This is a genomic window from Ruminococcus sp. RTP21359st1_H3_RTP21359_211015 (genome assembly GCF_040909065.1).
GTDB classification, from domain to species: Bacteria; Bacillota; Clostridia; order Oscillospirales; family Ruminococcaceae; genus Hominimerdicola; species Hominimerdicola aceti.
Genome location: NZ_JBDGDD010000020.1, coordinates 1 through 55747, shown reverse-complemented (window position 1 = coordinate 55747; position 55747 = coordinate 1). Strand labels below are relative to the sequence as shown.

The following is a 55747-nucleotide window of genomic DNA, read 5'->3' as shown; positions in this document are numbered from 1 at the left end:
TTTGAAATGCTAATTCTTGAAAGTGCAGGGATCTCAGCCGTTTCAAGAACTTTCTTGCAGACTGTACATTCCTTGTGTTTTGAGCCTTTAACTCCGATAGAAGCCACCTTGTCAACTATCCAACCGCTTGACTTGTGACCTGTGGCTGGGATAGTTTCTGTGTAGGAGTCACCGCATGAGCAGGTGTATTTTACTGTGCCTGCGGTGGTGCAGGTGGCGTTGCTGAGAACTGTTTTTGTATAGCTGTGTTCATGATAATCGTCCAGCGCAAATGGTGAGAGCTTGTAAAGGGTCGGTGCTGAATTATTTGTGACATACCATTTTACCATGCCGTCACTGCATACAACAGGTTGACAATCTGAAAGTACGAAGGAGTGAGAAATGGCTTTGGTAACAGTTTTGCCGTTTGAGTCAACTGTCATTGTCTTTGTGGCGGTCTTGCCTGTGGAACTGTTGTATTCTTCCCACATAACAAGGAACAGATTGTCATTTATCTTTATAAGCTGAGGGGTGCGGCAGGTCACTTTACTTGATGTGCCGTAGTTTGTGAGGGCAATGTTCTGTGTGCCGTTGAAAAGCTCGTCTGTGACGCTTATGTAAACATTTCTTGTCTTACAACTGCTTGAAACGTCTTTTGTATAGGCTATCAGACAGTTTCCGCTGCCAAGCTCAAAACCGCCTATTGAAGCGCCTGTGTAGTTGCTTTTGTTCATATCGAACTTAACAGGGATAGAAACGCTCACGGCTGTTGATTTTCCGTCAGCCTTATATTTTGTGAGAGTAATACCGTTTACAGAGAGGTAAGAGCCGTTCATTGTGTAGTTGCTTGACTCTGAGTGGTCAACTCTGTAGATGTATTTTCCACTTTCGTCAGCTTTGATGAATTGGTTGAAAGAGTGGCTAACATAGCCGTCTGTAAGATTTGAAACGTCATACATTGAGTCGGTCAGGGACATGGATGATTCGTCAATGGTGAAAAGCATATTTGCCTGATGATTTATGCCGTCGCTGTCAGCATACATCTCATGGCAGGTGTAAACATAAAGCTTTCCACCCGCTTCTTCCATTCTCAGTGAGCCTGCCGAGAACGGCTTTGTTGTATTGACACCTGAGATACTGCATGAATTTACCTTGCTCCAGCTCTTGGTGTATTTGACTACTCTTACAACTTCCTTGCTGTCGCTTTCGGCAGTGTTGTTCTGACCGAACACGAGATAGTTATAGTCTTTTCCTGAATAGAATCCACCAAATAGGTTAAGCTCTTTTGAAATAGTGCGTTGTGAGATAAGCTTTTTGCCGTCTGCGGAATAGTTTTCTACCACAATGCCGCTTGATGTGTTTTCAAGCCTTGTGAGCGTTCCGTCGCTGTTTTGTACAAGATAAGAGTTTGTGACAGATGACCATGTGTTGTAATGGTTATCTGAAGCATTGTATGTTGCACGTCCGCTGAGTAAAGTTGCTGAGCCTTTTGTGTCGCTATCCATAGGCGTAACTGTCACTGTACAGCTTGCTTTAACACTGTTGTCGGTGGTAGCGGTTATTGTGCATACGCCTGCCTTGTTTCCGTACACCTTGCCGTCTTTTGTAACAGAAGCCACAGAATTATCACTGCTTGACCATGTGAAGCCGTAGTCTATATCGGAATTACCCTTTGCAGAAAGTTTAAGGCTGTCGCCCGTTTTGAGCGTGGCAGAAGAATTTGAAATCGTAACACTGCTAGGCATTTTCCAAGCAATATTCTCTGAGTAGAAATTGCCGTCAGTATCACGCTCTATGGCTGTCACAGTGCCGTTCGTATAATACAAAGCGAAAACAGGATAAGCTGTTTTATATGAAGCCACCTGCTTGAAATCATTGTTGAACTCCATAAGAGTGTTGTGGTTTACATACATGATAGTGCTGTCATTTTCGCTGTTGTATACAGTTCTTGTTCCAACGCTGTTGTAGAGATCATTTTTGTTTTCATGTTCCGCTCTTGAAACGCTTCCAAAGAGATATAATGTATCATCTGTTGATGTATGAAATTTGGCAGAGTCCACGATGTTTACAGTGCCGCTTGCAGAAGAAGTCCACGCAAGCTTGCCGTTGCCAAGCATTTGTGCGTTGTCATAATGATAATCGTAATATTTCTGATAGAAATAGTCGATAGATTTATCAGACACGGTTATTTTGTTATTTGAAATATTTCCAAAGCCAAGGGCGTTCATTTTGTGAGTATAGCCCCAATAAACGTAATCAGCGTTTCTTTCAAAATAGAAGTTTCCGTTTGTGCTGTCAAAACCTGAGAACTTTGTTATGGCAACATCAGTACTGCAGGAGGACAGCTTATTTCCGTTTGAGTCCAGCAGAAATAGATTATCGCCTTTTTCAGCACCACTGCTGTCTGTTACATAGTAATATATCCTGCCGTTATCGTCAACGCCAAAACAGTTTGGGTAATTTAAAATACCATTGGGCGTATACTTGCTCACATTAACGCTTTTGGTCACCTTTTCCGTATCGGTGTCAAAGGTCTTTATGTAATAAGAATATGACGAGCCCTTCACGCTGGAATTGTATGTGCTGGTATCTCTTTCGATATAATAGATCTTGGAGTTATTGGCATATACATTTATAATGTCACCAAGCGTTGCTACAGTTCTCACGGAGTTGCTGGAAAAGCTATAGAATTTAATTAGCTTCTTGTAGTTTTCCACAGTATAATAGTATAGTCCGTTTTTAGTGGCAGAAACCACGTTTACGAAAACCTGATCGGAGCTGTTAAAAGTCAGAAAATCTGACGGCATTTTTACGGCGCCGTTTGCAGAATAAGCCTGAGCTGATATAGCGGTGTTCCCCAATATGCCGTTAATGCTTTCTGGAAGCGGAAGCAGTGCGGCAGAAGCTGTTATAACAAAAGCGGTAAGTCCTGCGGCGATCTTTTTAGTCAACATATTTATCCCTCTTTACTATGATCTTTACCCCGACCCTATGTGTATATTATACTACTTTTTTTGCCTGATTTCAAGTAAAAAGCTCCGCCACAGCGAATGCCACGGCGGAGTTTTTAGGACTTTTGGGAGAAATTACTTGTTGCCTGTTGTCTTGTAAGCGTCGATCATCTTCTTGCTGGTGAGTCCAGAACGCCGAGCATATCTTTCTCCGTTCCTAATGTATGTCATCGGCTCTGATTCACCTGTCAGAAGTTTAATTTCCAGTTTCATTGTGTTCTTATTTATTGGAACTACACTTATACGGTCTATGACTGCCTTTGCCATTTCGTCGACTTGTTCCTTGTTCATTGGTAGGCTAGGATCATACATTTCACGGAAGTATTTTTCAATCCGCTTTACAGCTTTTGCATAACTATTGTCGTTTTCGCTTTTCTTTTCGATAAATCTTATCTGATGTTCTATTCCTTTTATTAGTTCACTGCTCTCGGTATTACGTTTTGTAAATTCTGATTTTGTGATAAGCTCCTCCATATAGAGCTCCAGCAGTTTATCACGCTTTTTATTTTCCTTTTCCAGTGTTGCTTTCAGGCCGCTTACCTGCCGCATTGCCTCGGCAGAGCGGTCTGATTCTTTATATATCCGAAGAAATGTTTCAACATAATCCTCAAGGTTTTCAGCCACGTCCTTGAAAAATCCCGACAGTATGCTGTAAAGTTCCGATTCCATTATTGCAAATGACGCACAGCTTTTTGCACCTTCTTTCTTTTTTTCTGAGCATATCCATTGATATATTGGCTGACCTTTTGATACGCTGTTTGAGTAACTTGTCCTCCAATATGGCTTGTCGTGAGCTGCACACCATATCTTACCGGTGAAGACACTTGTGTCTTTAAATGAGTGTTCACGGCTTTTTATGGCAGCACTTCTTGTTTCAAATATTCTGTTGCACTTGTTCCATATTTCCTCAGATACTATGGCAGGTACGACTTCGCCTGTTTCGTCTTTATACATCACCCATTCTTCTTTGGGTAAAAAACGCTGTTCTTTTGTGCGGTAGTCAACTATTCTTACTTTGTTACCACAGTAAAATCCTTTATATTTTGGGTTTTGTATAATGCCTGAAACGGTGTTGTGATGTATCCTTGTACCATTGCGTCCACGGTAGCCCTTATCATATAGTATTCGTTCTATCTTTCTGACGCTCATATCACCAGTAGAGTAAAGGTCAAATATCATTCTTACCATTTCTGCTTCAGGTTCGTTTATGACAAGTTTACAGTCATCTTTATCATAGCCGAATATACGATTGTTGCCCATAACATTTCCGCTTTCTATTGAACGCTTGTGACCCCAGCGAACACGTTCAGAAAGCTTCCTGACTTCATCAGCGGCGATGCTTGACATTATAGTAAGACGCATTTCGCTGTCAGAATCAATGGTACAAATGTTATCATTTTGGAAGAAGACCCCTACCCCTGCTCGGAGAAGATCACGGGTATAGGTAAGGCTGTCGATAGTATTTCTTGCGAAACGGCTGACTTCTTTTGTAAGTACAAGGTCAAACCTTCCTGCTTTTCCATCTTCGATCATTCTCATAAATTCTGCACGGTTCTCGGCATGTTCACCTCTTACTCTGTCAACATAGCCCTCAATGTAATTCCAATTTGGATTTGATTTTATCATTTCTGTAAAGAAATTGATCTGATTTTCAATAGAGTTTTCCTGTTCATCACGGGTCGTTGATACTCGTGCATAAAATGTAACATTGATTTCAAGATCAAAAATTGTTTTCCGCTCACGTTTCATAAGGTCAGCGGCTGAATAGATATCCATTTAATTTACTCCTCTCTGTGGCAAGCCGTAAGACTTGTGACTTTATTTAGATTTACACATTTGTAATGCGTATCAGATCATTATGATTATAACATGCCGAAGATGCGGGGTCAACGGCAGGGAACAATTTACCTGTGGTAATATGTAGCAATGCCTATGGGCATTGCATTCCTTTTCACGCAGCCAACCTTTCGATCATCATTAGCATTCGGTTGTACTTTTTGATGTCAATCTCACCACTATTAAGTAGTAATTTTGTCCAGGCGGCTAAAGTTTTTTTCTTCATTTCCAATTTGTAATTAGGGTTTCCTGTTTTTTTAGTCAATAAACATCTCTCCTTTTAAGTATTATTTTTCACGCAAAAGATAGAATTATCCATTTTTACTGCATTATTGTTCAAGCTAATGATATCACAAAAATCAAGAAAACGTAATCATCAACTGCAATAAATATGGGCTGTATATTTGTTGCATTATTAGTATATTTTTTATATAGCTTAATTTTTAACGTTTAAACGTTTAGAAGTATCCTCTTTCTTGTCGTTTTCGCTTAGTTGATCTAGTGACTCCTATCGTAAAGCTCGTATTCACGCCATTTTTGCGTGACTTCTGCAATTTGTGACTCCTATTTTTCTTTGCAAGTCACACTTTGACTCCATAAGCTGACCGCTGAAATTATACACAAATTTCTCTTCAAACTGCGTGTTTACGGAACTTTGGCGGTCAGCTTTGCTGTCCGCTGTGAGCGGGTCGGCGGCTTATGACGCCTGCCCTTTAACCTGCAATGAATTATAGCACTTTGTTGGCTACACCTCAAACTGCTGATTTGTGCAAAGTACATAATTGCTTAAATCAAATATTTCAATGGACAACTCTGATTATCTCCAAAAAGCCCGGAAATACGGGCATTTCACGGGATATAAGAACTGAATTTACTACCGATTTACTACTTTCGGATTGAGCTTTGACACGCTTCTACTTTCCCGTGAAGCCCACCGCCCAAATAGTGACACATCGAAAATTGAATACGACACCGCAAACGGCGGCGTTCTCTTTTCCCCTTTGGGGAGATCAGGACGCCGCTTTTTTTGCGCCCAAAACCAGAAAGGAGGCGACCGCCTATGTACTTTACTTCCGGCAGCGACCGGGCCTTTGAACAGCTCATGCAGACGAGGCCGGGCGCAGATCATTTTGACAGCGGCGAGGCCGGAGCGCCGGAGGACTGCGGCACCTGCCGTTTCTACCGCCCGCACTGGAAGTACCAGTTTTGTGTGTATGAGGAATGTCCCTACCAGCCGGGCAAGCGCACCGCCCTTGACGGCGCGGTGAAATTTCAAGTGAAAGGAGTGGACGACGAGATGGCAGTTTTTCGAGTGGAGAAAAACCGGGGCTACACGGTGATGTCCAACCACCACCTGCGGAACAAGGACTTGTCCCTGAAAGCCAAGGGGCTGCTGTCGCAAATGCTGTCCTTGCCGGAGGATTGGGATTTTACGCTGAAAGGCTTGTCCCTTATCAACCGGGAACAGATCGACGCGATCCGGGCGGCTGTCCGGGAGCTGGAACAGGCGGGCTATATCGTGCGTTCCCGTGAGCGTGACAGCCAAGGCCGCCTGCGCGGGGCGGATTACATCATTTACGAACAGCCCCAGCCTGTGCCGGATTCACCTACATTGGAAAATCCAACATTGGATAATCCAACGCAGGAAAAGCCTACGCAGGAAAAACCAACGCAATTAAATAAAGATAGATCAAGTAAAGACAAATCAATTACAGATGGATCAAATACCGATTCCATTCCTATCCTTTCCCCTCCCTCTCCTTTGGGGGAAGAAGCGGCTGCGCCGCCGGAACGGAAAGGAACGGGAGCGAAATCACAGAGCGCCGTAGAGATTTATCGGGAGATCATCAAGGACAACATCGAGTATGAACACCTTTGCCAGTACGCCAAGGGGATTGACCGGGATATGCTGGACGAGATCGTGGACTTGCTGGTGGAAACCGTATGCAGCGCCCGAAAGACCATCCGCATTGCCGGGGACGATTACCCCGCCGAGCTGGTGAAATCCAAGCTGATGAAGCTGAACAGCTCTCACATTGAGTTTGTCTTTGACTGTATCAGCAAAAACACCACGGAAATACGGAACATCAAAAAATACCTGCTGGCGGTTCTGTTCAACGCCCCAAGCACCATCAACGGCTATTACACGGCGCTGGTGGCCCACGACATGAACACAGGCAGTTGGGGAACCCCGCAAAATCGGTGATTTTGTGGGGAGAGGAGGAACAGCGAAATGAGCGAGCTTTTCACGCTTGCGTGGAAACAAGCGATATGGAGCTTGTGACGACGAGAAAGGAGGACGGCCCTATGAAACAGGGTGCTTTGATTTTTGACGAGCAGACAGACCGCTACGACATCCGCTTTGACCTTGCGGACTATTACGGCGGCCTGCACTGCGGAGAAACTTTTGATGTGATGGTGGGCGGCAGATGGAAGCCGACCCGCATTGAAATGGCCGAGAACTGGTATCTGGTGGGAATCCATGCCGACGACCTCTCCGGCCTGCGGGTGCGGATTTAAGCCATCCGCCTGCCTGCTGACTTTCCAAAGGAGGGATAGCAGTTGCAGGAAGAAGTAGACCAGAAAACCATAGCGTTAGCGGTTAAGACGGGCAAGCTCACCGCCCAAGTGCTGCAAGCGGCCATCCGAAAATATCTGGCCGCCCGGCAGAAAGGGACGGGCAAGGTCCATCACGGACAGCAGAGCTTACGGCAGCTCAAAAAGGACGGTTCCGCCCTGTCCAACATTGAGATCACCGACGCCAACATTGGCCTGTTTAAGCCCTGCGCCAAGAAATACGACATTGATTTTACCCTGCGGAAAGACCGCACTACCCATCCGCCCCGGTATATCGTGATCTTCAAATCCAAGCAGGCGGACAATCTGGAACAGGCGTTTAAGGAGTTTACAGCCAAGAAGCTCAAACAGCAGGAACGCCCCTCCATCCGAAAGACCCTTGCCGTCCTGAAAGAAAAGACAGCGGCCAGAAGCAGCCAGCAGACCAAGGAGAAAATCAAGGAAAGGGGGCTGTCACGATGAAGCCGGAAATGAAAAAAATGATAATCGCCAACCTGCCCTACCTGCTGTTTGTGTACCTGTTCGGCAAGCTGGGACAGACCTACCGGCTGGCGGCTGGGGCGGACTTGTCGGAGAAGCTGCTGCACCTTGCGGATGGCTTTTCCCTTGCCTTTGAAAGCGCCGCCCCCAGCTTCCACCTGTTCGATCTGGCGGTGGGAGTGGTCGGTGCGGTGGCATTGCGGCTGATGGTGTACTGCAAAAGCAAGAACGCCAAGAAATACCGCCGGGGCGTCGAGTACGGCAGCGCCCGTTGGGGCGGGCCGAAAGATATAGCCCCGTACATCGACCCGGTGTTTGACAACAACATCCTCCTGACCCAGACGGAACGCCTTACCATGAACAACCGTCCCAAAGACCCCAAGACCGCCCGGAACAAAAATGTGCTGGTGATCGGCGGTTCCGGCAGCGGCAAGACGAGATTTTTTGTGAAGCCCAACCTTATGCAGTGCGTGTCCAAGGACTACCCGACCTCATTCGTGATTACTGACCCGAAAGGAAGTCTGATCGGCGAGGTGGGCCAGCTCCTTGTGCGGTGCGGCTACCGGGTAAAAGTGCTGAATACCATTAACTTTTCCAAGAGTATGCGCTATAACCCGTTTCGCTACATCCATTCGGAAAAGGACATTTTGAAGCTGGTAAACACGCTGATCTGCAACACCAAGGGCGAGGGCGAAAAGAGCGCCGAGGATTTTTGGATCAAATCGGAACGCCTGCTGTATTCGGCCCTCATTGGCTATATCTGGTACGAAGCGCCGGACGATGAAATGAATTTCACTACGCTGCTTGAAATGATAAATGCCAGTGAAGCCCGCGAGGACGACCCGGAATTTCAATCCCCGGTAGACCAGATGTTTGAACGGCTGGAAGAAAAAGACCCGGAACATTTTGCGGTGCGCCAGTACCGTAAATTCCTGCTGTCGGCAGGCAAGACCCGCAGCTCCATCTTGATAAGCTGCGGAGCCAGATTAGCGCCCTTTGACATCCGGGAGGTGCGGGAGCTGATGGAGGACGACGAACTGGAACTTGACACCATCGGGGATAAAAAAACGGCCCTGTTCCTGATTATGTCGGACACGGACACGACCTTTAATTTTATTCTGGCAATGGTGCAAAGCCAGCTTATCAACCTTTTGTGTGACCGGGCCGATGACAAATACGGCGGGCGGCTGCCCGTCCATGTGCGGCTGATTCTGGACGAGTTCGCCAACAGTGCGACACGTTCCTAACTGAAAAGGTTAGGCGTGAAGCTGAGAAAAAAATAAGAAAATTGAAAGGAGTTTCGAGAACAAATCAGTTTCATAGAACTGATATTCCGACAGGTGGAATGATGGGGTAACGCCCTGAAACGCCTGCCCTAAGACTGCGCCGGGCATGGTGCAAGCGCAAAGACGCACTGTGTCCGAGAGCGCGCGGAAGTCGGCGGAAGTCTGCCCTAACAGGTCAAGCCGAGGAAAGCGCCCCAGCGGTGGGGTGTGCAGATGATACGCCGGGGGTCTATAAAATGCCCATGGTGAGGATGTGCGGTGGAACGCACTGACGAAGCCCTGAATGTACGGGTCAAGACGAATGAGCCGCAGAAATGCGGTTGCCGCCTATGGCGGTGTGCGTGGGGACGAGTAAGAGTTGTTAGTATGAAACTCCCTGCGGCGTTACAGGCGCCGCCCAAGCGCACTGGCTTAAAGGGGCCACCTAAAGGTATATGCACAGATAGGAATATTGGAACGTGGAAAGGTTGGAGCATGGAGTGCATTGCGGCGCTGTGAAGTGCTAGCACGGAAAGCAGACTGTATAACGTGCCTTTATCCAACTGAGAGCGGTGCCGCGACCGTTGAAGCTGCTGTAATGGCGGTGGAGGAACAGGCACCAGTCGGCTTTGAAAGCAAGAATAAAAGAACAGTATTCATAGGTTCGAGTATGACTAAGAAAGGCACACCCCAAAGGAGGTATGCCGACTATGACAGTGAAGAAATTGCAAAAGAAAGCGAAACTGCGCAACGCTGAATACTTCGGCTTGCAGGAGGTATTGGATAGGCTCTATGCCCAAAGTGCGGAAAACAAACGCTTTACCGTGCTGATGGAGCTGGTGGCCGCTGATGAAAATATCTTACTTGCTTACCGAAATATCAGCAAAAACAAGGGTAGCAAAACGGCGGGAACGGACGGAAAAACTGTCCGCTACCTGTCAAAGTTCACAAACACAGCACTCATTCACTATATAAAAAGGCGGTTGGAGCAGTACCAGCCCCAGCCGGTGCGCCGGGTGGAAATCCCCAAAGGAGACACAGGGAAAACTCGCCCTCTGGGAATCCCTACGATTGCCGACAGGCTGATCCAGCAATGCTTCCTGCAAATTCTGGAGCCGATATGCGAAGCGAAATTCCATGAGCGGAGCAACGGTTTCCGTCCCAACAGGAGCGCAGAACACGCGCTGGCACAGTGTTATGCGCTGATACAAAAGCGCGGTCTGCATTATGTGGTTGATATTGATATAAAAGGGTTCTTCGATAATGTCAGCCACGGAAAACTGCTCAAGCAGATGTGGAATATGGGGATACAGGACAAGCGTGTGCTGAGTATCATATCCGCCATGCTGAAAGCAGAAGTTGCAGGAATCGGTTTTCCGCAAAAGGGGACGCCGCAGGGCGGTATCATTTCCCCACTGTTGTCCAATATCGTCTTGAACGAATTGGATTGGTGGATTGCCAGCCAGTGGGAGAATATGCCGACACGCAAAAACCGTGAATATGCGCGGTCTGACAATGGGGTTATTGACAAAAGCCAGAAGTATGAAATGCTCCGAAAAGGCTCTGTCCTAAAAGAGTGCTACATCGTCCGGTATGCCGATGACTTCAAAATCTTCTGCCGCAAGCGAAGCGACGCAGTAAAACTCTTTGCCGCTACAAGAGATTGGCTAAAGGAACGGCTGGGGCTGGACATCAGCCCCGAAAAGTCCAGAATTGTCAATTTGAAAAGGCAATACTCCGATTTTCTCGGCTTCAAGCTAAGAGCTGTGAGAAAAGGCGTCAAGAGCAACGGCACAGCAAAGTACGCGGTAGAATCGCACATGAGCGATAAGGCAGTCAAGAAAGTGAAGCGGCAAACGCGGGAAATGGTGAAAAGAATCCAATCCCAGGCAAATGTGAATGAGGAATACAAAGCCATTGGAGCCTATAACGCCTATGTTTCAGGTGTTCACAACTACTATCGTTATGCTACCCACATCAGCAAAGACATTCGTAAAATTGCCTTCGGCATCACTCGAACCATGCAGAACAGATTGAGAGAGCGCTTGCAAAAGCAAGGAAACCCTCTGCCCGCCTACATTGCGGAGCGGTATGGAAGAAGCAAGCAAATTCGCTATGTGAGTGGTCAGGCTGTTATCCCCATTGGATATATCCAAGCCAAAGCACCGCTCTACAAACGGCGGGAAGTGAACCAGTACACGGAACAAGGCCGCAGAAGTATTCACAAAAATCTGGAATCCGTAAATATGAGCATTTTACACTACCTCATGCGGAACCCGGTACAGTTTGCAAGTGTGGAACTGAACAACAACAGACTGGCACTGTATTGCGCTCAACATGGGTGCTGCGCCGTTACCAAACAGCCGCTTGAAATCGGGGACATTCATTGTCACCACAAGCTCCCGCGAGAGAAAGGCGGTAACGACCAATACGGGAATCTGGTGCTGGTTACAGAGACCGTCCATATTTTGATCCATGCCACTGATAGCGAGGTAATTGCACGCCTTGTTCAAACATTGCGGTTAAACGTAAGACAGCGTGCGAAGTTGAACACTTTGCGCAAAACAGCAGGCTTATTCTCAATCTAAACGCAATCGCTCACTGAAAACTGTATCTATTTACAATTTTTTCAAAGTCGATGGAACGCCGTGTGCGGTGAAAGCCGCACGCACGGTGTGGAGCGGGGGAAAAGACGGAAAGCGGCGCTGACGCGCCGCTCAGGTCTTACCTATCGCTATTCGGCCAAATTCCAAACTTTGACAAGCTGATCGCCACCATCCGAAGCCGGGAAATCTCGGCTTCTATTATTTTACAGAGCCAGTCGCAGCTAAAGGCCATTTACAAGGACGCGGCGGAAATCATTTCCGACAACTGCGACTGTACGCTGTTCCTTAGTGGCAGGGGCAAGAACGCCAAGGAGATCGCGGAGGTGCTGGGCAAGGAAACCATTGACAGCTACAACCAGAGCGAGAACCGGGGCGCGCAGACCTCCCACGGACTGAACTACCAAAAACTCGGAAAGGAGCTGATGAGCCAAGACGAAATTGCAACGATGGACGGAGGCAAGTGTATTTTGCAGGTGCGCGGCGTAAGGCCGTTTTTCAGTGAGAAATACGACATCACCCGCCACCCCCGTTATAAATACCTCTCGGACGCCGACAAAAAGAACACCTTTGATGTGGACAGCTACCTGTCGTCCCTGCGCCGGAAAAGGCGGCGCGTGGTAACGGAGGACGAACCCTTTGACCTCTACGACATTGAGCTGTCGGATGAAGATTTTGCCGCAGAATAAAGCGGCCATAGAGAAAGGAGCGTGACCGATGGGACACTCGGACGAATGGACATTTGCGGATTATTTCAGGTATGAGAAAGAAATCTACCGGGCAATCATTTCCGCTGCGGTGCTGTGCCAGTGGATCGCGGAACATGATACCCCGCCCACGGACGGGGAAGCCAAAGAACTTGCAAGGGAAATAGACCGCAGACTGTGTGAAGCATGGGGCGAAATTTTTTCGCTGGCTGTGCTGGAATGGCGGGACGGCCAGTAACTCCGGGCCGTCTGCGGATTGTGAGGCTGCCGCTATGTACGGCGGCTTTTTTGCACCCAAACACCATCACAATCTGAATTTATGGAGGTAAATTTATGGAATTTTTCAATAGTGCAGTTGATACTTTGCAGACCATCGTTGTGGGCCTCGGCGGAGCGCTTTGCGTATGGGGCGGCGTCAATCTTTTGGAGGGATACGGGGCGGACAACCCGGCAAGCAAGTCACAGGGAATCAAGCAGCTTGTCGCCGGAGGTGGCGTTGCCCTGATCGGCATGACCCTTGTTCCGCTGCTGTCCGGGCTGCTGGGATAACCCCATGTGTGTTAGAAAACCCTCCGCGCCCTCTCTGATCTGGGAGGGCGCGGGAAAGGAGGTGTCCCCACATGATCGGTGATTTAATCGGGGAATGGATCAAAGGAATCCTGATCGACGGTATCATGGGCAACCTGTCCGGCCTGTTTAACACAGTCAATACCAAAGTCGGGGAAATCGCGTCGGATGTGGGCAGTACCCCGCAGGACTGGAACGGCGGCATTTTTTCCATGCTGCAAAACCTGTCCGAAACGGTGATCGTCCCCATTGCGGCGGCCATTCTCGCCCTTGTGATGTGCTATGAGCTGATCGACATGATCGTGGAAAAGAACAATATGCACGACTTCGACAGCTCCATGTTCTTCCGCTGGATTTTCAAAAGCGCCTTTGCCATCCTCATTGTGACGAACACATGGAATATCGTCATGGGCGTGTTTGACGCCACCCAAGCCGTCGTCAACCAGAGCGCCGGTGTAATTATCGGAGATACCAGCATTGATTTTGACACGCTGCTGCCTGATCTGGAAAGCCGCCTTGAAGCAATGGACATCGGGCCGCTTCTCGGCCTGTGGTTCCAGACCCTTGTTGTGGGACTGACGATGAACATTCTTTCCATCTGCATTTTCCTTGTGACCTATGGAAGAATGATTGAAATTTACGCCGTGACCGCATTGGGGCCGATCCCCCTTGCCACGCTGGGCAATGCAGAGTGGCGCGGCATGGGCCAGAACTACTTGAAATCCCTGCTTGCGCTGGGCTTCCAAGCCTTTTTAATTATGGTGGTTGTCGGGATTTATGCGGTGCTGATCCGGCAGATCGGAACTGCCGACGACATATCCGGCGCAATCTGGGGCTGTATGGGCTATACCGTTTTGCTTTGCTTCTGTCTGTTCAAGACCGGCAGCATATCGAAAGCCGTATTTACCGCACATTGACAGACAGGAGGAATACCAACCATCAAAGAAACACAAAAGAAAACCTACAACATCCTTTACGCCGACCCGCCGTGGCGATATGAGTGCAAACGGACAGGGGCGGCGGAACATCACTATCCCACCATGAGCATTGATGAGCTGTGCACCCTGCCGGTGGAAACGCTGGCGGAAAAAGACTGCCTCTTGTTTTTGTGGGCGACTTTCCCCCAGCTCCCGGAGGCGCTGCGTCTGATTAAGGCGTGGGGCTTTTCCTTTAAGACCGTGGCCTTTGTCTGGCTGAAATTGAACCGCAAAAGCCCCACATGGTTTTACGGACTGGGCTATTGGACGAGAGGAAACGCGGAAATCTGCCTGCTTGCCAAGCGGGGCCATCCCAAGCGTTACTCCAAAAGCGTCCATCAGTTTATCATTTCCCAGGTGGAGGAACACAGCAAGAAACCAGACATTACCCGTGAGAAAATCATAGAGCTTGCGGGCGACTTGCCCCGCGCAGAACTGTTTGCCAGACAGAAAATCCCCGGCTGGGATGTGTGGGGCAATGAAGTGGACAGCGATTTTTCCCTGTCCGTACCAGAAACGAGGTGACTTTTTATGGCTTATGTAACTGTCCCCAAGGATTTAACCAAGGTCAAATCCAAGGTAGTATTCGGGCTGACGAAACGCCAGCTCATTTGTTTTGGCGGTGCGCTGCTTATTGGCGTCCCGCTTTTCTTTTTGATCCGGGGCCGCGTCCCGACCAGCGCGGCGGCGCTCATTATGGTGTTCGCCATGCTGCCGGGCTTTCTGCTGGCGCTTTACGAAAAACACGGCCAGCCCCTTGAAGTGGTGGTGCGCCAGATCGTAGAGTGCTGCTTCATCCAGCCCAAGGAACGGCCCTACCAGACCAACAACGCTTATACCGCCCTTGTGCGGCAATCCCAAATGGAAAAGGAGGTCAACGCCATTGTCCAAAAAGCAAAAGAACGAAACGAGCGCAAAAGCGCCGGTCAAGCTCACCCGCGCCGAAAAGAAAGAGATTCAGGCCGTCATCCGAAAGTATAAGGGCGACGGCAAGCCCCATTCGGCGCAGGCCAGTATTCCCTATGAGGCCATGTATCAGGACGGCGTGTGCCGGGTGACGCCCCGCACCTTTTCCAAGTGCATTGAGTTTACGGACATCAGCTACCAACTGGCGCAGGCGGACACCAAGACCGCCATCTTTGAAAACCTGTGCGACCTCTACAACTATCTGGACGCTTCCATTCATGTGCAGTTTTCCTTTATCAACCGCAAGATCGACCCCAAGCAGTACGCCAAGAGCTTTGAAATCCGGGCGCAGGGGGACGACTTCGACGACATCCGCAGCGAGTATTCCGACATTTTGCAAGACCAGCTTGTGAACGGAAACAACGGCCTGATGAAGCGGAAATTTATGACCTACACCATTGAGGCGGACAGCCTGAAAATGGCCCGCGCCAGACTGCGCCGGATCGAAACCGACCTTTTGGGCTATTTCAAGAGCATGGGGGCCTCCGCGTGGGGACTGGACGCCAAGGAACGGCTGGAAGTCATGCACAGCATTTTCCACCCGGACGGAGAACCGTTCTCCTTTGACTGGAAGTGGCTTGCCCCGTCGGGGCTTTCCACCAAGGACTTTATCGCCCCGTCCTCGTTCCGCTTCGGCAATGCCCGGATGTTCGGGCTGGGCGGCAAATACGGGGTGGTGAGCTTTCTGCAAATCCTTTCCCCGGAGCTGTCGGATGAAATGCTGGCCGATTTTCTCAATACGGAAAACGGCATTGTGGTGAACCTCCATGTGCAGGCCATCGACCAGAGCGACGCCATTAAGACGGTCAAGCGCAAGATCACCGACCTTGACGCCATGAAGATTCAGGAACAGAAACGAGCGGTAAGAAGCGGTTACGACATGGATATTCTTCCCAGCGACCTTGCCACCTACGGGCAGGACGCCAAGGAGCTGCTAAAGACCTTGCAGAGCCGGAATGAACGGATGTTCCAGCTTACCTTTTTGGTGCTGAATACCGCAGACACCCGGCAAAAGCTGGAAAACGATGTATTCTGGGCTGCTGGGATCGCCCAGAAATACAACTGTTCCCTTGTGCGGCTGGACTACCAGCAGGAACAGGGGCTTATGAGCAGCCTGCCGCTGGGGGCCAGCCACATCCAGATTGAACGCTCCCTGACGACTTCCAGCGTGGCCGTGTTCGTCCCCTTTGTGACGCAGGAGCTTTTTCAGGGCGGCGACGCCATGTATTACGGGATCAACGCCAAGACCGGCAACATGATTATGCTCGACCGCAAACGGGCGAGGTGTCCCAACGGGCTAAAGCTGGGGACACCGGGAAGCGGCAAAAGTATGAGCTGTAAATCAGAAATTTTGAGCGTGTTCCTCTGCACCCCGGACGATGTGTATATCTGTGATCCAGAGGCCGAGTATTACCCCCTTGTGAAGCGGCTGCATGGGCAGGTGGTGAAGCTGTCGCCTACCAGCAAAAACTATGTGAACCCGCTGGACATCAACCTGAATTACTCCGAGGATGAAAACCCGCTGGCCTTGAAATCCGACTTTGTGCTGTCGTTCTGTGAGCTTGTCATGGGCGGCAAGAACGGGCTGGAAGCCATTGAAAAGACGGTGATCGACCGGGCGGTACAGGTGATCTACCGGCCTTATCTGGCAGACCCCAAGCCGGAAAATATGCCCATCCTTGCAGACCTGCACAAAGCCCTGTTAGACCAGCATATCCCGGAGGCCGACCGGGTGGCGCAGGCCCTTGACCTGTATGTGTCCGGCAGCTTAAATGTGTTCAACCACAGAACCAACATCGACATTCAAAACCGCATTGTGGCCTTTGACATCAAGGAGCTGGGCAAGCAGCTAAAGAAAATCGGTATGCTCATTGTCCAAGACGTGCGCTTTGTTTCTTGTTAATCTCCATAGAAATATGGAACAAAGCAAGACAGATTTCTAATGAAATCTGAACTCTATATTCGATTTGACAGGGGAAGTTCCTGTCTGACCCGGTGTGACGGGTTACAAAAATTCTAATCTCCGACGTGCATTTCATTGTGACAGGTGAATTGTACGAAGCTCGGTGAAAAGCGGGGAAGAAGCTTGAGACAGCTTGGATAACCGCAAGAAGCTATAAATTAGTCATGTCCAGTATATTTTGTTGCAATCGACAAAAGTCCTGAGTGTAAGGCTCGTAAACGATGGGATGATAACACAGCCATCCTCCCCATGTGGGGTGCTGTCGCCGTTGAAATATGTCTTGGTGGAAAACGGCAGAAAACCGGAATGGTCGAATGTCACTGGCAATCAATCACACAAGCCAGTGATGGCAGCCGGGTCAGAGGGACGGGCTAAAACTAAATGTAAAGCTAGAATATAGGGAACAAAGGAACCGTGGACGGCGCTCCGGTACATGCCGGTGCAAGTAAGGTGTCACCCTTGCCGCACAGGTAGGAAATGACCTGTTAATCCACGGGGCATCAGCCCGTAGTAGTGATGAAGCTCCTGTAATGGGAGTGGAGCGAAGGGGCATAGTTAATATGGATTCGTATGTGAACAGAAAGTCGAGGAAGCCGTAGGCAAACCTGACTAAAACCAGAAACACAACCTCGGAAGGAGGTGGTGCGTATGGCACAACAATTCGACTGCCCAAAAACTGAAACTGAATTACGCACTTTGTTAGACGAATTGTATCAACAAAGCAGGAAAGCCAGACAGGAAGGAAAATACCCTGCCTTCAAAGGCTTACTGGAAATTATGTCAGCAGAAACAACGATTGTGACTGCAATTCACAATATCAAGAGCAATCATGGGAGTGATACTCCCGGTGTCGATAACAAGACTATGCGGCGGGAATATCTGCAAAAACCCTACCGATGGGTTATTAACGACATCCAGAGAGCTTTTGAAAAGTTTGAAGCACAGAAAATACGCAGGAAATATATTGACAAACCGGGGAAAAAGGAAAAGCGTCCGTTAGGTATTCCTACAATACGGGACCGCATTGTACAGGAATGTATGCGTATCGTGTTGGAACCCATTGTAGAAGCGCTATTCTTTGAACATTCTTATGGTTTCCGCCCAATGAGGGATACGGCAATGGCGCTGGAAAGACTGAATTTCATCACTTTCCACACAGGTTATTACTGGTTTGTGGAAGGAGACATCAGTAAATGTTTCGACTATATCGACCACGCTATACTTCTCCGCAGACTATATCATTTGGGAATTAAAGACCGGCGTGTGCTTCAAATCATCAAACAAATGCTGAAAGCAGGCGTTCTTGATGAATGTGAAGTAAATGAAGAAGGCACTATGCAGGGCGGGATTATCAGCCCTCTGCTTGCAAATGTCTATCTCGACATTATGGATGAATGGGTAACAAAACAGTGGGAACTGAAAAACACCACCCACAAATACAATCAGGATTCCGCAAAAAGAAGGGCATTGAAAAAGACCAGACTGGTGCCGGGATTCCTAGTGAGGTATGCCGACGATTTTGTAATTATTACAGATAGCCGGGAACATGCTGAATTTTGGAAATCATCGTTAAAGGAATTTCTGGAAACAGAGATGAAGCTGACATTATCCAAAGAGAAAACACTGATTACGGATGTAAGAAAGAAACACGCCACATTTCTCGGATACGAGTTTAAGGTAGTAAAGGGGAAAGGCGAACATGGTTATGTTACCAGAACACAGCCGGACAGAGAAAGACTGAAACGCAAAGTTGATGTGATAGCGGATAATATTAAGAAAATCCCACGGGATACAAGCCGTGAAAAGCTGATTGATGAAATCAATCGGATTAACAGCCAGATACGAGGGGTCATCCAGTATTATCAATGCTGCACATGGGTTAGCGTGAGCATGGACAAATATGGCAGAAAGATACAACTTGCAGCGAGCCGCCGGCTCAAACAGTATAAAGGGAAATGGATTCGAGCCAAAGATACGCAGAACCTTCCCCGAATACACCAGAATTACAGGCAAAAGATACCTTCTGTCAAATACCGTGACATCTATGTTGGAGTTACATCGCTCACGTTCTGTAACTGGCAGGAAACGAGAGGGAAAAATCCAAAAGAAACGCCCTATACTGCCGAAGGACGGGAAATCAATTTCAGGCGCACTAAGAAGAAGCGCATACAAGCCAGATTGGATGATGTGTATTCAGAAAATGCGTCAATCGCTGTCTTAAAGGGTAAATGGGGCTATCTGAACAATTTTGAGTTTGTCATGAATAAGGCATACGCCCTGAACCGTGACCGGCTCAAATGCAGGGTTTGCGGAAAATGGTTGATAGACCATGCTCCATACACCCATAGAATTAACCCATATCTTCCGCTGGATAAAGTAAACCGTGTCAACAACCTTATATCAGTACACAAGAAATGCTCTATGGCGATTAACACGCCGGGCATGGACATCAGTGATTATGAAAAACAAGTGCAAAAGAAGATTTTAAGTTATAGGGAAAAACTGGTAGTTTCACATACACGCAACAACTAATCCGTATTGATGGAGCGCCGTGTGCGACGAAAGCCGCACGCACGGTGCGACGTGGGGGAAAATCCGTCCTGACTACCATATCGGGAGATATGGCAAAAGCGGCGGATTACCTATCACAATCAGATTTGGGGGCGCGTCACCCAAAACCGCAGCAAGGGCAAGGCGACATGGTATTTCTGTGATGAGTTCCACTTGCTTTTGCGTGAGGAACAGACGGCGGCCTTTTCCTGTGAGATTTGGAAGCGTTTTCGTAAGTGGGGCGGGATTCCCACAGGTGCGACGCAGAATGTAAAAGACCTGCTTTCCTCCCCGGAAATTGAGAACATTTTGGAAAACAGCGACTTTATCTGCCTGTTAAATCAGGCCAGCGGCGACCGCAAAATTCTTGCGGAACGGCTGAACATTTCGCCCCAGCAATTACGGTATGTGGACAATTCCGAACCCGGCGAGGGGCTTCTCATTTACGAAAATGTGATCCTGCCCTTTAAGAACCCCATCCCGAAAAACACCCAGCTCTACCAGATCATGACGACCCGGTTAGGCGAGGGGGCGACGGTATGAGCGCCTTAACGCATTTCAGCCTGTTTTCCGGGATCGGCGGGATCGACCTTGCGGCGGAAGCCGCAGGGTTTACCACCGTATGCCAGTGCGAATGGGCGGATTTCCCGATGGAAGTTTTGAAAAAGCACTGGCCGCAGATACCAAAATTTAAGGACATTACCACAGTGACAAAGGAGGCATTTTTTGAAAAAACAGGACGAGAAACCACCACGCTTATTTCCGGGGGATTCCCCTGCCAGCCCTTTTCCAGCGCCGGGAAACAAAGAGGATTTGAGGACGAACGGTATTTATGGCCCGAAATGCTCCGCGTTATCCGGGAACTGCACCCCTCTTGGGTGCTTGGAGAAAATGTTGCTGGCTTCATCCATCTGGGGCTCGACAAGACGGTTTTTGACTTGGAGCAGGCAGGCTACGCCGTTAGGGTTTTCGTACTTCCTGCTGTCGCCGTCGGCGCATGGCATGAGCGCAAAAGAACTTTCATCATCGGCCATGCTGCTTCCCACGCCCCTTGCCAGCGACACGGGGGATGTGGGGAAAACTGTCGATGTGCGGATGACCCCGACCGGGAGCTTCCGAAAATACAATCCCAGCGGAACCGTATGGACGGCGCGGCTGTCATGGGCGGTTTACAAACTGCTGGGCAGCCCGCCGGGGGATGTGAAACTGAATCCCGACTGGGTGGAATGGCTGATGGGATTCCCCCGGAGATGGACGGACATTCCATGTGGGCCAAAGAACCGGCGCAAATCCCGTACTTAATCAGCGACCCGCCGGCGAATGTGGCAAAGCGGTTAAAGACTTTGGGAAACGCAGTTGTTCCCCCGCAGGTGTACCCCATCCTGCGCTATATTGCAGAGATTGAAACCGGGCGCTGTCGGAACAGACAGCAAGGAGGTGATCGGATATGGAACCCTTAAAACCCCGCGACAAGGTAACGCAGCACATGACCCGCGACGGCCTGACGCTGGATAACCAGACCACCGGCGAAAGCGTCAATGTGTCCAGCCGGGAGGCCGAGCAGGAATACACCGCCCAGCCGGAGGGCGCGGCGGAAAAAATACTGGAACGGGCGGACGAACTGCACGACCGCCACAGGGCAAAGAAAGCGGCCAAGGACGCCGGGGAAACCGTGGCGCAGGCCACCGGCCCCGTTTCCCGGTTGCAGTTTACCGCCGAGGAACGGGCCTCCCCGGAGCTGACCCCGTATATCAGAAAGGCAGAAAAACGGGCGGATAAGCTGGAAGCGGCCAAAGAAGCCCTGCCGAAAAAGCGTGTTGTCACCAAGGAAACTGTCTATAACGAGGCCAAGGGCAAGGCCAAAAGCAGGCTGTATTTTGACAAGGTGGAGAAAGCCCCTCCCCAGCTCAAACCAAACCCGGCCAGCCGTCCCATACAGGAAGCTGGGCTTTACCTCCACGGAAAAATCCATGAGGTAGAACACGAAAATGTGGGCGTGGAGGGCGGCCACAAGGGGGAGGAACTGGCGGAACGGCAGGCGGGCCGCATGATCCGCAGCGGCGTCCACCGCCACAAGCTCAAACCCTACCGGGCCGCAGCCAAGGCCGAGCGAAAGTCCATCGCCGCCAACGCCGAGTTTGCGTATCAAAAATCCCTGCGGGACAACCCGGAGCTGGCGCAGGCGGCCAAGAACCCCGTTTCCCGTTTCTGGCAGAAACAGCACATCAAGCGGGAATACGCCAAGGCAGCAAGGGCGGCGGGCCAGACCGCACAGGGGGCGGCAAGCACCGCCAAGACCACGGCTGCCGCAGCCAAGAAAGCCGCAGAGAAAAGCAGACAGGCCGCGTCCTTTGCCGCCCGGCACTGGAAAGGGGCGCTGATCGTCGGCGGCGTGGGCCTCATGCTCCTACTGGTGATGGGCGGCCTGCAATCCTGCACCGCCATGTTTGGCAGCACCGGGACGGGCCTTGCCGCCACCTCCTATCTCTCCGAGGACAGCGATATGCTGGGAGCCGAAGCCGCCTATGCCGCACTGGAAGCAGACTTGCAGCATGAACTTGACAACTACGAAAGCCTGCACCCCGGCTATGACGAATACCGTTTCGATCTGGACGAGATCAAGCATGACCCCTATGTGCTGACCTCCATCCTCTCCGCGCTGCATAACGGCGTGTTCACTTTGGGGGAGGTACAGGGCGACCTTGCCATGCTCTTTGAAAAGCAGTACATCCTGACCCAGACCATCGAAACGGAAACCCGCTACCGCACCGAAACGAGGACGGACAGCGAGGGAAACACCTACACCGTGGAAGTCCCCTACACCTACTATATCTGTAATGTGAAGCTGGAAAACTTTGACCTGTCCCACCTGCCCATCTACATTCTCACCGAGGAACAGATGGGCTTTTATGCTGCCTATATGCAGACTTTGGGCAACCGGCCAGACCTGTTCCCCAACGGCAGCTATCCCCACGCCTCCACCCCGAAAGAGCCGACCTACTATGAAATCCCCCCGGAGGCGCTAAAGGACGAAGCCTTTGCCGCCATGATTGCCGAGGCGGAAAAGTATGTGGGCTATCCCTATGTGTGGGGCGGCAGCTCCCCAAGCACCAGCTTTGATTGTTCCGGCTTCATTAGCTGGGTTATCAATCATTCTGGCTGGAATGTGGGACGCCAGACGGCGCAGGGGCTTTACAACATCTGCACCCCCGTTTCCCCGGAGCAGGCCAAGCCCGGCGACCTTGTATTTTTCGTCGGCACTTACGACACTGCCGGAATGTCCCATGTGGGGCTGTATGTGGGAAATTCGGTCATGCTGCACTGCGGCGACCCCATTTCCTACACGAACCTTAATTCAAGCTACTGGCAGCAGCATTTTTATTGTTACGGGCGTTTGCCTTAAACGCCAGAAAGGAGGGCCTATCAACATTGTTTCTTTTGGAGGCGGTACGAACAGTGCCGCCTTGCTTGTCGGGCTTTATCAGCACAACATCCCGGTTGACCTGATTCTGTTTGCAGATACCGGGGCGGAACATCCCCATACCTATCAGTTTATCCAGTGCATGAATCAATGGCTGTCTGAACATGGTATGCCGCAGATCACCACCGTGGAAAAGGTTGACCGGGCGGGCAATCGCCTGACCCTTGAAATGGAATGTCTGCGTTCCTGCACCCTGCCGTCCATTGCCTACGGGCATAAGCGGTGTTCCCTCAAGCACAAGATCGGGCCGCAGGAAAAATTCTGCAACCACTACGCACCCTGCCGGGAGGTTTGGGCCGGCGGCGGCAAAGTCAACCGCTTTATCGGTTTTGACGCCGGAGAAATGCGGCGGTATCTGCGTTCCCGCAAAATTGATGAAGCCGACAAGAAATATTACAACCATTATCCCCTGATTGAAGAATGGGGCTGGGACAGGAGCGATTGCGTCCGGGTGATTCAGGCGGCAGGATTGCCGCAGCCGGGCAAATCCTCCTGCTTTTTTTGTCCCAGCATGAAGCAGCCGGAAATTTTGAATCTGAAAGAACACGATCCCGCCTTGTATCAGCGTGCGCTGGCGCTGGAAGCCAACGCCATGCCCAACCTAAAAACCGTAAAAGGATTGGGACGCAACTACTCATGGCAGGAACGATTTGGAAAGGAGTAAATCACTATGGCAATGAACAAATTGGAGCGCATTGAAAAGGATATTGAGAAAACCAAGGGCAAGATCGCGGAGCTGCAAAAGCAGCTTCGGGAGCTGGAAGCGGCCAAGACCGAACAGGAAAACTTGCAGATCGTCCAGCTTGTGCGCGGCCTCAACATGACCCCGCAGGAGTTCGCCGCCTTTGTGCGCGGCGGCGCGTTGCAGGCGGCCCCGGCCCCGATCCCGGACTTTGAACAGGAGGACAGCGCCCATGAAGAAATCTAAACTGTTCCGCACTTTGACGCTGGCTGTGGCCGCTGCGCTCTGCATGGCGACCACAACCGTTACCGCCTACGCCGGGGGCGCTGACCCTGACCCTGTGCCACTGCCTGAAACCACCGAGGCCCCCGCAGAAGTGCCGGAGGAAACCGAAGAACCTACCACCGGCGGCATGGAGCCGGAGGGCGTACCCGTTACCCCGCAGGGCAACGCCGCGCTGGTGGATGACTTTTTCGGGGATAAGCAGCTTATCACCGTTACCACCAAGGCCGGGAATTATTTTTACATCCTGATCGACCGAGCCAACGAGGACAAGGAAACGGCGGTGCATTTCCTCAACCAAGTGGACGACGCCGACCTGCAAGCCTTGTTGGAGGACGGGAAAAAAGAGCCGGAGGTCTGCACCTGTACGGCCAAATGTAAAGCCGGGGCCGTCAATACGGCCTGCCCGGTCTGTAAAAACAACCTGACCGCCTGCAACGGGCCGGAGCCGAAGCCCCAGCCAGAGGAAGAAAAACCGCAGGAGGAAAAGCCAAGCGGCATGGGCGGCCTTGTGGTGTTCTTTGTGGTGGTGCTGCTGGGCGGCGGCGCAGCCCTCTACTTCCTGAAATTCAAAAAGGAAAAAGCCGACACCACAGGCAATGACGATCTGGCCGAGTATGACTTTGGCGAGGACGAGGACGACGAGGACGAAGCCCCGGAGCCGGACGAGGATATGACAAGTGAAGATGGAAATAAGGAGGACGAAGTATGAGCTATCAGTTAGTAATTGCAGAGAAACCAAGCGTAGCCCGCAGCATTGCGGGTGTGATCGGCGCGGACAAGAAACAGGACGGCTATATGGAGGGAAACGGCTATCTGGTGAGCTGGTGTATCGGCCACCTTGTTTCCCTTGCCGACGCCGGGACTTATGACGAGCGTTTCAAAAAATGGCGCTATGACGACCTGCCGATTCTGCCGCAGGAATGGCAGTACATCATTCCCGACGATAAGAGAAAGCAATTTGACACCCTGCGTTCTTTGATAGAGCGCCCCGATGTTACCGGCCTTGTGTGCGCCACCGACGCCGGGCGCGAGGGGGAATTGATTTTCCGTTTTGTCTACCAGATGGCGGGCTGCAAGAAACCGTTTCAGCGCCTTTGGATTTCCAGCATGGAGGACGCGGCCATCAAGGACGGCTTCGCCCACCTGAAACCGGGAACCGATTATGATAGCCTGTATCAGTCGGCCCTTTGCCGGGCGCAGGCGGATTGGCTGGTAGGGATCAACGCGACAAGACTTTTCTCCATCCTCTACCACAAGACCCTGACCGTGGGCCGCGTCCAGACGCCGACCCTTAAAATGCTGGTTGACCGGGAGGCCAAGATCAGCAGCTTTCAGAAAGAGAAATACCACATCGTCCAGATCGCGGCGGGCGGCATGGAGGCGGCCAGTGAACGCATAGGAAACGCAGACGACGCCAAGACCCTGAAATCCGCCTGTGAAACGGCGCAGGCCGTTTGTGTGTCGGTAACACGGGAGGAAAAAACGGAGCAGCCGCCCCGCCTCTATGACCTCACCACCTTGCAGCGGGAGGCAAACCGCCTGTTTGGATTTACCGCCAAGCAGACCCTTGACTATGCCCAGCAGCTTTACGAAAAGAAGCTGCTGACCTATCCCCGCACCGACAGCCAGTATTTGACCGATGATATGCTGCCAACGGCGGAAAGCCTTGTGTCCGGCCTGTGGCCTCTGCTTCCCTTTGCGGCGGGGCTTGACCTGTCCCCGCAGTTTGGCCGGGTGCTGAACAGCAAAAAGGTGAGCGACCACCACGCCATTATCCCGACAATGGAATTTGTGCAGAAAGGCTTTGACTGGCTGACCGAGGGGGAAAAGAAACTGCTGTCCCTTGTGTGCTGCAAGCTGCTGTGCGCCGTGGCCGCGCCCCATGTGTATGAAGCTGTCACCGCCACATTCACCTGTGCCGGGAACACCTTTACCGCCAAGGGAAAAACCATCCTGACCCCCGGCTGGAAAGAGCTTGACCGCCGCTTTAAGGCGTCGTTCAAAACAGACGCCGACGACACCGCCCCGGAGCCTGTGCGTGAACTGCCGGAGATCACCGAGGGACAGACCTTTGACAAGGTAACTGCCGCCGTCACCGAGCATTTCACCGCACCGCCAAAATCCTACACGGAAGATACCCTGCTTTCCGCCATGGAGCGCGCCGGTGCGGACGATCTGCCGGAGGACGCCGAGCGGCAGGGATTGGGAACCCCGGCCACCCGCGCTTCCATCTTAGAAAAGCTGGTGCAGATGGGCTTTGTGGAGCGCAGGGGCAAACAGCTACTTCCCACCAAGGACGGCCACAACCTTGCCTGCGTGCTGCCGGAAGTGCTGACCTCTCCCCAGCTTACGGCACAGTGGGAAACGGAACTGACGGCCATTGCCAAGGGGCAGGCCGACCCGGAGGGCTTCATGGCTGGCATTGCAGAAATGACAAGGGGCCTGATTGCAAACTATTCCCAGATCAGCGAGGACGCACAGAAGTTGTTTCAAACCGAGCGTGTGGTTATCGGCAAATGTCCGCGCTGCGGGGAAAGCGTCTACGAGGGCAAAAAGAACTACTACTGCGGAAACCGAAGCTGCCAGTTTGTCATGTGGAAGAATGACCGATTTTTTGAGGAACGGGGCAAGGCGTTCACTCCGAAGATCGCCGCCGCACTGCTTAAAGACGGAAAGGCAAAGGTAAAGGGCCTGCGCTCCATGAAAACCGGCAAAACCTATGACGGGACGGTGCTTTTGGCTGATACTGGCGGCAAGTATGTGAACTACCGCGTGGAACAGAGGGGCAAGAACTAAAAACAGCAAGCATAGGGAGTGTAGCCACACTCCCGGCAAAATCCCTGACCCGGCGCACCTGCCGGGCCGGGGATTTTCTCTTTGGGGAAGCCCCAAACCCCTTGTATCCAGCAAATTTACAATTCATCTATTCCAAGATACACCGTGTCATAGTATAATAAAGCCAACGATAATATCCGTTTGAGGTGACAAGTGTGAAAATATTAGTTAGTGCTTGTATTATGGGAGTGGATTGTAAATACAATGGAAAAAACAACAAAAATCTAACAGCTATCAACTACTTAAAAGATAAAGAAATTATTTGCATTTGTCCAGAGCAATTAGCAGGTATGGCTACTCCCAGACCTTGTGCAGAGATTGTGAATGGTGTAGTAACAGACGAAAATGGAAATGATGTTGATTTGGAATATAAACGAGCAGTATCAATGGCACTATCCCAAATTCAACATGAAGATATTGAGTTAGCTATACTACAATCCAGAAGTCCTACCTGCGGAGTAAACCAAATATATGATGGTAGCTTTACCGGAAAGTTGATTTCTGGAATGGGATTATTTGCAAAGGCATTAAAAGAACGAGGCATCAAAGTTATTGATGTTGAAGAAGTAGAAAACTTTAATTTGTTAGACTGTTCCCAGCTTTAATCAATCTAACCCAAACTTTCAAAATTGAATATCAGCCGCTTATTATCGGCCCACCCAGCAGGAAATCTTTCAAAGGTTTCCTGCTTTTCTTATGCCATTTTTCAGAAAGGATGTGAACCCGAAATGTCTTACAGTTCCTACGACCATGACGATTTAGAACCGGCCAGCACTATGCGGATCGAGCGCCGGATTTACTTTGAAAGCGGCAAGGCCGATCTTTCCGAAGCGGTAAAGCTGCCCCTTGCGGAGCTTCTTTCCCTGCGGGCGGAAAGCGCCGCCGCAGAACAGGAAGTGTTTGACCGCCTGAAAGAACAGGCTGCCGCATGGGAGGAACAGGCCGGAAGAACCCTGTTTCTGGACAAAGCCCTTGAATATGCCCGGACGCTTCCCGTTACCCATACCGCAAACCAGTGGGAGGCCCCGGACGAATACCGCCATATCCGCAGCAACATGGTTTACCAGATGAATTACTCCATTTCCGAGAATACCCGGTATGACAGTGCCGCCCAAAAATCCGTCCCCTACTCGTGGACACTCCGCTGGAGCCTCCGCACTAACGCGCCGGGCAGCTACCGGCAGGCCAAGATCGCCGGACAGGATCGGAAAGTCTTTGCCAGCCGGGAAGAACTGGACAAGTACCTGAATGGCCGGATCAAAGCCCACGAACATTACTTTACCGAAATTTCCCCGGCCATCCCCAAGGAATACGCCGACTATTTCAAGGTCAACGGCTGCCTGCTCCCCGGCTACACCATCGAGGGAGAGGAACCGGCAAAAGCCGCAGAGCTTCCCGCGCAGGAAGAAACCGCGCAGCCGCAGCAGACCGCAGCCACCCCGGAAAGGAGGGAACCCGTGAACGAAGTATTTTCCATTTTTCTTGATAACCGCGCCGAAGCGCAGACCGGCGGACCGCATGGCTACTGGCTTTCCCTGCCGACTTCCGCCGAGCAGGTACAGGAAGCCCTAAAGGAAATCCACATCACCGCCGACAACCAGCAGGACTTGTTCATTGGCGGCTTTTCCGCCCCGGAGGGAAAACCTCTGGAACTGCCAGAGGATTTGATAAAAGCCGCCAGCGTGGACGAACTGAACTTCCTTGCCGCCCAGCTTCAAAGGCTGGACGCCGTGGAGCTTGCGGAGCTGAACGCCGCCATGCAGTCCCCGGCGAAAATGCAGACCATCGGGCAGCTTTTGGACTACGCTGAAAACACCGATTGTTTTGTCTTAATCAACGCCAAGGACAACCGCAGTCTGGGGGAATATTACCTGAATGATTCCGGGCTGTTTGTTGTCCCCGACCCGTGGAAACCGGCCATTGACACCGACCGGCTGGGAAGTTTTATCGCCAACGAGGAACAGGGAACCTTTACCGATTACGGCTATATCCTGCGAACCAGCGACGAATGGCAGCGTGTCCATGAGGGCCAGCCAGTGCCGGGACAATACCGGGTGATGGCCTATCCTGCGCCGGAAATTCTGCGGGATGAAAGCAAGGTGCAGCCGGAGGCGGCAGCCCCCGCAAAGGCCCCGCAGCCTGTCACCCCCATTCTCTTAAACGGCCAGAACAGCGCCGAGCGCATGAAAGAGATCACCGACCGGCTGGAAACCGGCATACAGGAGCTTTTCGAGAGTGAACGCTACAAAGCCTATCTCACCACCATGTCCAAGTTCCACAGTTACAGCTTCAACAACACCCTCCTGATCGCCATGCAGGGCGGACAGCTTGTGGCGGGCTACAACAAGTGGCGGGATGATTTTCACCGCAATGTAAAGAAAGGCGAAAAGGCCATCAAGATACTGGCCCCGGCCCCGTTCAAGGCGAAAAAGGAAGTGCAAAAGCTGGACGCACAGGGCAGGCCGGTGATGGGTAAGGACGGAAAGCCTGTTACCGAAGTACAGGAAATACAGGTTCCGGCCTTTAAGATCGTTTCTGTCTTTGATGTGAGCCAGACCGAGGGGGAACCGCTGCCATCTATCGGCGTGGAAGAACTGACCGGCAGCGTGGAACGCTACGGGGAATTTTTCAAGGCGCTGGAACAGACCTCCCCGGTTCCCATTGGTTTTGAGGACATTCCGGGCGGTTCCCACGGCTACTACCACCTGACGGAAAAGCGGATCGCCATTCAGGAGGGCATGAGCGAATTACAGACCCTAAAGACGGCCATCCATGAGATCGCCCATTCCAAGCTCCACGCCATCGACCCGGAAGCCCCGGCCATAGAGCAGGCCGACCGCCCCGACAGCCGCACCCGCGAGGTGCAGGCTGAAAGCGTGGCCTATGCCGTCTGCCAGCACTACGGGCTGGACACCTCCGATTATTCCTTTGGCTATGTGGCCGGTTGGAGTTCCGGCAAGGACTTGAAAGAGCTGAAAGCCTCCCTTGAAACCATCCGGGCCACCGCCCATGAGCTGATTACCACCATTGACGGCCACCTTGCCCAGCTTCAGCAACAGCGGCAGGCCCAGCAGGAACAGCCGCAGGCCGCCGAGCAGCCAGACCCGGACAGCGTATTTTCCAAGCTGTCCCCGGAGCAACAGCAGGAAATGACCGCCAGCGTAAAAGCCATGCTGAAAACCCTCATTGAAGCGGATTTGAAATCTACCGGCGAAGTGTCGCAGGGAACCAAGGAGGCGGCGCAGGCGCAGGGCTTTACCATTGCCGGGGACGGAACGCTGGAACAGGCAGAAGCCCCGCAGGAGGCCGCCTACCATCTGGAAAGCGGCGATTACCTGTATATCCAGACATCGGAAACCGGCTACGATTACACACTGTACGGCCCCGACTACAAGGAACTGGACGGAGGCCAGCTTGACAATCCCGACCTGACCCTTGCGGAAGCCGGAAAAGAAATCCTTGCCATCCATGAGCGACCGGCGGGGATGATGGAACCCCTGACCGGCGACAGGTTGGATGGTTTTCTGGAAGCAACCGAACAGGCCAACGCCATTCCCCAGCCGCAGGCATGGAACGGGATCGACGGCCTTTTGAATGGAAAGCCGTTCATGCCGGAGGCGTCCCCGGCTGACCGGGCCGCTGCCCTGATTGAGCTGGCGGAGAAAAACGCCCCCCGTTTGGGCAGCGAGGAACGGCAGTTGATCGTGGCCTATGCCGAGGCCGTGGGCGATAACGACAAGGTGATCGGGCTTATCAACCGCCTGTGTGAACAGGGCTACGAGCTGCAAAAGGGCCAGATGGATTCTTTTGTGAAAAGCGAGATCGAAAGTGAGATTGCCGTTGCCAACGCCCAGCGGCAGATCGCGCAGAATCCGGCAGCGGAGCCGGTTGTCACGATCCTTTGGAGTGAAAGCCTCCATCTGAAAGACGGCCAGCAAATGCCGCTGCATGAAGCCGAGGCCGTTTTCAAGGAGCTGGACAGCGCCAGACGCCATGAACGGGAGCAGCCGGGCTATACGGGCCATTGGTACGACAAGACCAAGTTCCGCATTGATTTTACCATGCAGGGCCAGCCGGACAGCTACGAGGGACGGCAGGACTTTGGCGACGGGGACGGTTCCCTGATCCAGCATATCCGGGGCTACCACGAATACTACGCACAGGATGAAAGCTGGAAAAACCATGTGCTGCACCATGAGGGGCCGGAGGCATGGGAGGCGGACAAGGCCCAGCGGGATATGCTGCTGCATGAGTTCATCCCGTATATGGAGTTGCATTGCAATCTGGCCGCTATGGAGCAGGAGGCCCGGCGTCCCCTGCAATCCGGGGAAACCCTGACGCCGGAACAGACCGCTTATTTCAACGCGGTTCTGGACTATGTAAAGGAGTGCCGCCCGCTTCTCAATCAGGGCCAGTACCACTTGCCGGAGCCGCCGCAGCTTGCCGATTTCGACCAGAGCTTGCAGAACTATAAAAAACAGATCGAGGCAGAGCTGGAACAGGAGGCCGCCGCTTCCGGGCTGACGGTGGAGGAATATGTTGCCTCTGACTATGAGGCCCCGGCGCAGCCCAACTTTTCCATCTACCAAGTGCCGCCCGGCCCGGAGGGGCGCGACTTCCGCTACCGTTCCTATGAGGACTTGCAGGCGGACGGGCTTTCGGTGGACAGGAAGAATTATCAGCTTGTCTACACCGCGCCGCTGGACAAGGACACCACACTGGACGAGATTTACCGCCGCTTCAACATAGAACATCCCGCCGATTACAAGGGACATTCCCTCTCTACGGGGGATATTGTGGTGTTCCGGCAGGATGGGAAACAGACCGCCTATTATGTGGACGAGGGAGCCGACTACCGGCAGGTGCCGGAGTTTTTCGCCCAGCCGGAAAAGCAGCTCACGCCGGACGAGTGCATGACCGGCGAACAAATCCAGACGCCGAGGGGCCGTTTCTATCTGACCGACAGGAGCCGTGAACAGATGGAGGCCGCCGGGTATGGATTCCACCACCAGTCGGAGGACGGCAGGTATCTTATTATGGCAAACGGCACAGGGACATTTGCCATCCCCGCCCAGCAGGAAAGCCATATCAAGACGGCGGAAATGTCCACCGAGCAGAACTACAACATGATCGACGGCATGATGAACAATGCCCCGTCTATGGAGGAACTGGAAGCAAGGGCAAAAGCCGGGGAACAGATTTCCCTTTTGGATGTGGCCGAGGCAGCCAAGGCGGAGGCCCAAAAGCCCAAGCAGACCCGAAAGACAACGCAGAAACAAAAGAAACCGTCCATCCGGGCGCAGCTTGCCGCCGCCAAGGAGGAACAGAAAAAAAAGCCCCCGGCGCGGGAAAAATCAAAAGAAATGGAGGTATGAGGAATGTATTTCACCGTGGAAGAAGAAAACCTGATCTGTCTGTACCACAACGCCGACCGCCGCAGGACGGCGGCAAATCTCCGGGCAGCTTTGCCGGACATGGACAAGGAAATGGCAGCGCTGGCCTGCCAGACCGCCGATAAGCTGGACGCCATGAGCGACGCCGACTTTGCGGCGCAGCGGTTCCACTTCACAGACGAATAAGCAAAATGCCGGGCGCGGAGGCTGCCAAAGCCTCTGCGTCCGGCATTTTTATATAATCTCTGCCAAAAGTCAAACTCCATAATACATCTGAATTGCATTTCCGATGTATTCAGCACAACCTACGCCATACTGTTTATCAGTTGCTTCTGCTAATTTTTCATGTGCCAGATATTCTTTTGCCAAATCGAGAAGAATGTTTCTTGCGTTATCCAAATGAAACCGCTTTTTGTAATTTTCAGCAAGCATGACAACGGCTTCTTTTGCTAACTGGTCATTGTTTTCCTTTTTTGCAGACATGAACTGCTTATAAATTTTATCGTTTTCATCCTGTTCAGGCTTGAAATTATCAGCCTTTCCAGTAGGCTTCAAAATCGCTTCCATTGCTTTTTCTTTGCTTCCATACCATTTAACCAAATCTGCCATTGCCTGTTCATTTGCAAATCCGCTTGCTAAATATTCTCTGTATTTTTCTTTACTTCCATATTTAGCTACTTGCTCATCAAGTACCTCTTTAGACATAGTTGCTAAAGTGTGGTCTAACATTTTTTGAATATCGTCATTGTTAAATGCTTCAAAGCTCATGGTATTAACTCCTTTCATGACATCTGTTATCAGCTCAATAATTCCGTTTAGTCGGTTGCGTTTTCTTTCCAGAAAACTCTTTTGAGTTAATAAAACCTGTTCTTTATCATAATTTGGATTCTCCATGATTTTTTTTATGTCCATCAACGGAATTTCCAACTCTCTAAAGAACATAATTTCTTGTAATTGTTCCAGTGCTTTATTATTATAAAGCCTATAACCGGATTCAGTTAGTTTTGTCGGTTTCAATAAGCCTATTTCATCGTAATATCTAAGTGTCCGTATGCTTATTCCGGTTATATCCGACACATCTTTTACTGTTTTCATGTATCCTCCTTTCGCTTTAAGCGTAAACCCTTACGCCACGAGAGAGTCAATATTAAATTTTCTTTTTGCAGGAAAATTGTAACAAGAAGCTTATTTGATTATAGCATTGTCCAAAATAAGATTCTATGTCGAACTGTTTTTCTATGTATCTTCACTACACAAAATAATTCAGCCGGGACAAAGAACTGAAAAGGTGTCTTTGCCCCGGCGTTCTTTTTTGTCCATTTTCCCGCATTTAGAACCCTGTTTTTGGGGGAACAGGATAACTTTATCCACCTGCCTGCCGACCATGCGGAAAAACCCTTGATTTCCGAAATGCTTCCGAACTTTCTTCAATTCATTGCTTCCCAAAATAGTTGATGTTATAATTGCAAGGAAAACAACTGAATAAAAGTGTCTTCGGGGCAGGGTGAAATTCCCGATTGGCGGTAAAGTCCGCGAGCGTAAAACGCACGATTTGGTGTAATTCCAAAACCAACAGTATAGTCTGGATGAAAGAAGATATGGTTAGATTTCCGCAGATTTTGAGAGGGTTACTTTCTTTTCTGTGGCCTAATTATAATGCTAACACCTGAAAGACATTTTCTTTTGGGTGTTAATTTTTTGCCACGGAGGAAAGCAATTATGAACAGTAAAACAAAAAGAATCACAGTTATTGGTATGCTATGTGCGATCACTTATGTCACTATGGTTGTTGGCAGGATTCCTATTATTCTATTCTTAAAGTATGATCCATCCGATGTTATTGTAACTTTGGGCGGCTTTATTTGGGGGCCGATGACTTCCTGCATTGTATCTGTTATTGTAGCAACCCTTGAAATGATTACAGTAAGCGATACCGGAATATTAGGTTGTATTATGAATATCGTACAAACACTATCTTTTGCGTGTACGGCATCTGTCATTTACAAAAAAAAGCACACTTTATCTGGTGCAGTGATTGGTCTGGCATCAGGATGGCTAATAACGGTTATCGTTATGCTGTTGTGGAACTATTTGGTAACGCCGCTTTATATGGGGTATCCAAGAGAAGCAGTTGTAGAATTGTTACTTCCTGCCTTTCTTCCATTTAACTTATTGAAAGGTGGGTTAAATGCGTCCATTACATTTTTACTGTATAAGCCCATAGTTACCGCTTTGAGAAAAAGCGGATATGTTGCTACTTTGGAAAATGAAGCAAGACAAAAGCATACTGGTCTGCTTATGCTGGCAAGTTTTATTATAGTAACTTGTGTTTTGATTATCCTGTCAATGAATGGGATTATATGAGGATTGAAATGAAAGAAAAAATAAATGAGCCTATTTGCACACTAACAGGGATCGTTATACATGGCCGAGGTATTGGAAAGCATGTGGGGACACCTACCGCAAACATAGAAATAGCAAAAAATACATTTTTGCCAAAGACAGGGGTGTATGTGGCAGATATTCTTTTAAGTGACAAGATATATTATGGTGTTACCCATATTGGGACACGCCCTACACTTGATAATGATAGCTTTGTTTCAATCGAAACACATATTTTTGATTTTGATAAGGATGTATATGGGTGTACGATAACTGTCAACCTATATAAGAAATTGAGGGAAGTTAGAAAATTTAATGAATTATCCTTGCTGCTTGAACAAATTGCGAATGACCGGACAATGGCACAAGAATTTTGGGGATTAAAGCAAACAAATCACACCTTATACATTGATGTTAACCGGCATTGTGTAATATTAGAACAGCAGGAAGTTTATTTATCAACAAACGAATTTGAAGTCCTTTATTTGTTACTGCAATCTCCTCAAACCACATTCACAAAAGAACAGATTTATGAACAGATTTGGCATGAACCCACAAATAACCATTTGCACGCAGTAGAAAACACGATTTTTCAAATACGAAAAAGGTTAAAACCATATTGCAAGGGACATGAGTATATAAAAACAGTAATTGGCTATGGTTATAAATTTAATTCCGAATAAGATGTTATTTAAGTATTGCGTTGAAAAATGCCGGGCGCAGGGGCTGTATTGCCTCTGCGTCCGGCGATTCTTTTTTGTCCATTTTCCCGCATTTAGAACCCCGTTTTGAGGGGAACAGGATAACTTTATCCACCTGCCTGACGACCATGCGGAAAAACCCTTGATTTCCGTGGACTTTTACCGCCCTAAATGCGTAGACAGGAGGTATCTTTTCCGCTGGCGTTCCGCCTCTTTCTTCCGGCGCACCTGCACCGCACAATCCGGGCAGTATTTGGCCCGGTTGGAGTTCGGCGTAAACGCCGCCCCGCAGACGGCGCAGCGTTTGATCTCGTCCCGGCTTTTGGTGATCTCGGCGCATAGGGCCGCGTCCAGCGGCAGGACGGCCACCTTGAACCACCGGCACAGCAGCGAATAGGAAATACTCTGCACACAGACACATTCCTCCCCATCGTCCAGCAGGAGGCAGTTTCCGTTACAGTAGTTGCAGCACTCATGGGTGAGCCTGCGGGCCTTGCGGTATTGGGGGTAACTCATTCTCGGTATGTTCATCGTTCCTGCGTATGCTCCTTTCCCGGCGCTGTCCGCAAAATGCTGTCTACATTCTGTTTGACAATGCCGTATTCTTTCAATTTCTGTTTCGCTTCGCTGTACTGTGCGGACAGCCGTTCCCGTTCTGCGTCCAGCTTTTTATACTCGGTTTTGAGGGCGTACAGGTTGGGGAGCTTTGTGACCCCGGCCTCTTTGAGTGCCTTTGCCGCCGCCTCATACAAGATCAGTTGGCTTTCATGCTGCCGCCGGAATGCGGCCTTGTCTTTGGCATTTCGCAGTTCCAGCGCCACAGGCCGGAGCTGTTTGTAGGCAGAGAGGTTTTTTATCAGCAGCGCCATATCCCCAAGGCGGCGTTCTGCGTCTTTCAGGGCGGAGGCCGCCGCGTCGTTTGCCGCGCTGATCTCGGCCAGCCTGCTTTCCAAGCCCTCGTAGCTGTCGATCTGGTGTTCTGTGATGAAGTTTAAGGAATTGGCGGCCTGCTTCAAGTTGTGCAGCTTCGCCCACCGCGCATAGCCCGCCGACTGCTGGGCCTTGATACTGTCCTCCAAGGCAATCCGCAGGGAGATTTCCCCGGCGCTTCTTCTGCGCGGCCCCCGGTCAATGGCAATGCCCTTGATCCGCTGGGTGATCCGTTCCTCGGTGTAATCCTCCCCCAAGGTCTTGCAGCGGGTGAAGCGTTCCTGTCCGGGGGCGCGGAATGAAATAAACTTGCCCTGTTTGACTTCATAACCCTGCGCCTCCATGAGCCGCAAAAAGCCGTCAAAGTCTTTGGCCTGCGGAATGGCCGCGTCGATGGCGATTTTCAGTTTTGCTTTCCAGCTCTTGCCCTTTTTCTGTGCGTCCCACTCGGCGTAGGTCTTGCCCTTGTCTTTGCCGGGCTTTACCACAGACAGGCCGTGTTCCTTGCACAGCCGGTCGCTGGTTCGCCGGATAAAGGCGTAGCTTTGGCGGGTGGAAATGTACTTGCGCTGGTTCGCCATATCCACGGCGCAGAAAATGATGTGGTTATGCAGGTGGCCCTTGTCGATATGGGTGGTAATCACATAGGGATATTTACCTTGCAGCACTTCATCGGCAAGCTGCCGCCCGATCTCATGTGCCTGCTCCGCCGTGGTTTCCCCCGGTTCAAAGGCTTGTATCAGGTGGTGGGCCAGATTGTTGCCCTTTTGGTACGCCTGATCTAACAGCATTTGAAATTCAATATCCGCCGTTTCATAGGAACAGCCATAGGAAGAAACGAACAGCTTTTCATCGGTCTTGTCCGGGTTCTCGATGTAGTCCAGCGCTTTTTTCAGCGTTGACTTGATAGGATGGATCTTTGTAACTGCCATATCTGTGCCAGCGCCCCCTTGATGTCCTCCAAGTCCTGCGCGTACACAGTCCCGGTACTGTTGATACGCCTTGCAATCTGGTTGATGTTGACGCCGATCTTTTGCAGCTCTGCGGTCTGCGCCCGGACAGGGCCGGTGTCGATATGGACGATATAGCCGTCAATCAGCATTTTCCGGGCGTAGGCAGAAAAGTTCTTTGTGCCAAGCTGGGCCATCTTCTGCTGGATCAGCGCCCGTTCCTCCGGCGTCACCGGGACGCGCAGCACAAACTTCCGTTTTCGGTTTGCCACTTTCTCACCTCCATTCATTCAGGGGTTTGGGGACTTCCCCAAGATACAAACGGGAAGCCGTTTGCCGGGAGTGTGGCTACACTCCCTATGCTTGCTGTCTTTGTTCTTCTTCCCCTAAAAAGCGTTCTGACCCCAAGGAAATACCCGCAAAATCCCGGTTTGTTCTGAAAACCGCAAAAAAAAGAGAGGGCGCAGCCTTGCGTCCTCCCAAAAACAAAACAGAGGGTTGTCATGCACCCTCCGTTTCGTCATTCTTCTGTTGAATTTGAATGGCCCCGTCAATCGCGCCCTCGATGATCGGCAGAAATTCTTCCGGGCAGAGTTTCAGCTTGTGGCTGACCCGCTGCCGCTGTGCGCTTTCCTCCCGCATGATCTCCGGGTTAAAATACCGTTCCACGGGAAGCCCGCAGATTTTGATAAGCTGTATGATAACCGGCAGGCTGGGAATCGTGCCGTCATTTTCGATGTTGGCAAGATAGCGCCAGTCGATATTGACCTGTTCCGCCAGCGTCTTACGCGATAACTGCTTTACTTTCCGCGCCTCTTTTACATCTGCGCCGAAAGTTTCAAAGCCGGGACAATCTTTGATATTTGCCATATAGCACCACCCATCTACATTGTATATTTCATATTTTCTCAATGGAATGTTGCTATATGCAGGAAGATTAAACTTTATAATTCATATTTTCCGCCTTGTACTGAAAAGCGGGCTATCCTATAATAAAGAAAAAGCACTTTTTTGAAAAAATCCGTCCGCTGTAACATTTCGCGGACATTTGCCTGTTATACTATCTGCAAAAAGCAAAGGAAGTGAGAATATGAAGCAGATTTTAATTGTCGAGGACGACAGTTTTTTGAATAAGATGTTAGACTATAACCTGACCGCAGACGGCTACGGCGTGACTTCTGCCCTAAATGCCAGAACCGCAGCCGAAGCCATCCGCCAGCGGGAATTTGATTTAGTGCTGCTGGACATCAACCTGCCGGACGGGAACGGTTTTGAACTGTGCAAGCTGATAAAGCCCCAGCACCCGGACACTATTGTAATTTTCCTGACCGCCAACGATCAGGAGAGCGACCAGATACGGGGCTATGAGGTGGGCGCGGTGGACTACATCACAAAGCCCTTTGTGATCGGGGCCTTGCAGCGGAAAATCAAAGCCATGTTCGCCATGCTGGAACACCACAAACCGGCCAAGGACATTTACGACGACGGGCGGCTGTTTCTGGACTTCTCGGAGCAGACGGCTTCCTTAAACGGCAAGCCCCTGACCCTATCCCCGATGGAGTATAAAATGCTGAACCTGTTCCGCAAAAATCCCCGGCAAGTGCTGACCCGTGGGCAGCTTTTGGAAAAGCTGTGGGATATAGACGAAAGGTTTGTGGACGAACATACCCTGACAACCTCCATCAGCCGGATTCGCAGCAAGATTGAAGCCGACGGCGGCGCGCCCTACATCAAGACCGTTTACGGCATGGGCTATCAATGGACGGGGGGCGAGGCAAAATGAAGTTTAAGAACCTCTCGGTAAAGCGGCTGTTTGGCCGGGTGGCAATGGGGCTTGTCCTCTCCATGTCAGGGATCACCATAGCCCTTTTTCTTGTGACAAAACAGACGGCGGTGCTGCTGACAGGCGGGGCGCTGCTGCTGTGCGCTCTTGTGGGGATTTTTGTACTGACGCAGGCGTTTGGAAAGCGGCTGTCGCAGTTTACCGCTGACCTGTGCCAGACTTTAGACCACATGATCGCCGGGAATGAAGCACCCCAGCGGCCAGAGGACAGCGAAACCCAGCTTGCCAGAATCGGACACCGGCTGGCAAGGCTTTACCAGATCATGCAGGAGAACAGCCGCCGGGTGGACGAGGAACGGCAGGAGTTGCAGACCCTTGTATCGGATATTTCCCATCAGGTGAAAACGCCGGTAAGCAATCTGAAAATGGCGACGGACACCCTGCTGGAAAAGCCTATGACCGAGGCGGAGCGCACCGACTTTATCCGGGGAATCCGCAGCCAGACGGATAAGCTGGACTTTCTCTTTCAGGCCCTTGTGAAAACCTCACGGCTGGAAACGGGCGTGATCCAGTTGGATAAGAAACCGGGTTGCCTCTTTGATACCGTGGCACAGGCCATGAGTGGGATCGTGTATGCAACGGAGAAAAAGGAAATTGCTGTGTCCGTGGACTGCCCGGAGGATTTGACCGTTTCCCATGACAGCAAGTGGACATCCGAAGCCCTCTTTAACCTGCTGGACAATGCGGTGAAGTACACCCCGGCAGGCGGAAAAATTGCTGTGTCGGTGGTGCTGTGGGAAATGTATGTGGAGATCAAAGTGACCGACACCGGCAAGGGCATTTCCGAAAGCAATCAGGCCGCCATCTTCCGGCGCTTCTATCGTGAGGAAGAAGTACACGAACAGCAGGGCGTGGGCATTGGCCTGTATCTGGCCCGCGAGATCGTAACGCGGCAGGGCGGCTATATCAAAGTGGTTTCGGAGCCGGGCAAGGGTTCGGAATTTTCCATTATGCTGCCTACAAAATAGAACGCGGCGGACGGCCATTTCCGGCTGCCCGCCGTAAATTTTTTTGAAATGTCCGAGCGTTGTAACATTTCACCCCGATTTTCAATGAAATTTTTTGGCCGCTGTAACATTTCGCGGACATTTGGGTTTTACAATAGCCTTATCAACAGGCAGAAAGCCTTGAAAGGAGTTTTGAGTATGAGCGTTTTACAGACGATTGATCTGAAAAAGTATTACGGTACAGAGCCAAACATTACCCGCGCCCTTGACGGCGTGAACTTCTCCGTGGAGGACGGCGAATTTGTGGCCGTTGTGGGAACCTCCGGCAGCGGCAAGTCTACCCTGCTTCACATGATGGGCGGGCTGGACACTCCCACCAGCGGAACCGTGATTGTCCGAGGCGAAGAACTGGCAAAGAAGAACGACGAGCAGCTTACCATCTTTCGCCGCCGCAACATCGGCTTTATCTTCCAGAACTATAACCTTGTTCCCATCTTGAATGTGTATGAGAACATCGTCCTGCCGGTGGAGCTGGACGGGGACACGGTGGATCAGAAGTTTTTGGACGAGATCGTTCACCTGCTGGGGCTGGAAGATAAACTGAAAAATATGCCGAACAATCTTTCCGGCGGCCAGCAGCAGCGTGTGGCTATCGCCCGCGCCTTGATTACCAAACCGGCTATCGTGCTGGCCGACGAGCCGACCGGCAACCTTGACAGCAAGACCAGCGCCGAGGTGCTGGGGCTTATCAAGCGTACCAGTGCGCAGTTCCGGCAAACTGTTGTGATGATTACCCACAATGACGACATAGCCCGTCTTGCAGATCGGATTGTCCGCATTGAGGACGGAAAGATTGTGGAGTAAGGAGGTGGCAGGCTATGACATGGCCTTTTGAAAATGATACCAGCGCCATTACAAAGAAGCTGGCAAACAGAAGCATTAAAGCAGATAAGCGAAGAAACATCTTTATTATTGTAACGATTGCTTTTGCTGCCTGCCTTATGACCGTTCTTGCGCTCTATACATTCGGAAAATCACATGAATTGAAAACATTCTTACAGGGGCGCTACCAAGCGGCAGTTATTGATGTGGATTTGGAAACAATCAATGATTTAAGGCAAGATTCCAACATTGAAATGGTAGGAACAGAGGCTTTAGTTGATAGTTTCCGTGTTGATGATTATACATTGAATGTTAATTTTCGGGACAGCAATAATCTGTATTTGTATTCCACAGAATTTGTTGGGAACTTACCTGATAAGGAAAATGAAGTTGCAGTTTCGGAAGCCTATTTGAAACATATTGGCCGCCCTGTTGAATTGAACCAAGAAATCGAATTACCGTTGCAAAATGGGAAAAATGCAAATTTCACGGTATGCGGTCTTTTACATGACGATGGTGCAAATAGGCGGTATCAAGTATTGGTATCTGATTCTTTTCTGCAATCGTATTTTCAAGATCACATCCCTTATAATGCTACACTACGGATAATGGGAAGCGGATCATTCAAAGAGGACGAATTGAAAAATTTGATTAAATCCTGTTTGACCCCTTATGGAATCAGAGAAGAACAGATCGCTTATAGTTCGTCTTACTTTGATAGTGTTGATAACTCAAGCCGAGATATGCTGGGCGTAGCGGCAATTAGTATTCTAATTGTGATTGCCTGTTCCACCGTTATATACAGCCTATTTTATATTTCAGTCGTTGGGAAAGTTAAAGAATATGGCCGTTTAAGGGTAATTGGCATGACCCAAAAACAGATTAAACGCATGGTAAAAAGAGAAAGCTGGCAATTATCCCGCACTTCAATTCCATTAGGGATTGTAGTTGGCTGCTTAATAGGATATGTGCTTGTACCCAAAGGTTGGAATTGGCTTAATACATTGGCAATTATCGTTGTTATCTCCATATTGACTGAATTATCGGTTGTTCTATCAATTCGCAAGCCGATTAAAATTGCAGCAAGCATTTCTCCCATTGAAGCTGTACGCATATCAACGACAACTGAAAACGAAAAGTTAAACACCAAAAAATTAAGGAGAAAACTAACTCCTGAAAATTTGGCTAAAATCGGTTTTATGCGAAACCACAAAAAAGTGATTTTGACTTTAATATCATTGGGATTTTCAGGAATTTTGCTGATGAGTGCAGCAACATTTCTGGCTTCTATTGATGAAGAAGATATGGCCCGACAGTCATTTGGTGATAAGGAATTTTTGATTACACTTTCCGATGAATATAGCGGCAATTCCTTGAAAGATAATCCACTGGACGATAGCATGATGAATCTTTTGACAGATTCTCCATATATCACAGATGTTAAATCTATAAAGGGATGTTCCGCAGACATTTTGCTTCCAGATAAAAAAGAACCGTCCTCGTTCCGTGAAATTATAGGATTGTCGGACGATGAATTTTCCGGCTTATCGAATAACCTATTATCAGAGGAAATAAGCTACCAAGAACTTGTCGGGAAAAATGGTATCTTAATTGATGACACAGCCGGTATGCTAAAGTCATGGGAAGATTATAGTGTTGCTTTAGGAGATGTGGTAACAATAGTATCTGCTTCTGGAAAGAAAATCGAATTATCTGTCGTCGGAACTATTGACATGAGCGATACGGACTACAACGGAACATATTTCTTTGTCCCGGAAAATGTACTATCCGAGATATATCCAGAGAAGAAGAATTTTAATACTGAATTTGTTATAAATGCAGATGTAAACCAGCTTCCTGCGGCAGAAAATGTTGTCTTAAATGCAATCGGTGACAATCCTGATATTCAATTTAATAGCTTTGATGACGCACTATCTTCCATAAAAATGCACATGACAGGGTATCAGATTCCGATCTACGGGTTAATTGCTTTTATTGCAATTTTCGGTATTATCAACCTTTGCAATACCTTGATGACGAACCTTGTATCCAGACAACAAGAATTTGGCGTATTGCAATCTATCGGTCTATCAAACAAGCAATTATATAAGATGTTGAGAATGGAATGTTTGTATTATGTGTTTGGGACAATGGCAATAACATTTATTTTCGGCACAGCAGCAGGTTATATTCTATGCCAGATATTTAATCAAGTTGGAGTGTTCGGAAAATTGCATTATACTTTCCCATTCTTGCAAGTGCTTCTATTTTTTGCAGTCCTCGTAGTAATTGCATTGATATATTCGACTTTAGCCATTCGCTATTGCCATAAGCAATCTCTTGTAGACCGCATTAAGACAATGGAATAACCTTTTGGGATCGGCGGGGCGGCGTGTGCTGCCCCGCTTTTTTCGCCATTTCTCAAAAAATTTTTGAAATGTCCGAGCTTTGTAACAATTCAGCCTGTTTTTCTGTCGAAATCAAAGTCACCTCGGACATTTGTGTAACATTTGTAGTTTATGCTTGTGGTAAATCAATATTGGGGGTGAGGACACATGAAAAAGATACTGCTGATCGACGACAGCGACACCTATACATGGTGTCTGCAAAAATACTTACAGCACCGGGGCTACCCGGTAAAAACGGCTTGTACGCTGAAAGAAGCGCGGGCCGCCATCCAAGAGGAAATGCCGCTGGTGGTCTGCTGTGATCTCGACCTGCCGGACGGTTCCGGCATGGACTTTCTGGACGAGGTGCGGGCACAGATAAGGAGCTGCCTTTTATTCTGGCGTCCTGCCATAACAAAGAGGACTACGAACAGGAGGCCAAGCGTCGGGGCGCGACGCTGTGCATGGACAAAATGAAAGGGCCGCTGTTGCAAGATAAGCTGGTGGAATACGCCTACCGGCAGTTATCCGGCGAAAAGGCCCCGACTTTTCACAAGCTGCTCTTTGTCCATGTGGAAGATACCAGCGCCGAAGTGCTGCGGGCTGCTATGCTGCAAAAGGGCTTTGACCTGATTCTGGTTTCCTCGATTGGGGAGGCCAAGCGCCGGATTTTTGAGGATAAGGAAATTGAACTGATCTTGTGCGATCTGGAACTGCTGGACGGCACAGCAATGGAGCTGTTTCATACGCTGCGGCGGGTGGCAGGGATGTTCCAGATGAAGAATCCCCCTGTCCGGCTTCTGCCGTTCTTTATCCTCACCGAGAACAACGACCTTGCCACGGAATATGAATACCGGCATGAGGGCGTGAACGACTATATCACCGCCCCGGTCAATATCCCGGAGCTGATCCGGCGAGTTCTGTTCTTTGTGGAATGAAACGAGCCTACATATTCAAACATCTGCCTCCACAGCGGGGAAAAGAAAAAAACCGCTGACGGGCAGAGGATTTCGTGCGCTTTCCTGTATCACTGACGGATACGGCGGTTTTGAGTAGATCAAGGCCGCCGTTTTTTTGCTTCGACGACCCCTGCACCGTGTTCTGGCATGGCGGCTTTAGGAGGGAGCCGCTATGCAACGAAAACTACTTCGACAAAATCCGACAGGGATTAGCCTGTCAAAAAAAGCCGTCCCCCGGCAGCGGGGACAAGCGGCTGTGCGTATGTACTATACCATGTAGGAAAAGAACATATTGCTTTTTGTTTCGCCCTGTGGGTCTTTGACCTGCCGGGCGAATTTTGTTGTTTCCTGCGGTCTGCTATCTGGCGCAAAAAGAAATTTCAAAAAAGTGAAAAAAGGAGGCGTTTAGCGGGCAGCCAGAGAGATTCCATTCGCTCTATTGGCGGAAAGGGAGAGAACCACCACATCCCCCACAGAAAGGGGGTGAGAAGATGGAAGCGATCCCCCGCAAATACGGTGAATGGGGCCAGTTTGACCGCTACTGCAAGCTGGTTCTGTACCATGAGGCGATAGATTATCTGCGGGAAATGAAGTGCCGCCGCGACCGTGAAGTGTCGCTGGACGCTCTTTCCCCGGCTGATTGGGACAAGCTCTCGACCGTAGATCGGTATTCCTGCGACAGCTTTATATTCAGTTCGCATGGCTATGACCTACATATCGACAACGAGCTTGTGGCCGAGGCATTTGCCAGCCTGCCAAAAGACGAGCAGAGTATTTTGATTCTCCGCTTTGTTCTGGATTTGACTGACGAAGAAATCGGCCGCCTGATGGGAATGTCCCGCAGCGCAGTACAGCGCCACAGGACAAGCACCCTAAAAGACCTGCGTATAAAATTGATGGCGTTCATGCCGGAGGGAGGTTAAACGCGGATGAAGCAATCCAGTTACAAGGGCAAAAGCCCTCTGCCTGATTTTGTGATCGACGCGGCCTGCGCCGGTAACGCCGAAGCCGTGGAGCGTGTCTTGCAGCATTATGACGGCTATATCAATAAGCTGTGTACCCGGACGCTCTATGACGGCAGCGGCCAGCCTCATATCTGCATTGACGAGTATATGAAGCGCCGATTGCAAATCAAGCTGATCCATTCCATCGTTAGTCCCATTGGCGACTGACGATTAAGGCCCCGGCCATAGACAGGCGGCTTTCCCTTTCCCCGCCTGCCTGTTTTCCCGGCGGCCCCTTTGCTCCTTGACAAATACGCCCGCAGGACAATGGCGGCGCGTCATAGGGCAGACGGATACATTCTGTCTGTGCCGAGCCGGGCGGCAGGTGCGCCAAGAGGCTTTCCCTCATTGGGGTAAGCGGAGCGATTTTACCGGGTCGTAAAGCAGGTGTGGCAGCCTGCGGGCGACGACGCGCAGGCAGGACAATGATACGCCCTTGCCGTCGTAGTCCGAGCGTTTGAAGCGTCGCAGGCAACGAGCAGGGCCGCGTGAGAACCACGCGGGGGTGAGATTCCCGTGGAGCTGTGCCAGCAGCCGTCCGTTATTTTCTGCCCACTTTCGCAAAAAACAACCTTTGTTTTGAAAAGAAAGGGGGCCATGTTATGAGTAATAACGATGTGCCTATTTGGGAAAAATACACGCTCACCATTGAGGAAGCGTCCAAATATTTTCGGATCGGGGAAAACAAACTGCGTCGGCTTGCCGAGGAAAACCCCACCGCTGGCTGGGTGATCTTAAACGGCAACCGCATCCAGATCAAACGGAAGCAGTTTGAAAAAATCATTGATTCCCTTGACACAATATAGTGAAAAAGGGCCTTGCGCGTGTTATAATAGGTTATAAGCGTGTCAAGGCTCTTTCCGTCATGGAAAGGAGCATGACGAAATGCCAAGAAAAGAACGAGATGAAAAAAGACGGGACAACAAAGGCCGCCTTTTGAAGTCTGGAGAGAGCCAGCGATCAGATGGAAGATACGCTTACAAATACATTGACACCTTTGGAGAACCCCAGTTTGTTTACTCATGGAAGTTAGTACCTACCGACAAAGTACCTGCCGGGAAGCGGCCCTGTCTTTCCCTGCGCGAGAAGATCAAGCAGATACAGAAAGACCTTGACGACGGGATAGACACCATCGGCAAGAAAATGACCGTGTGCCAGCTTTATGAAAAGTACACCCGGCAGCGCGGGAATGTGCGGAAAGGAACCCAAAAGAGCCGCCAGCAGTTGATGAAACTTCTGTCCGAAGATAAGCTGGGCGCGGCCAGCATTGACAGCGTAAAGCTGTCCGACGCGAAAGAATGGGCCTTGCGTATGCAGGAAAAGGGAGTTGCCTACAACACCATCTGCAACAGCAAGCGTTCCTTAAAAGCCATCTTTTATATGGCCGTACAGGACGACTGCCTCCGCAAGAATCCCTTTGACTTCCCGATCAATGAGGTTATCAACGACGATACCGTACCAAAGGTGCCGCTTACCCCTACACAGGAAAACGAGCTTTTGGACTTCATGCAGAACGATTCCGTCTATGCCAAGTATTATGACGATGTGGTGATCCTGCTGGAAACCGGGCTTCGTATTTCCGAACTCTGCGGCCTGACGCCCGCTGACCTGAATTTTGAAAAACGCTTTGTAAATGTAGACCACCAGCTTTTGAGAAGCACCGAGGATGGCTACTATATCGAAGCGCCAAAAACAGAAAGCGGATTCCGTCAAGTGCCCATGAGCGCAGCCGCCTATGAAGCGTTTGAGCGCGTGTTGAAGAAGCGCAGGGACGGCAAGGGCATTGAGGTTGACGGTTATAAGGACTTCCTGTTCCTGAACCGGGACGGCCTGCCCAAAACCGCCGTCAACTATGACGCCATGTTCAAGTGCCTTGCCAAGAAGTACAACAAGTGCCACAAGGAGCCGCTGCCCGATGTGATGACGCCGCACACCATGCGGCATACATTCTGTACCAGAATGGCAAACGCGGGCATGAACCCCAAGGCGTTGCAGTACATCATGGGACACGCCAACATTGTAATGACGCTGAACTATTACGCCCACGCTACTTTCCATTCCGCACAGGAGGAAATGGAACGGCTGCAAGCCAAGGCAAAAACCACCACAGAGGCCAAGCCGGAGCCTGCGGCGGAAAGCGCCGAGGAAACCAAGGCGGCATAAGTAGTACGCAGAATTTACTACTGCTTTTACTACTTTTGAGAGTGAAAACATAAGGGGTAATAAAAAGATTTGTGAGGTTCTTCCGATATGAAAAGTGCCGGAAAAGCCCGAAGTAACGGGCTATACCGGCATATAAGAACATCTAAAGAGATAATTAGAAATCTATTAAATGATTCTGTGAACAATTTGATTTGCTTTTGCTGTCGCCCACAGCGGCTCAAAAATCGCTTGTGTGTGGTTTTAGCATTATGGGTGGGGTAATGATACCTTAACTTACTTTAGCCCAAAGCTGAGTAATTTTTGGACTTCTTATCTGTTATTATGATAATATAATGAATAGAACTTTCAAACGTATGCTGCTTTTTACTGGTTAAGTCTTAATATATTCTGCGTTTCAAGAACTGTAAAATATATACTTCTCTTTCTGTTATAAAGTATAACTTAGTTGTAATCCTTAAAGGTATAGCATATTGACACAGACCCTATAGCATTTGATTCGCAACAGGACGGATTCTTATTATAAAGTTTGGCGGCCTTCTCTCCTGTAACATATTTATCATTTTGTAACTGAACAAGAGCGGCTTTAATATAATATGTTATGACATTTGTATATTTGCACAATTAGAAACATTTTACGTCTTACACTAGTATAGGGGAAGTAATTAATGCTTTAACAACTACTTTTATAAAAAGTCTTTTGACTTTTGTATTGTTGTACAGAATTAGTGAATTAACATATGTTTTATTTGTTTTTTATAATTTATTTTAATGAAAAATAAACGTATAATAGTTTTTTTCTATAAAAACATAAGTATCTTTTTCACTTTATTATAATGACTTTATAAATATTAATTATTGTTATTGTAATATTTATATAAATATGATATAATTTTCAATGAGGTGGAACATTATGCGTTTAAATGTTGCTGTGTGTGATGATGAAAGAATAATATGTAATGAGATAAAAAATCGTTTGTATGGAATGTTTCCTGATTATTTAGTTGACATTTATGATTCTGGCACGTCTTTGTTGGAATCTGGCAAATATTATGACCTGATTTTTTTAGACATAGAAATGCCCAATATGAATGGAATGGTTACTGCGGAGCAGTTGCGAGAAAAAGATCATGGAGAATATATAATATTCCTTACCAGTCATTCTGAATATATGCCTAAGGCTTTTAAAGTTAAAGCGTTTCGTTTTCTAGAAAAACCTATTGATGGAATGAAATTTTTTGAGGCATTAAGTTGTGCCGAAAAGGAGATCTTGAGTAATGAAAAAATTGCTATTAAGGAAAAGGGGCGTACTACTCTTGTAAGCTATAATGATATAGTGTGCATCGAAGCATACGGAGATGGTACTTTTGTATATACAAAGTATGGGATTGTCGTTAGTCTTAAATCATTGAAATATTGGTCCGATAGATTGGGCAGTGAACATTTCTATCAAGTTCACAAATCGTATTTAGTTGCCTTTCGCTATGTGAAAAATATATATGCGACAACAATAGAATTGCATTATATGAAAGAGAGGGTACCAGTTTCAAGAAGAAGGCTGTCACAATTTAAGCTGCTTTTTTATGATTATGTAAAGCGTAATTCAAGATGTTTATGAGGTTTTTATGGAAAGAATTTTGTATAATGCAGCGATGTACATTAGTGAGCTGGTAAAATTATGTGTTGCTGTATCGCTGCTTTTCTGCATTAAGTTGAAATCAAGAATGCATACTATGGTATGTATTACGCTATTTATACTGACTATATCTCTTATTTCGTCTTTTTGTGATCCGTATAATTTAGGACCATTTTTTGATGCTATGGTTATTCTTTGTGTCATTCTTTGTTTAAAAAATAAACGGCAGACAGGAATGGTTATTTTAATATATATTTTTATATGTTTACTTGATATGGTTGTTGGTATTTTTGCTGCAACCATTGGTGTTATGTCTAAAATTCCCAACAAATTTTCTATATCTGAGTTGGGTTTGAATTGTGTATCAGGATTTTTAATTGCAATATTATCGTTTATAAGAATGAAAATACTAAAAAAAGCCGTACATATAGATTTTTCTACCAAGCAAATAATTTTGATTATAATTGGCGGTTGTTCTATTGGCGTGTATCTCTCGTCTATAATGCTGTTTATGATGGATCAAAATTATTCTTTATATAAGAGCATAGCTGCTTTGGCTTTAAGCATGAGTAGTATAATTTTTATTGTAATTTGTTTTTTATTGATCTCAAGCCATAATAAAAACAAATATTTGAAAAAGGAAACTGAAGTAACGCAAAATTTATTAAAAGCTCAGAAAAAATATTATATTTCTCTCTTAAAAAAAGATGAAGAAACCAAACAGTTCCGTCATGACATAAAAAATCATCTGTATTGTATGAAAATGTTATGTGAAAATATGGAATTAGAACAACTTGGCGACTATTTTGACAAAATGAATATAGAACTGAATAAATTAACTTCAAACATACATACAGGAAGTAATTTGATTGATGTAATAATAGATGATATTCGTGGAAGATATCCAAGCGTAGAGTTTAAATGGGAGGGTCACATTGAAAATGATCTGAGATTATCTCAAATGGATCTGTGTACACTTTTTTCTAATCTGATAAGTAATGCTTTTGAGACTGCTGAGTTTTGTAATGATAAGCGTGTGAATATATGCGTGAAATTTTTGGAGTCAACTTTGTTTATAAATGTTGAAAACACTTATTTTAAAGAGCCAATTATTAAAGACAATGAATTTATCAGTATAAAATCAGGAGAAGGACATGGGTATGGGATGCAAAATATAAAGGAATGCCTAATAAAATACAACGGACATATGGACAATGATTATTGTAATGGTATCTTTATTACTGATATAGTGATTCCGAATGCCATATAATCATAATAAATAACACCGTTCACCCTATAAATGTAACCGTTCGCCGAGAAAATATTGATTATTTTGTCACATAATGATATATAAGATTTTGGGGGTAACTCCTAAATCTTGTTTTCGGTGGTGATAAAATATGTTCTACATAATAAATTGGTGGAGATGGATTTGGAGAAGATAGTTTCAAATGCCAGAATCATTAGTATAATTTGTGCGTTTTAAAGTTAAGTGAGGCGGTTATTTTATGAAAAATGTAGGTAAGAAAATCTTTGCATGCTGTGGGGCTTTTTTAATGGTAACAGCAATGTCAATTACAGTGTTTGCAACGACATTAACTGGAAGTAGTTTGGGACATAAAAATGATAAATGGGAGTATGGTATACACTATAGTTTGTTAAGGTTTGATAAGGAAGAACAGTATTCTTATTTTTATTGTAAGGATAAAAAACATACTGCCACAGCAATACAGAAATCGAGCAGTAAAAAGTATATGAGCAAAAAAACTGCCGATAAGGGTAAAACTGCTAAAGCAGAAACTGGATATCATAAGAATTTTACCGAGTGGAATTCTTACTACAACCACGTTTAACCACACGATAGGGAGAATGCGTTAACATTCTCCCTAAATTAATGATATTCAGAGGGATAGCATGAAGATCAAATATAGTTTTATAGTAATCTTTGCATTTACTGCAATATTTATATTTGCGAATTGTTTTCTAAACTATGACAATCTATTTTATACTTCAATGATTCATATAGGTGAATCCGAATCATCGGTGAAAGCTGTTTTTTCGACTGATATTAAATCTAAAGAAGAAATATATGAAATTCTAACAGTCGTTATGAAAAAATATTCGGCTAACATTTATTGTTCTAATATCGATAATATAAAAGGTAAAGACTACTATGTGAAAAATATCTATGTCACAAATTTCAGTACATTTCAAGAAATCAAATTGGATAGTGGAAGGTTCTATAATGCCAATGAGATCGATTCGGATTATTTTCTTTCAACTGATCGCACAAATAATAGTAATCAAATCGGTGTTGTATCAGCGTTGAATAAAAATAAGGGATTTATGGTCAAAACACTTAGACAATATTTTAGTGATAATAATGCCCCCCTTGATAAAACATATGTCATCGAATTAAATGATCATAGCGACCTGAATGATATAAAAAAAGAATTAAAGCAAGAAGGTATCGTATTAAGTTATCAGTCCAATGATTTTAAAAATGCAAAACAGCCCTCATATTATGTAGCCGTCATAATGGCATCAACTTTAATTTTAGTCTTTCTAATAATGTATGATTTTATAAGATCATACAAAAAGATAGGAATAAAAAAAATGTTGGGCTATGATTTTAATACTATTTGGAGTGAAAGTGTTCCTAAACTTGTGATATGTCAGTCTGTAGTTTTTGCAATAACGGCACTGATTTTTACCTCAATTTTAGTTCCTGGATTTAATTTTGCTTGTGTTGGCTTTTTGAAAAAATTATTTTTTTGCTATTTGGCTGTTACGATAGTCACTCTAATTATCATCAGTCTGCCATTTATTTTTGTTAAGTATGTTTCTTTGAGCGGTGTAATAAAAAATCAACGACCATACAGATCGTTAATAGTTTTTAATAGCTTTTTGAAATTCATATCTTTTACTTCAGCCATTTGCGTGATGTGTCTGTCGATAACGGATTTAAATAGCTTATATACTTTGAGTTTAGATAAATATTCAAATTGGAATAAAACCAAACAGTTTGCGTATGTATCGGTTATGGAGATCCCGAATGAAAGTGATTGGACAGGAGAAACGGACGAGGATATTGAAAATTTTAAAGAAATTTATAAGATCATGAATGCAAATGGATCTGTTTATGCTGATTTTTCAATTTATTCTCCTCTTTATGAGGAAGACAGAGAAAATGGTGAGTTCCCTGTTAATATTAGTGTTAATGTCAATCCTAACTATCTTAAACTTTTCCCTGTATATGACAAGAATAACCAAAAGATAGTCATTTCTGAAAATGAAAAAAGCTGTGTTGTGCTTGCTCCAGAAAAATATAAGAATAAAGAGGATAAGATCCAGGAGTATTATAGTGAGTATGGTTTTACAGGAAAAGCAAAAGTAATTTGGTATAAGGATTCCCAATCGTTATTTACAGTTGCTTTAGATTGTGGCGATAGTAAAAACACTGTGAAAGATCCTGTCATTAATGTGCTTACAGAAAATAACGGTGATCCTATAGACTATTCAATGATACTTGGAGAAACAGGAGGCCCATTTAAAATAAAGGTAAATGATTTTGAGAATGCGACTGCTGAAATTGCAAAAGTTTGCAGTAAGTTTTACGATGAGAGTGAGGTAAGATTCCCTGCTACTGGCGTGTATCAAGCTATTGAGGAACAAGTAAAAGAGTTGAATACAAAACTTATAGTTCAGTTTTTAATGTTTGTAGCGTTGATAATAATATGTTTTTCAGCAGTTATTCAAAATGTTATTGCATACATGGAGCAGCACCAAAAGGAACTGGCGGTAAAGAAAATAATGGGCTTTAGATTTAAAGAAAGATATATTAATTATTATGTTGGCATGGTATTTCTTGATGCAAGTTCATTTATTGTGGCTCTTTTGATCGATCGTAATTTTATTGAAACAGTATTAATATCAGCAATACTAATAAGCATTGATGTAATTTTCTCCACATTATATATCAAGAAAAAAGATAGAATTGATATTATAAATGTTGCAAAAGGTGGTTGATTATAATGATAGAGATAAAAAACATTACTAAAAAATATGATGACAGAGTGATCTTTAAAAACTTTTCGCTAAAAATCAATGATGGTGAATTTGTTGTAATTACTGGTAAAAGCGGCTGCGGAAAAAGTACATTATTAAACATTATAGGTTTGTTGGAAGATCCGGACAAAGGGAAGGTAGTTATAGATGGTGAAAAAATTTTGTCTTCCCAAAGCAAGAATGCTGTCAAGGTAATTAGAAATAAAATTAGTTATGTTTTTCAGAATTTTGCACTTGTTGACGAGGAGACTGTTAAATATAATCTTATGCTTGCATTAAGATATGTTAAGTTAAGTCATAAAGAAAAGGAAAATAAGATCGCCGATGCACTGGCGAAAGTTGGTCTTTGTGGGTATGAAAATAAAAAGATATACCAGTTGAGTGGTGGAGAACAGCAAAGAGTTTCACTGGCACGAGTGTTTTTGAAACCTTCAGAAATAATTTTAGCGGATGAACCGACCGGATCGTTAGACAAAGAAAATGCAGCCATAGTTATCAATATTCTAAAAAGAATTAATCGTGACTATGGGAAAACAGTTTTAATAGTTACACATGATGAAAATTTAAAAGAAATTGGAGATAGGATAATCGACCTGTCTTAGTTACGCATATGGTTGAGCAAGGTTATATAGATTGCTTATGATGGTGCATTAAAAAATGATCAGTAATTTAATGGAGTTAATAAATTGGGAAGGATGTTATAATGAGTAACGAATCAACAATACAAGTGGAAGAAAAGGATATTTGTAAAAAGAAAAGTGTCTTTGATACAATAAAGTCGGATAAAAACAAAAACTATAGCTCATATGCAGCGTTGATAGGTGTTTTGCTGACCATATCAGGAATTATAGTAAAAGGTATATCAGCAATAGTTATTGAAGGATACAATAGTTATTTCTCGATTAATGGATCATATTCCAAAATAAGCGAGGCCAATATTTTTTCAAATTTATTTGATTTGCTTTTTAAAGGTTTGATTTTATTGCTATTTAATTATTTTATGGGATACATAATAATAAGGACACATGGCTTTTGGAAAACAGTTCGAAATGTGGTTTGTATTTATCTTGTAACTATGGTTGCATTATTTATATTTGCCTGCGTAATACTGGATTATAATATAATCAAAATATGGAAGGATGTAACAGCGTTAGAAGTATTAAAGTGTTTACGCTCGTTATTTATATTATGTACGGCCATTTATTATTTTGGTTTATCAATAGGAATTGCTTTAAAAAATCAAAAATTTTTTACTAAGCCTATCGATAAAGCCGTAGATATGGTAGATAAAAAGACAAATACAAAGAAAACTGGCAAGAAAGTAATAATAGCTTTAATTGCAGTTTTTGTAATAGTTCAGACATTCTGCTTTTTTAAATTGGGTGAATCATTCGCTGCTTTAAAACGCGACTATAGACTCATAGACAACAACACAAAAGTAATATTAGCTGAAAAAGATGGAACGTATCTATGTGCAAATTGTAAATATGATGAAAAAAGCAATTATTTGGAGATATATTCTTCAAAGCAAGTTTGTATTGATACGGAGAATGTGGAAATGAATGTTATTAATGTCTTTGGTGTGAATGTTGATAAAGGAAAATAGATTAGAATTTAAGCTACTAATGTGCTTATTTTATCATTAGGCCATTTTACCAAATCTATTTAGCTATATTTTCCATTGACTTTTTAGAAAAAATCGCATATAATAGTATTAACAGAACCCGACACGCCTCTTAGCAATGCGTACCACGTCGGGTCGTTTAATTATTAGGGGATTTTTTTATGCAGCTTAAAGAACAGCAACCATCAATGAATGTTGATCAACAAATCGAGAACTTGAAAATGCTTGGGTTGAGAATTGTCAATGAAGAATATGCACGTCGAATTCTTAATGATATTTCATATTTCCGCTTGATAAAAGCATATGGCCTTGGACTAAAAGGTAAAAATAAAAATTTTGATGGTTCTATATCCTTTGAACAAATCGTTGAGTTATACCTGTTTAACGCCAACTTCAGGCAACTCTTATTTACTTGGATAGAGCAAATCGAAGTTAATCTCAGGTGTAGGGTAGCTAATCATTTCTCACATATTTATGGTGTACTAGGATATGAAGATCCGGATAATTTTAATGATTCTGGCTATCACTATGATTTTCTTTGTGAGATAAAAAAGGAAATATCCAGAAATAGCAAAGTCCCTTTTGTTAAGAATTTCAAAAATAATTATACTGACGGCAAAATTCCGTTTTACGCTTTGGTGGAGCTGTTCAGTTTCGGTACGCTCTCAAAGTTTTATAAAAATATGAACCCTCAGGACAAAAAAGCCGTTGCAACGTTGTATGGCGTGGGATATACTTATCTTGAAAGCTGGGTCGAACACATTGCTTTTGTGCGGAATATTTGTGCACACTATGGACGTTTGTATAATGTTAATCTTGCTAAAACGCCAAAGCTATATAAGCAATATACAGAAAAGGGGATAAGCAGTATCCGTGTATTTGCAACTCTTCTTTGCATAAAACATCTAATAACTAATGATCAACATTGGACAGCGTTTGTGGACAAACTAGATAAACTTTTTCACAAGTACCCTCACGTTGATAAAAAACTTATGGGATTTCCAGATGATTGGGTTAACATATTGAACGAATAAACATTGAAAGGCGCTGTAAAAAAACGCGCAATAAAAAAAGACTGCAACCACCCTTAAAAGGGTAGGAAAGCAGTCTTTTTTGT

At 47.4% G+C, this 55747-nt stretch carries 44 protein-coding genes, 5 pseudogenes and 1 riboswitch; of the genes and pseudogenes, 42 read left to right on the top strand and 7 right to left on the bottom strand.

Annotated features, from left to right (window positions below):
* Positions 1 to 2933 (bottom strand): Ig domain-containing protein (locus tag AB5Z01_RS09470; RefSeq protein WP_368365495.1); only part of this gene is annotated, 2933 nt, incomplete at its 3' end.
* A gap of 132 nt (positions 2934 to 3065) precedes the next feature.
* Positions 3066 to 4766: a recombinase family protein gene (locus AB5Z01_RS09465; RefSeq protein WP_195220688.1), complete on the bottom strand. Its 1701-nt coding sequence runs from the start codon at positions 4764 to 4766 to the stop codon at positions 3066 to 3068.
* A 1120-nt stretch (positions 4767 to 5886) separates the two neighbouring features.
* Between AB5Z01_RS09465 and AB5Z01_RS09460 the strand changes: the two genes are divergently transcribed.
* The 24 genes and pseudogenes from AB5Z01_RS09460 (at position 5887) to AB5Z01_RS09345 (ending at position 32343) form a co-directional block, all read left to right on the top strand.
* The gene (locus AB5Z01_RS09460) at positions 5887 to 7032 is read left to right on the top strand and encodes a DUF6017 domain-containing protein (protein ID WP_008689698.1); all 1146 of its coding nucleotides are present in this window, start codon (positions 5887 to 5889) and stop codon (positions 7030 to 7032) included.
* Positions 7033 to 7133: 101 nt separating this feature from the next.
* Entirely contained in the window at positions 7134 to 7346 is a 213-nt protein-coding gene (locus AB5Z01_RS09455; RefSeq protein ID WP_008689697.1) for a DUF5348 domain-containing protein, read from the top strand.
* A 42-nt stretch (positions 7347 to 7388) separates the two neighbouring features.
* Complete coding sequence (locus AB5Z01_RS09450; protein ID WP_368365494.1) at positions 7389 to 7865, top strand: PcfB family protein; 477 nt, start codon at positions 7389 to 7391, stop codon at positions 7863 to 7865.
* Positions 7862 to 9112: pseudogene (locus AB5Z01_RS09445) on the top strand (VirD4-like conjugal transfer protein, CD1115 family); the annotation flags it as partial. The gene AB5Z01_RS09450 and the pseudogene AB5Z01_RS09445, both read left to right, overlap by 4 nt.
* A gap of 556 nt (positions 9113 to 9668) precedes the next feature.
* A complete protein-coding gene (locus AB5Z01_RS09440) occupies positions 9669 to 9905 on the top strand; it encodes a hypothetical protein (RefSeq protein WP_368365493.1) in 237 nt (78 codons plus the stop codon).
* Positions 9850 to 11736, top strand: a complete 1887-nt coding sequence (gene ltrA / locus AB5Z01_RS09435; protein ID WP_368365492.1) for a group II intron reverse transcriptase/maturase — start codon at positions 9850 to 9852, stop codon at positions 11734 to 11736. Before AB5Z01_RS09440 ends, ltrA begins: the two co-directional genes overlap by 56 nt.
* 152 nt (positions 11737 to 11888) lie before the next feature.
* Positions 11889 to 12440, top strand: a pseudogene (locus tag AB5Z01_RS09430) (type IV secretory system conjugative DNA transfer family protein); the annotation flags it as partial.
* A gap of 28 nt (positions 12441 to 12468) precedes the next feature.
* On the top strand, positions 12469 to 12696 hold the full coding sequence (locus AB5Z01_RS09425; protein ID WP_008689695.1) for a hypothetical protein: 228 nt from the start codon (positions 12469 to 12471) through the stop codon (positions 12694 to 12696).
* A 95-nt stretch (positions 12697 to 12791) separates the two neighbouring features.
* Positions 12792 to 13007 (top strand): Maff2 family mobile element protein, encoded by a 216-nt coding sequence (locus AB5Z01_RS09420; protein WP_002566673.1) that lies wholly within the window; start codon positions 12792 to 12794, stop codon positions 13005 to 13007.
* A gap of 71 nt (positions 13008 to 13078) precedes the next feature.
* Positions 13079 to 13942, top strand: a complete 864-nt coding sequence (locus AB5Z01_RS09415; protein WP_215637037.1) for a VirB6/TrbL-like conjugal transfer protein, CD1112 family — start codon at positions 13079 to 13081, stop codon at positions 13940 to 13942.
* Between the two features lie 21 nt (positions 13943 to 13963).
* Positions 13964 to 14527: an MT-A70 family methyltransferase gene (locus AB5Z01_RS09410; protein ID WP_368365497.1), complete on the top strand. Its 564-nt coding sequence runs from the start codon at positions 13964 to 13966 to the stop codon at positions 14525 to 14527.
* A gap of 6 nt (positions 14528 to 14533) precedes the next feature.
* Positions 14534 to 14983 carry a PrgI family protein gene (locus AB5Z01_RS09405; protein WP_022788455.1) on the top strand — a complete coding sequence of 150 codons (450 nt, stop codon included), beginning with the start codon at positions 14534 to 14536 and terminating at the stop codon, positions 14981 to 14983.
* A pseudogene (locus AB5Z01_RS09400) lies at positions 14886 to 16850 on the top strand (VirB4-like conjugal transfer ATPase, CD1110 family); the annotation flags it as partial. The gene AB5Z01_RS09405 and the pseudogene AB5Z01_RS09400, both read left to right, overlap by 98 nt.
* Before the next feature lie 729 nt (positions 16851 to 17579).
* A complete protein-coding gene (locus AB5Z01_RS09395) occupies positions 17580 to 19463 on the top strand; it encodes a reverse transcriptase domain-containing protein (RefSeq protein ID WP_257367359.1) in 1884 nt (627 codons plus the stop codon).
* A gap of 117 nt (positions 19464 to 19580) precedes the next feature.
* Positions 19581 to 20024: pseudogene (locus AB5Z01_RS09390) on the top strand (VirB4-like conjugal transfer ATPase); the annotation flags it as partial.
* Positions 20021 to 20941 carry a DNA cytosine methyltransferase gene (locus tag AB5Z01_RS09385; RefSeq protein ID WP_368365491.1) on the top strand — a complete coding sequence of 307 codons (921 nt, stop codon included), beginning with the start codon at positions 20021 to 20023 and terminating at the stop codon, positions 20939 to 20941. The pseudogene AB5Z01_RS09390 and the gene AB5Z01_RS09385, both read left to right, overlap by 4 nt.
* Positions 20929 to 22884: a C40 family peptidase gene (locus tag AB5Z01_RS09380; RefSeq protein ID WP_368365490.1), complete on the top strand. Its 1956-nt coding sequence runs from the start codon at positions 20929 to 20931 to the stop codon at positions 22882 to 22884. Before AB5Z01_RS09385 ends, AB5Z01_RS09380 begins: the two co-directional genes overlap by 13 nt.
* A gap of 19 nt (positions 22885 to 22903) precedes the next feature.
* Positions 22904 to 23626 (top strand): phosphoadenosine phosphosulfate reductase, encoded by a 723-nt coding sequence (locus AB5Z01_RS09375; RefSeq protein WP_368365496.1) that lies wholly within the window; start codon positions 22904 to 22906, stop codon positions 23624 to 23626.
* A 6-nt stretch (positions 23627 to 23632) separates the two neighbouring features.
* Positions 23633 to 23890, top strand: a complete 258-nt coding sequence (locus AB5Z01_RS09370) for a DUF4315 family protein (RefSeq protein WP_003509287.1) — start codon at positions 23633 to 23635, stop codon at positions 23888 to 23890.
* Positions 23877 to 24638, top strand: coding sequence for a DUF4366 domain-containing protein (locus tag AB5Z01_RS09365; RefSeq protein ID WP_368365489.1), 762 nt, complete (start codon positions 23877 to 23879; stop codon positions 24636 to 24638). The genes AB5Z01_RS09370 and AB5Z01_RS09365 overlap by 14 nt, the downstream gene beginning before the upstream one ends.
* Complete coding sequence (locus tag AB5Z01_RS09360) at positions 24635 to 26725, top strand: DNA topoisomerase 3 (RefSeq protein ID WP_368365488.1); 2091 nt, start codon at positions 24635 to 24637, stop codon at positions 26723 to 26725. The genes AB5Z01_RS09365 and AB5Z01_RS09360 overlap by 4 nt, the downstream gene beginning before the upstream one ends.
* A 194-nt stretch (positions 26726 to 26919) precedes the next feature.
* Positions 26920 to 27369: a DUF523 domain-containing protein gene (locus AB5Z01_RS09355; RefSeq protein ID WP_215637042.1), complete on the top strand. Its 450-nt coding sequence runs from the start codon at positions 26920 to 26922 to the stop codon at positions 27367 to 27369.
* A gap of 123 nt (positions 27370 to 27492) precedes the next feature.
* Positions 27493 to 32139, top strand: coding sequence for an LPD25 domain-containing protein (locus AB5Z01_RS09350; RefSeq protein WP_368365487.1), 4647 nt, complete (start codon positions 27493 to 27495; stop codon positions 32137 to 32139).
* Between the two features lie 3 nt (positions 32140 to 32142).
* The gene (locus AB5Z01_RS09345; protein ID WP_003509281.1) at positions 32143 to 32343 is read left to right on the top strand and encodes a transposon-transfer assisting family protein; all 201 of its coding nucleotides are present in this window, start codon (positions 32143 to 32145) and stop codon (positions 32341 to 32343) included.
* 69 nt (positions 32344 to 32412) lie between these two features.
* Here AB5Z01_RS09345 and AB5Z01_RS09340 read toward each other — a convergent pair whose 3' ends face one another.
* Entirely contained in the window at positions 32413 to 33252 is an 840-nt protein-coding gene (locus AB5Z01_RS09340) for a MerR family transcriptional regulator (RefSeq protein WP_368365486.1), read from the bottom strand.
* A 391-nt stretch (positions 33253 to 33643) separates the two neighbouring features.
* Positions 33644 to 33759: riboswitch (FMN riboswitch) on the top strand.
* Between the two features lie 117 nt (positions 33760 to 33876).
* Between AB5Z01_RS09340 and AB5Z01_RS09335 the strand changes: the two genes are divergently transcribed.
* Together AB5Z01_RS09335 and AB5Z01_RS09330 are read left to right on the top strand one after the other, a co-directional pair.
* Complete coding sequence (locus AB5Z01_RS09335; protein ID WP_069423984.1) at positions 33877 to 34521, top strand: ECF transporter S component; 645 nt, start codon at positions 33877 to 33879, stop codon at positions 34519 to 34521.
* Between the two features lie 8 nt (positions 34522 to 34529).
* Entirely contained in the window at positions 34530 to 35222 is a 693-nt protein-coding gene (locus AB5Z01_RS09330) for a riboflavin kinase (RefSeq protein ID WP_368365485.1), read from the top strand.
* A 177-nt stretch (positions 35223 to 35399) separates the two neighbouring features.
* On the opposite strand, the gene AB5Z01_RS09325 is transcribed toward AB5Z01_RS09330, so the two are convergent.
* From AB5Z01_RS09325 to AB5Z01_RS09310, 4 genes are all read right to left on the bottom strand, one after another.
* Complete coding sequence (locus AB5Z01_RS09325) at positions 35400 to 35771, bottom strand: cysteine-rich VLP domain-containing protein (RefSeq protein ID WP_006060486.1); 372 nt, start codon at positions 35769 to 35771, stop codon at positions 35400 to 35402.
* On the bottom strand, positions 35768 to 37102 hold the full coding sequence (locus tag AB5Z01_RS09320) for a relaxase/mobilization nuclease domain-containing protein (protein ID WP_368365484.1): 1335 nt from the start codon (positions 37100 to 37102) through the stop codon (positions 35768 to 35770). Before AB5Z01_RS09320 ends, AB5Z01_RS09325 begins: the two co-directional genes overlap by 4 nt.
* Complete coding sequence (gene mobC / locus AB5Z01_RS09315; protein WP_002566656.1) at positions 37063 to 37392, bottom strand: plasmid mobilization relaxosome protein MobC; 330 nt, start codon at positions 37390 to 37392, stop codon at positions 37063 to 37065. The genes AB5Z01_RS09320 and mobC overlap by 40 nt, the downstream gene beginning before the upstream one ends.
* A gap of 229 nt (positions 37393 to 37621) precedes the next feature.
* Positions 37622 to 37990, bottom strand: coding sequence for a helix-turn-helix transcriptional regulator (locus AB5Z01_RS09310; protein WP_004070797.1), 369 nt, complete (start codon positions 37988 to 37990; stop codon positions 37622 to 37624).
* A gap of 220 nt (positions 37991 to 38210) precedes the next feature.
* Between AB5Z01_RS09310 and AB5Z01_RS09305 the strand changes: the two genes are divergently transcribed.
* The 16 genes and pseudogenes from AB5Z01_RS09305 to AB5Z01_RS09230 all read left to right on the top strand — a co-directional run bounded on the left by AB5Z01_RS09305 (position 38211) and on the right by AB5Z01_RS09230 (position 55664).
* The gene (locus AB5Z01_RS09305; RefSeq protein WP_154253023.1) at positions 38211 to 38903 is read left to right on the top strand and encodes a response regulator transcription factor; all 693 of its coding nucleotides are present in this window, start codon (positions 38211 to 38213) and stop codon (positions 38901 to 38903) included.
* Positions 38900 to 39931 carry a sensor histidine kinase gene (locus AB5Z01_RS09300; RefSeq protein ID WP_368365483.1) on the top strand — a complete coding sequence of 344 codons (1032 nt, stop codon included), beginning with the start codon at positions 38900 to 38902 and terminating at the stop codon, positions 39929 to 39931. Before AB5Z01_RS09305 ends, AB5Z01_RS09300 begins: the two co-directional genes overlap by 4 nt.
* 177 nt (positions 39932 to 40108) lie before the next feature.
* Positions 40109 to 40774: an ABC transporter ATP-binding protein gene (locus AB5Z01_RS09295; protein ID WP_368365482.1), complete on the top strand. Its 666-nt coding sequence runs from the start codon at positions 40109 to 40111 to the stop codon at positions 40772 to 40774.
* A gap of 14 nt (positions 40775 to 40788) precedes the next feature.
* Complete coding sequence (locus AB5Z01_RS09290) at positions 40789 to 43161, top strand: ABC transporter permease (protein WP_368365481.1); 2373 nt, start codon at positions 40789 to 40791, stop codon at positions 43159 to 43161.
* A 186-nt stretch (positions 43162 to 43347) separates the two neighbouring features.
* A pseudogene (locus AB5Z01_RS09285) lies at positions 43348 to 44117 on the top strand (response regulator).
* Positions 44118 to 44629: 512 nt separating this feature from the next.
* Positions 44630 to 45061 (top strand): sigma-70 family RNA polymerase sigma factor, encoded by a 432-nt coding sequence (locus tag AB5Z01_RS09280; protein ID WP_005947719.1) that lies wholly within the window; start codon positions 44630 to 44632, stop codon positions 45059 to 45061.
* Positions 45062 to 45067: 6 nt separating this feature from the next.
* Positions 45068 to 45310, top strand: coding sequence for a helix-turn-helix domain-containing protein (locus AB5Z01_RS09275; RefSeq protein ID WP_004611627.1), 243 nt, complete (start codon positions 45068 to 45070; stop codon positions 45308 to 45310).
* A gap of 434 nt (positions 45311 to 45744) precedes the next feature.
* Positions 45745 to 45948, top strand: coding sequence for an excisionase (locus AB5Z01_RS09270; protein ID WP_009296579.1), 204 nt, complete (start codon positions 45745 to 45747; stop codon positions 45946 to 45948).
* 79 nt (positions 45949 to 46027) lie between these two features.
* On the top strand, positions 46028 to 47305 hold the full coding sequence (locus tag AB5Z01_RS09265) for a tyrosine-type recombinase/integrase (RefSeq protein WP_368365480.1): 1278 nt from the start codon (positions 46028 to 46030) through the stop codon (positions 47303 to 47305).
* A gap of 910 nt (positions 47306 to 48215) precedes the next feature.
* Positions 48216 to 48920, top strand: a complete 705-nt coding sequence (locus AB5Z01_RS09260) for a LytTR family DNA-binding domain-containing protein (protein WP_332008759.1) — start codon at positions 48216 to 48218, stop codon at positions 48918 to 48920.
* 7 nt (positions 48921 to 48927) lie between these two features.
* Positions 48928 to 50208 (top strand): sensor histidine kinase, encoded by a 1281-nt coding sequence (locus AB5Z01_RS09255; protein ID WP_368365479.1) that lies wholly within the window; start codon positions 48928 to 48930, stop codon positions 50206 to 50208.
* A gap of 238 nt (positions 50209 to 50446) precedes the next feature.
* Positions 50447 to 50791 carry a lactococcin 972 family bacteriocin gene (locus tag AB5Z01_RS09250; RefSeq protein WP_195220691.1) on the top strand — a complete coding sequence of 115 codons (345 nt, stop codon included), beginning with the start codon at positions 50447 to 50449 and terminating at the stop codon, positions 50789 to 50791.
* A gap of 61 nt (positions 50792 to 50852) precedes the next feature.
* Entirely contained in the window at positions 50853 to 52967 is a 2115-nt protein-coding gene (locus AB5Z01_RS09245; RefSeq protein ID WP_195220692.1) for a DUF1430 domain-containing protein, read from the top strand.
* A 5-nt stretch (positions 52968 to 52972) separates the two neighbouring features.
* Complete coding sequence (locus AB5Z01_RS09240; RefSeq protein ID WP_195220693.1) at positions 52973 to 53608, top strand: ABC transporter ATP-binding protein; 636 nt, start codon at positions 52973 to 52975, stop codon at positions 53606 to 53608.
* A gap of 101 nt (positions 53609 to 53709) precedes the next feature.
* Positions 53710 to 54612: a hypothetical protein gene (locus AB5Z01_RS09235; protein WP_195220694.1), complete on the top strand. Its 903-nt coding sequence runs from the start codon at positions 53710 to 53712 to the stop codon at positions 54610 to 54612.
* Between the two features lie 179 nt (positions 54613 to 54791).
* Positions 54792 to 55664, top strand: coding sequence for an Abi family protein (locus tag AB5Z01_RS09230; protein ID WP_332008755.1), 873 nt, complete (start codon positions 54792 to 54794; stop codon positions 55662 to 55664).
* Positions 55665 to 55747: the final 83 nt, after the last annotated feature.

What these genes read in the sequence shown, in the direction of transcription:
- AB5Z01_RS09465 (WP_195220688.1), bottom strand. Translation starts at nt 4,766, where the DNA reads ATGGATATCTATTCAGCCGCTGACCTTATGAAACGTGAGCGGAAAACA.
- AB5Z01_RS09460 (WP_008689698.1), top strand. Translation starts at nt 5,887, where the DNA reads ATGTACTTTACTTCCGGCAGCGACCGGGCCTTTGAACAGCTCATGCAG.
- AB5Z01_RS09455 (WP_008689697.1), top strand. Translation starts at nt 7,134, where the DNA reads ATGAAACAGGGTGCTTTGATTTTTGACGAGCAGACAGACCGCTACGAC.
- ltrA (WP_368365492.1), top strand. Translation starts at nt 9,850, where the DNA reads ATGCCGACTATGACAGTGAAGAAATTGCAAAAGAAAGCGAAACTGCGC.
- AB5Z01_RS09425 (WP_008689695.1), top strand. Translation starts at nt 12,469, where the DNA reads ATGGGACACTCGGACGAATGGACATTTGCGGATTATTTCAGGTATGAG.
- AB5Z01_RS09420 (WP_002566673.1), top strand. Translation starts at nt 12,792, where the DNA reads ATGGAATTTTTCAATAGTGCAGTTGATACTTTGCAGACCATCGTTGTG.
- AB5Z01_RS09415 (WP_215637037.1), top strand. Translation starts at nt 13,079, where the DNA reads ATGATCGGTGATTTAATCGGGGAATGGATCAAAGGAATCCTGATCGAC.
- AB5Z01_RS09405 (WP_022788455.1), top strand. Translation starts at nt 14,534, where the DNA reads ATGGCTTATGTAACTGTCCCCAAGGATTTAACCAAGGTCAAATCCAAG.
- AB5Z01_RS09395 (WP_257367359.1), top strand. Translation starts at nt 17,580, where the DNA reads ATGGCACAACAATTCGACTGCCCAAAAACTGAAACTGAATTACGCACT.
- AB5Z01_RS09385 (WP_368365491.1), top strand. Translation starts at nt 20,021, where the DNA reads ATGAGCGCCTTAACGCATTTCAGCCTGTTTTCCGGGATCGGCGGGATC.
- AB5Z01_RS09380 (WP_368365490.1), top strand. Translation starts at nt 20,929, where the DNA reads ATGGAACCCTTAAAACCCCGCGACAAGGTAACGCAGCACATGACCCGC.
- AB5Z01_RS09370 (WP_003509287.1), top strand. Translation starts at nt 23,633, where the DNA reads ATGGCAATGAACAAATTGGAGCGCATTGAAAAGGATATTGAGAAAACC.
- AB5Z01_RS09365 (WP_368365489.1), top strand. Translation starts at nt 23,877, where the DNA reads ATGAAGAAATCTAAACTGTTCCGCACTTTGACGCTGGCTGTGGCCGCT.
- AB5Z01_RS09360 (WP_368365488.1), top strand. Translation starts at nt 24,635, where the DNA reads ATGAGCTATCAGTTAGTAATTGCAGAGAAACCAAGCGTAGCCCGCAGC.
- AB5Z01_RS09350 (WP_368365487.1), top strand. Translation starts at nt 27,493, where the DNA reads ATGTCTTACAGTTCCTACGACCATGACGATTTAGAACCGGCCAGCACT.
- AB5Z01_RS09345 (WP_003509281.1), top strand. Translation starts at nt 32,143, where the DNA reads ATGTATTTCACCGTGGAAGAAGAAAACCTGATCTGTCTGTACCACAAC.
- AB5Z01_RS09340 (WP_368365486.1), bottom strand. Translation starts at nt 33,252, where the DNA reads ATGAAAACAGTAAAAGATGTGTCGGATATAACCGGAATAAGCATACGG.
- AB5Z01_RS09335 (WP_069423984.1), top strand. Translation starts at nt 33,877, where the DNA reads ATGAACAGTAAAACAAAAAGAATCACAGTTATTGGTATGCTATGTGCG.
- AB5Z01_RS09330 (WP_368365485.1), top strand. Translation starts at nt 34,530, where the DNA reads ATGAAAGAAAAAATAAATGAGCCTATTTGCACACTAACAGGGATCGTT.
- AB5Z01_RS09325 (WP_006060486.1), bottom strand. Translation starts at nt 35,771, where the DNA reads ATGAACATACCGAGAATGAGTTACCCCCAATACCGCAAGGCCCGCAGG.
- AB5Z01_RS09320 (WP_368365484.1), bottom strand. Translation starts at nt 37,102, where the DNA reads ATGGCAGTTACAAAGATCCATCCTATCAAGTCAACGCTGAAAAAAGCG.
- AB5Z01_RS09310 (WP_004070797.1), bottom strand. Translation starts at nt 37,990, where the DNA reads ATGGCAAATATCAAAGATTGTCCCGGCTTTGAAACTTTCGGCGCAGAT.
- AB5Z01_RS09305 (WP_154253023.1), top strand. Translation starts at nt 38,211, where the DNA reads ATGAAGCAGATTTTAATTGTCGAGGACGACAGTTTTTTGAATAAGATG.
- AB5Z01_RS09300 (WP_368365483.1), top strand. Translation starts at nt 38,900, where the DNA reads ATGAAGTTTAAGAACCTCTCGGTAAAGCGGCTGTTTGGCCGGGTGGCA.
- AB5Z01_RS09295 (WP_368365482.1), top strand. Translation starts at nt 40,109, where the DNA reads ATGAGCGTTTTACAGACGATTGATCTGAAAAAGTATTACGGTACAGAG.
- AB5Z01_RS09290 (WP_368365481.1), top strand. Translation starts at nt 40,789, where the DNA reads ATGACATGGCCTTTTGAAAATGATACCAGCGCCATTACAAAGAAGCTG.
- AB5Z01_RS09280 (WP_005947719.1), top strand. Translation starts at nt 44,630, where the DNA reads ATGGAAGCGATCCCCCGCAAATACGGTGAATGGGGCCAGTTTGACCGC.
- AB5Z01_RS09275 (WP_004611627.1), top strand. Translation starts at nt 45,068, where the DNA reads ATGAAGCAATCCAGTTACAAGGGCAAAAGCCCTCTGCCTGATTTTGTG.
- AB5Z01_RS09270 (WP_009296579.1), top strand. Translation starts at nt 45,745, where the DNA reads ATGAGTAATAACGATGTGCCTATTTGGGAAAAATACACGCTCACCATT.
- AB5Z01_RS09265 (WP_368365480.1), top strand. Translation starts at nt 46,028, where the DNA reads ATGCCAAGAAAAGAACGAGATGAAAAAAGACGGGACAACAAAGGCCGC.
- AB5Z01_RS09260 (WP_332008759.1), top strand. Translation starts at nt 48,216, where the DNA reads ATGCGTTTAAATGTTGCTGTGTGTGATGATGAAAGAATAATATGTAAT.
- AB5Z01_RS09255 (WP_368365479.1), top strand. Translation starts at nt 48,928, where the DNA reads ATGGAAAGAATTTTGTATAATGCAGCGATGTACATTAGTGAGCTGGTA.
- AB5Z01_RS09250 (WP_195220691.1), top strand. Translation starts at nt 50,447, where the DNA reads ATGAAAAATGTAGGTAAGAAAATCTTTGCATGCTGTGGGGCTTTTTTA.
- AB5Z01_RS09245 (WP_195220692.1), top strand. Translation starts at nt 50,853, where the DNA reads ATGAAGATCAAATATAGTTTTATAGTAATCTTTGCATTTACTGCAATA.
- AB5Z01_RS09240 (WP_195220693.1), top strand. Translation starts at nt 52,973, where the DNA reads ATGATAGAGATAAAAAACATTACTAAAAAATATGATGACAGAGTGATC.
- AB5Z01_RS09235 (WP_195220694.1), top strand. Translation starts at nt 53,710, where the DNA reads ATGAGTAACGAATCAACAATACAAGTGGAAGAAAAGGATATTTGTAAA.
- AB5Z01_RS09230 (WP_332008755.1), top strand. Translation starts at nt 54,792, where the DNA reads ATGCAGCTTAAAGAACAGCAACCATCAATGAATGTTGATCAACAAATC.